The organism is Candidatus Thiodiazotropha endolucinida (assembly GCF_001715975.1).
In the GTDB taxonomy this organism is placed as follows: domain Bacteria; phylum Pseudomonadota; class Gammaproteobacteria; order Chromatiales; family Chromatiaceae; genus Thiodiazotropha; species Thiodiazotropha endolucinida.
The window spans coordinates 1-57,671 of record NZ_MARB01000009.1 but is presented as its reverse complement, the minus strand read 5'-3'; the positions used below and the strand labels follow the sequence as shown (position 1 = coordinate 57,671).

At 54.1% G+C, this 57,671-nt stretch carries 41 protein-coding genes and 2 pseudogenes (1 of these 43 running past the window's edge); 19 read left to right on the top strand and 24 right to left on the bottom strand.

The features are described 5' to 3' along the window. The 3 genes in view from CODIS_RS09165 to CODIS_RS09155 are tightly spaced (at most 5 nt apart) and all read left to right on the top strand, a layout consistent with a single transcriptional unit that may run on beyond the window. A protein-coding gene (locus CODIS_RS09165; RefSeq protein WP_069124290.1) for a TIGR03752 family integrating conjugative element protein crosses the window boundary here: on the top strand, positions 1–929 show its 3' portion. Its footprint begins 481 nt before the window's first position; the window shows 929 of its 1,410 coding nt (coding positions 482–1,410); its start codon lies beyond the left edge, outside the window; its stop codon occupies positions 927–929. Beyond that, complete coding sequence (locus CODIS_RS09160; protein ID WP_069124282.1) at positions 886–1,308, top strand: TIGR03751 family conjugal transfer lipoprotein; 423 nt, start codon at positions 886–888, stop codon at positions 1,306–1,308. The genes CODIS_RS09165 and CODIS_RS09160 overlap by 44 nt, the downstream gene beginning before the upstream one ends. Positions 1,309–1,313: 5 nt before the next feature. Continuing rightward, positions 1,314–4,040: a conjugative transfer ATPase gene (locus CODIS_RS09155; RefSeq protein ID WP_069124279.1), complete on the top strand. Its 2,727-nt coding sequence runs from the start codon at positions 1,314–1,316 to the stop codon at positions 4,038–4,040. Between the two features lie 315 nt (positions 4,041–4,355). Here the strand turns inward: CODIS_RS09155 and CODIS_RS09150 are convergent, their stop codons facing one another. The 3 genes and pseudogenes from CODIS_RS09150 to CODIS_RS21720 all read right to left on the bottom strand — a co-directional run. Continuing rightward, a complete protein-coding gene (locus CODIS_RS09150; RefSeq protein ID WP_069124277.1) occupies positions 4,356–6,242 on the bottom strand; it encodes a UvrD-helicase domain-containing protein in 1,887 nt (628 codons plus the stop codon). Next, positions 6,232–8,061, bottom strand: coding sequence for an ATP-dependent nuclease (locus CODIS_RS09145; protein ID WP_235615174.1), 1,830 nt, complete (start codon positions 8,059–8,061; stop codon positions 6,232–6,234). Before CODIS_RS09145 ends, CODIS_RS09150 begins: the two co-directional genes overlap by 11 nt. A 227-nt stretch (positions 8,062–8,288) precedes the next feature. Next, positions 8,289–8,471 (bottom strand): annotated as a pseudogene (locus tag CODIS_RS21720) (AAA family ATPase); the annotation flags it as partial. A 614-nt stretch (positions 8,472–9,085) separates the two neighbouring features. Here CODIS_RS21720 and CODIS_RS09140 point away from each other — a divergent pair. The 5 genes from CODIS_RS09140 to CODIS_RS09120 are packed head-to-tail and all read left to right on the top strand — an operon-like array spanning position 9,086 to position 13,877. Beyond that, positions 9,086–9,571 carry a TIGR03757 family integrating conjugative element protein gene (locus CODIS_RS09140; protein WP_083220656.1) on the top strand — a complete coding sequence of 162 codons (486 nt, stop codon included), beginning with the start codon at positions 9,086–9,088 and terminating at the stop codon, positions 9,569–9,571. Next, complete coding sequence (locus CODIS_RS09135; protein ID WP_069124274.1) at positions 9,568–10,587, top strand: TIGR03756 family integrating conjugative element protein; 1,020 nt, start codon at positions 9,568–9,570, stop codon at positions 10,585–10,587. Before CODIS_RS09140 ends, CODIS_RS09135 begins: the two co-directional genes overlap by 4 nt. Further along, positions 10,587–11,948: an integrating conjugative element protein gene (locus tag CODIS_RS09130; protein WP_069124271.1), complete on the top strand. Its 1,362-nt coding sequence runs from the start codon at positions 10,587–10,589 to the stop codon at positions 11,946–11,948. The genes CODIS_RS09135 and CODIS_RS09130 overlap by 1 nt, the downstream gene beginning before the upstream one ends. Further along, complete coding sequence (locus CODIS_RS09125; RefSeq protein WP_154723069.1) at positions 11,938–12,315, top strand: hypothetical protein; 378 nt, start codon at positions 11,938–11,940, stop codon at positions 12,313–12,315. The genes CODIS_RS09130 and CODIS_RS09125 overlap by 11 nt, the downstream gene beginning before the upstream one ends. After that, the gene (locus CODIS_RS09120; RefSeq protein WP_069124267.1) at positions 12,312–13,877 is read left to right on the top strand and encodes a conjugal transfer protein TraG N-terminal domain-containing protein; all 1,566 of its coding nucleotides are present in this window, start codon (positions 12,312–12,314) and stop codon (positions 13,875–13,877) included. Before CODIS_RS09125 ends, CODIS_RS09120 begins: the two co-directional genes overlap by 4 nt. A 12-nt stretch (positions 13,878–13,889) precedes the next feature. On the opposite strand, the gene CODIS_RS09115 is transcribed toward CODIS_RS09120, so the two are convergent. From CODIS_RS09115 to CODIS_RS09075, 10 genes and pseudogenes are all read right to left on the bottom strand, one after another. Continuing rightward, positions 13,890–14,096, bottom strand: coding sequence for a hypothetical protein (locus CODIS_RS09115; RefSeq protein WP_154723068.1), 207 nt, complete (start codon positions 14,094–14,096; stop codon positions 13,890–13,892). 233 nt (positions 14,097–14,329) lie between these two features. Then, positions 14,330–16,597, bottom strand: a complete 2,268-nt coding sequence (locus CODIS_RS09110; RefSeq protein WP_069124261.1) for a hypothetical protein — start codon at positions 16,595–16,597, stop codon at positions 14,330–14,332. A 9-nt stretch (positions 16,598–16,606) separates the two neighbouring features. Continuing rightward, positions 16,607–17,329, bottom strand: coding sequence for a hypothetical protein (locus CODIS_RS09105; protein WP_069124258.1), 723 nt, complete (start codon positions 17,327–17,329; stop codon positions 16,607–16,609). A gap of 5 nt (positions 17,330–17,334) precedes the next feature. After that, the gene (pglZ, locus tag CODIS_RS09100) at positions 17,335–19,329 is read right to left on the bottom strand and encodes a BREX-3 system phosphatase PglZ (protein WP_069124255.1); all 1,995 of its coding nucleotides are present in this window, start codon (positions 19,327–19,329) and stop codon (positions 17,335–17,337) included. Further along, a complete protein-coding gene (locus CODIS_RS09095) occupies positions 19,326–22,151 on the bottom strand; it encodes a helicase-related protein (protein ID WP_069124252.1) in 2,826 nt (941 codons plus the stop codon). The genes pglZ and CODIS_RS09095 overlap by 4 nt, the downstream gene beginning before the upstream one ends. After that, positions 22,148–24,799 carry a DNA methyltransferase gene (locus tag CODIS_RS09090; RefSeq protein WP_069124249.1) on the bottom strand — a complete coding sequence of 884 codons (2,652 nt, stop codon included), beginning with the start codon at positions 24,797–24,799 and terminating at the stop codon, positions 22,148–22,150. The genes CODIS_RS09095 and CODIS_RS09090 overlap by 4 nt, the downstream gene beginning before the upstream one ends. Before the next feature lie 49 nt (positions 24,800–24,848). Then, entirely contained in the window at positions 24,849–25,952 is a 1,104-nt protein-coding gene (locus CODIS_RS21600) for a DUF6079 domain-containing protein (RefSeq protein ID WP_305782100.1), read from the bottom strand. 40 nt (positions 25,953–25,992) lie between these two features. Continuing rightward, positions 25,993–28,458: pseudogene (locus tag CODIS_RS09085) on the bottom strand (DUF6079 family protein); the annotation flags it as partial. A 129-nt stretch (positions 28,459–28,587) separates the two neighbouring features. Then, positions 28,588–29,055 (bottom strand): BREX-3 system P-loop-containing protein BrxF, encoded by a 468-nt coding sequence (brxF, locus tag CODIS_RS09080; RefSeq protein ID WP_069124580.1) that lies wholly within the window; start codon positions 29,053–29,055, stop codon positions 28,588–28,590. An 8-nt stretch (positions 29,056–29,063) separates the two neighbouring features. Further along, the gene (locus CODIS_RS09075; protein WP_235615173.1) at positions 29,064–30,011 is read right to left on the bottom strand and encodes a WYL domain-containing transcriptional regulator; all 948 of its coding nucleotides are present in this window, start codon (positions 30,009–30,011) and stop codon (positions 29,064–29,066) included. A 147-nt stretch (positions 30,012–30,158) separates the two neighbouring features. Here CODIS_RS09075 and CODIS_RS21715 point away from each other — a divergent pair, with 147 nt between their 5' ends. The 10 genes from CODIS_RS21715 (at position 30,159) to CODIS_RS09025 (ending at position 47,344) form a co-directional block, all read left to right on the top strand. Beyond that, positions 30,159–30,593 carry an HNH endonuclease gene (locus CODIS_RS21715; RefSeq protein ID WP_069124246.1) on the top strand — a complete coding sequence of 145 codons (435 nt, stop codon included), beginning with the start codon at positions 30,159–30,161 and terminating at the stop codon, positions 30,591–30,593. A gap of 14 nt (positions 30,594–30,607) precedes the next feature. Continuing rightward, positions 30,608–30,880 carry a thermonuclease family protein gene (locus tag CODIS_RS09065; protein ID WP_069124243.1) on the top strand — a complete coding sequence of 91 codons (273 nt, stop codon included), beginning with the start codon at positions 30,608–30,610 and terminating at the stop codon, positions 30,878–30,880. Between the two features lie 81 nt (positions 30,881–30,961). After that, positions 30,962–31,969, top strand: coding sequence for a hypothetical protein (locus CODIS_RS09060; protein WP_154723067.1), 1,008 nt, complete (start codon positions 30,962–30,964; stop codon positions 31,967–31,969). 9 nt (positions 31,970–31,978) lie between these two features. Then, positions 31,979–34,678, top strand: coding sequence for an AAA family ATPase (locus CODIS_RS09055; RefSeq protein ID WP_235615172.1), 2,700 nt, complete (start codon positions 31,979–31,981; stop codon positions 34,676–34,678). Positions 34,679–34,707: 29 nt separating this feature from the next. Then, entirely contained in the window at positions 34,708–35,964 is a 1,257-nt protein-coding gene (locus tag CODIS_RS09050) for a metallophosphoesterase family protein (protein WP_069124237.1), read from the top strand. Positions 35,965–35,980: 16 nt separating this feature from the next. Further along, complete coding sequence (locus CODIS_RS09045; RefSeq protein ID WP_069124236.1) at positions 35,981–39,469, top strand: YhaN family protein; 3,489 nt, start codon at positions 35,981–35,983, stop codon at positions 39,467–39,469. Positions 39,470–39,485: 16 nt separating this feature from the next. After that, positions 39,486–40,895 carry a hypothetical protein gene (locus tag CODIS_RS09040; RefSeq protein ID WP_069124235.1) on the top strand — a complete coding sequence of 470 codons (1,410 nt, stop codon included), beginning with the start codon at positions 39,486–39,488 and terminating at the stop codon, positions 40,893–40,895. Then, positions 40,882–41,679, top strand: coding sequence for a hypothetical protein (locus tag CODIS_RS09035; protein WP_069124233.1), 798 nt, complete (start codon positions 40,882–40,884; stop codon positions 41,677–41,679). The genes CODIS_RS09040 and CODIS_RS09035 overlap by 14 nt, the downstream gene beginning before the upstream one ends. Positions 41,680–41,681: 2 nt before the next feature. Continuing rightward, positions 41,682–46,268: a hypothetical protein gene (locus CODIS_RS09030; protein WP_069124229.1), complete on the top strand. Its 4,587-nt coding sequence runs from the start codon at positions 41,682–41,684 to the stop codon at positions 46,266–46,268. Between the two features lie 5 nt (positions 46,269–46,273). Continuing rightward, a complete protein-coding gene (locus CODIS_RS09025; protein ID WP_235615171.1) occupies positions 46,274–47,344 on the top strand; it encodes a Wadjet anti-phage system protein JetD domain-containing protein in 1,071 nt (356 codons plus the stop codon). Between the two features lie 189 nt (positions 47,345–47,533). On the opposite strand, the gene CODIS_RS09020 is transcribed toward CODIS_RS09025, so the two are convergent. The 11 genes from CODIS_RS09020 to CODIS_RS08975 form a co-directional block, all read right to left on the bottom strand. Next, positions 47,534–49,087, bottom strand: coding sequence for a Fic family protein (locus CODIS_RS09020; protein WP_069124223.1), 1,554 nt, complete (start codon positions 49,085–49,087; stop codon positions 47,534–47,536). A gap of 281 nt (positions 49,088–49,368) precedes the next feature. Continuing rightward, complete coding sequence (locus CODIS_RS09015; RefSeq protein WP_069124221.1) at positions 49,369–49,650, bottom strand: cupin domain-containing protein; 282 nt, start codon at positions 49,648–49,650, stop codon at positions 49,369–49,371. A 176-nt stretch (positions 49,651–49,826) separates the two neighbouring features. Beyond that, the gene (locus CODIS_RS09010; protein WP_069124218.1) at positions 49,827–50,234 is read right to left on the bottom strand and encodes a hypothetical protein; all 408 of its coding nucleotides are present in this window, start codon (positions 50,232–50,234) and stop codon (positions 49,827–49,829) included. Further along, positions 50,179–50,808, bottom strand: coding sequence for a transcriptional regulator (locus CODIS_RS09005; RefSeq protein WP_069124217.1), 630 nt, complete (start codon positions 50,806–50,808; stop codon positions 50,179–50,181). Before CODIS_RS09005 ends, CODIS_RS09010 begins: the two co-directional genes overlap by 56 nt. A gap of 128 nt (positions 50,809–50,936) precedes the next feature. Further along, the gene (locus CODIS_RS09000) at positions 50,937–51,980 is read right to left on the bottom strand and encodes a reverse transcriptase family protein (RefSeq protein WP_083220654.1); all 1,044 of its coding nucleotides are present in this window, start codon (positions 51,978–51,980) and stop codon (positions 50,937–50,939) included. Between the two features lie 114 nt (positions 51,981–52,094). After that, positions 52,095–52,259, bottom strand: coding sequence for a hypothetical protein (locus CODIS_RS20945; RefSeq protein WP_154723066.1), 165 nt, complete (start codon positions 52,257–52,259; stop codon positions 52,095–52,097). A gap of 302 nt (positions 52,260–52,561) precedes the next feature. Continuing rightward, the gene (locus CODIS_RS08995; RefSeq protein WP_069124216.1) at positions 52,562–53,263 is read right to left on the bottom strand and encodes a hypothetical protein; all 702 of its coding nucleotides are present in this window, start codon (positions 53,261–53,263) and stop codon (positions 52,562–52,564) included. Then, a complete protein-coding gene (locus CODIS_RS08990) occupies positions 53,193–53,816 on the bottom strand; it encodes a hypothetical protein (RefSeq protein ID WP_305782099.1) in 624 nt (207 codons plus the stop codon). Before CODIS_RS08990 ends, CODIS_RS08995 begins: the two co-directional genes overlap by 71 nt. Before the next feature lie 471 nt (positions 53,817–54,287). Then, positions 54,288–54,986, bottom strand: a complete 699-nt coding sequence (locus CODIS_RS08985) for a UPF0149 family protein (protein WP_069124214.1) — start codon at positions 54,984–54,986, stop codon at positions 54,288–54,290. A gap of 179 nt (positions 54,987–55,165) precedes the next feature. Beyond that, positions 55,166–56,206: a glycosyltransferase family 4 protein gene (locus tag CODIS_RS08980; protein ID WP_069124212.1), complete on the bottom strand. Its 1,041-nt coding sequence runs from the start codon at positions 56,204–56,206 to the stop codon at positions 55,166–55,168. Then, positions 56,163–56,978 (bottom strand): UDP-2,3-diacylglucosamine diphosphatase, encoded by an 816-nt coding sequence (locus tag CODIS_RS08975; RefSeq protein ID WP_069124209.1) that lies wholly within the window; start codon positions 56,976–56,978, stop codon positions 56,163–56,165. Before CODIS_RS08975 ends, CODIS_RS08980 begins: the two co-directional genes overlap by 44 nt. 126 nt (positions 56,979–57,104) lie before the next feature. On the opposite strand from CODIS_RS08975, the gene CODIS_RS08970 reads away from it, so the two are divergent. Then, on the top strand, positions 57,105–57,485 hold the full coding sequence (locus CODIS_RS08970) for a diacylglycerol kinase (RefSeq protein ID WP_069124207.1): 381 nt from the start codon (positions 57,105–57,107) through the stop codon (positions 57,483–57,485). The last annotated feature ends 186 nt before the right edge of the window (positions 57,486–57,671 follow it).

Sequence of the window (57,671 nt, the reverse complement as noted above, 5' to 3'; positions counted from 1 at the left end):
GAGAGGGGGCTGCAACTTCCGACAGCCTGATCTGGGTCGAACCGCTGGATAGTGTCGACGATGCTGCGTTAGAGGCCAATGGAAACAGTCTGCTGCAGAGGGTAGGTCAGTCGACCGGAAGTGCGTTGACATCGGCGACTGAAAAGACTCCAAAAATTAAACAGGCACTGACTCAGGAACTCAGCACCGTCCATCCCGTTTATACGGTTCCCCGTAACGCCACCCTGATCGGTTCAACAGCCATGACGGCCCTGGTCGGCCGGGTACCGGTGCAAGGGCAGGTCCGTGATCCGATGCCGTTCAAGGTCATCACCGGCGCGGATAATCTGGCCGCCAATGGTCTTACAGTGCCGGGCGTTCAAGGCATGGTGTGGAGCGGGACTGCTGTTGGAGACTGGACGCTTTCATGTGTGACCGGTCGCCTCGATTCGGTCACCTTCGTTTTCGAGGATGGCACCATCCGAACCATTTCCGGTGATGACCGAGGCAATCAGGGAGGTGGCGCAGAGAAGCCGCTGGGCTGGATCTCCGACGAACAGGGCATGCCCTGCATCACCGGTGAACGCAAGACCAACGCGCCGGCCTTTCTTAGCCAACGGATCGGTGTGATGGCCATCCAGGCTGCGGCGGAAGCGGCGGCCAATGCCGAGACAACATCGGTGGTGAGCAATGCGGGCAGTGTCACCAGTAGCGTCAGCGGCGATACCGGTCGCTTCGTGTTGGGCAAGACCATTTCCGGCGGCAGTGAGGAAGTGTCGAAGTGGCTGCTGGAGCGCCAGTCCCAGAGCTTCGATGCCGTCTTCGTCCCGGCCGGCATCCGCATTGCCATCCATGTTGACCGGGAACTCCCTATTGATTTCGATGCCACTGGCAGGAAACTGACCCATGAAACCGACCTCGACCCCTATCGCCGCACTCGGCTTGATTAGCCTGGTGCTGGCCGGTTGCGCCAGCACCAAGGACACCGTACTACCCCAGGATGGCCCTTCGATGAAGGCTATTTATGAGGGCCACGTGCATGAGATGAATGCCGACAATCCTCAGGTCATTCGTGGTGAGTTGGGCAGCCGGTCCATCGTCTCGGGTGAAGCGGCGCTGCATGGTTATACACGAGATGCTTTCAACGAGATCGATGTGCTGTTTCCTCGCCTCCCTAATCCGACGCTGGTGATGTACATCTTTCCGCACCTGGCCGGTGATGCCGGCGCACCGGTGCCTGGCTATACGACCGCCTTCCCGATGTATGAACAGGTGGAATATGCGCTACCCGGTGAAGTCCGTAGTCAGCAGGGTGGTGTCCACCAGTGAGTTTCATGAAATCAGCCCCTACGCCCTCAAAGCGAGAAGGGACAAGCGAAGACTTGCCTGTCACGACGAACCAGATCAAGCAGCTGTATGAACGCCCGCCGTCATTTACCGAATTCTTGCCGTGGATGGAATACAACCCGGCAAGCCGAACCTTTCTGCTGGAAGACGGGATCAGTGTCGGCGCTATGTTCGAACTGATCCCAGCCGGTACCGAGGCACGTACACCTGCATTCATGACCCAGTTGCGCGATGCGATCCAGACCGCGCTGACCGATGCCATTCCTGAAGAAGACGACGCACCGTGGATCTTGCAGGTGTACGTCCAGGACGATCCGAGTCTTCAGGGGTTCGAGAAGGAGATCGCGGACTATGCCCAGACCGGCGTGCGGGAGTCAGACTATACACGCCACTTCCAGCAAACATTGTCGGAGCATCTCGCCCGGATTACCCGTCCCGGTGGTCTCTTTGAAGATACCGCGGTGACCGGTACTCAGTGGCGAGGCCAGGTCAGGCGTGTGCGGGCCACGTTATACCGTCGTCTGAAACCCAATGGCCGGGTGCCTTCCGCCGTGGAAATCGAGGAATCCCTGAACGATGTGGCCACCAAGTGGGTGGCCTCACTGGCCTCGGCCGGGATTCGGGTACGCCGTGGTACGGGTCGGGACCTCTACGAATGGTTGCTGAAATGGTTCAACCCAAGGCCTGAAATTACGGGTGGTGATCCCGATAAGTTGCTTGAGATTGCCCCCTATCCGGGGGATGAAGACCTGCCGTTTGGGCATGATCTTGCCGAGCGCCTGATGCTGACGATGCCTCGCTCGGACAATGCCTCGGCGACCTGGTGGTTCGATGACCTACCTCATACGTTGGTGACCATCCAGGGACTGCGCCGGGCGCCCGAAGTCGGTCACATGACCGCAGAGCGCCAGGCCGGCGATCATGTCTTCTCACTGTTTGACCGATTCCCCGAATACACCGTGATGGTGCTGACCCTGACGGCCAAGCCTCAGGACTTCACGCGTAACCACATCGCCCAGGTCAAACGGGCCGCAGTGGGAGATTCCGCGGAGGCCGAGCTCACCAAGGAAGACGCCGAGGCCGTGGAGCGGGAGATGGCGCGCGGTAACAAGCTCTATCCGCTGGGCATTGCGTTCTATGTGCGTGGGAACGATATGAAGACCCTGCGCGCCAACGTCAATCAGTTGAACGCGTTGTTGTTGCCCAACGGGCTGCAACCGATTCTGCATGAAGCCGATCTGCTGGCACTCGACAGCTATATCCGCAATCTGCCCATGGCCTACGATGCCGCTTTGGAGAAATCCAGTCGCCGATCACGACTGGTGTTCTCCAGTCACACGGCGAATCTGCTACCCCTGTACGGCCGGTCCAAAGGTACCGGCCACCCGGGCCTGGTGTTCTTCAACCGGGGAGCCGAACCCCTCGTGTTCGATCCTCTGCATCGGGCTGACCGCAAGAAGAACGCACACATGCTGATCCTCGGTCCCACCGGCGCCGGCAAGTCGGCAATGCTGGTCTATCTGCTGCAACAGATGGCCGCCATGTACCGACCGCGCATCTTTATCATCGAGGCCGGCGGTTCCTTCTCATTGCTGGGTCAGCAGTTTCAGGCCCATGGTCTGGCCGTCAATCAGGTTACCCTGAATCCGAATACCGATGTCAGTTTGCCGCCGTTCGCCGATGCATTGCGGGTACTACAGAAAGAACGTCAACAGCCATTGCGCGATGATCCGGATGCGCTGGAAGATGACGACGAGATGGATGAGGAGGGTACCGGCCGTGACGTGCTCGGCGAAATGGAGATCGCTGCCCGCATCATGATCACCGGGGGTGACGAACGCGAGGATGCGCGCATGACCCGGGCCGACCGGCTGTTGATCCGTAATGCGATTTTTCTGGCGGCTAAAACCGTCAAGGAGACCGGCCGCGATCAGGTGCTCACCCAGGATGTTGTCGCTGCACTCCAGAGTATCGGTCACGATGAAAGCCTGCCGGACCACCGGCGCAACCGGGCTATCGAGATGGGTGACGGCATGGCGCTGTTCTGTTCAGGTCTCGCCGGACACTTTTTTAACCGCCCGGGTACCCCCTGGCCCGAGGCAGACATCACGATTCTGGAGATGGGAATACTGGCCCGGGAAGGCTACGAAGATCAGCTCACCGTTGCCTACATCTCCATGATGAGCCATATCAACGATCTGGTAGAGCGCCACCAACACGACGCAAGGCCAACACTGGTGGTGACCGATGAAGGACACATCATTACCACCAATCCGCTGCTGGCCCGTTACGTCGTCAAGATCACCAAGATGTGGCGCAAGCTCGGCGCCTGGTTCTGGATTGCCACCCAGAATCTGGAAGACTTCCCGGATGCCAGTCGCAAGATGCTCAACATGATGGAGTGGTGGCTGTGCCTGGTGATGCCCAAAGAGGAGGTTGAACAAATCGCCCGCTTCAAGGATTTGACCGACGTGCAGCGCAGCCTGTTGCTGTCGGCTCGCAAGGAGCCGGGCAAGTATGTCGAAGGTGTAGTGCTCTCAGACAATATGGAAGCGCTATTTCGAAATGTCCCGCCGCCGCTATCACTTGCGCTTGCCATGACCGAGAAACACGAAAAGGCAGAGCGTGGCGCGATTATGCGGGAGCGCAACTGCAGCGAACTCGAGGCGGTGCATGTCATTGCCGAACGGATTGCAGCAAATCGACATGCGTAGAGTCGCTACAGATAATGGGCAGAGGATGGGCGGTTCCATCCATGCTTTGTTTTGCCCGCCCCTTGTCGTACTCCGCTATACCTGTCATTGACAGACTACTTCTGTTCTCACATCACGACCCTGAGTTCATAATCAACACTGAGGTTTTTACCGGCTGCAGTTGCGACAAAGCCGCCGTTCTTGAGCCTGGATTTTCAAATCGCCATACAGGCTGGTGTCAACCTTAAGCGGCCGTTAACGCTAAGCGTCAACGCCGTCCGCTGCGTGCTATTGTTGGAAATAGACCACGAATCACATTCAAGAGTATTGTCTTGATCACAAGCGGACAATCTCGTCGTTCTCAAACCAGTCAAGATCGGACATGTGCTTGGCCATTTTGTCGGCTTCCTTTGTGTACGCAACGACAGCGAGGCTCTTCTCAGCCCTGCTGCAAGTCACGTAGAAGAGACGGCGAGTTCTGTCGACGGATGTATCCTTCCCTTCAAGTTGGTTCTTCTCATCAGTTGCTGTCAGTGCTTTCGCCCCAAGCAACTTGTCATAACTAAACATGAAACCGCGGGCTTCGTTGTCATCCAAGATAACCATTACCCGTGGAAACTGTAAGCCCTTGATGCCCTGATGTGTTCCGAAAGGTGATCTGTCAGAGATATACTCCACATACGCACGCAGCTGACTAAACGGCACAGAAAGCGCCTCCCGCCAGGCATCAATTGCGGGATTCCCGTCATCTTCTGCGTCCTCAGGAACAGGCTCTGCCTCTTCTTCCTCCGCATCAGTATCTGACAGGATCGGCGCGAAGACATCGGGGATACCGAACAGGCCTTCGTGAGCGATTGTCTTGAGAACATCCAACAGGACGGGATCCGTGCCGTCGTCCCACAGGGAGAATATGGACTCCACAGACTCCCCGGCCTTACGGATTTCCTCCAATGAGGCCTCGTTTGCACTCAGCCTGTCAGCAGACACGAGAGGGGAGTATTCCTTCACGACCTGAGCCACCCCGAACCTGTCTTCGGATCGCAGGGCCTCAACCAGCGGGAGCACCTGTCGTGCGAAGAATGCAACCCCGCTCAGAGTCCCATCCAGCAGACCAGTCCTGAACCTGTCTATCCTGTAGAGCGGCTCAAAGAAGCCCGCAAAACCTCCTCGGCGCGCAGCCATGTGGTGCTCAAGAGTGAGCACCTTGATCGTCTCTTGATTCATCCAATCGTCATCGGAAGCAGTCTCCGCCATTACCTGGGCCGCTTCTGCTTCGGCTTTCAGTTTGTCTACATCATCAACATCGTTGACAAGAAACAGCCGCAGAACCCCTTCTTGAGCGTCTTCCCTTGGTTCCTGTTGTGCGCCGTCCGCCTCCGACCTGATCTGGTTAAGAAGGGTCACAATGCGCTTAGGACACCTGTGGTTGACGACAAGGGCGGGCTTCTCCCAATCTGCCGGGACGGCCTGCTCCAAGTCTACTTTCCCGTCCGCGTAGATGCGCTGCATTGTGTCACCGAACAGAGCAAGACAGAACTTGTCGGGATGCTTCGCCTGGAGAGCGAAAACGGCATCAATCAGGTCTTTTTGTGTATCCTGGCTTTCGTCGATGAGGAGGACGGGGTGCTTCCGAATCAGTACTTGCCGCATGAGCGGCTTGTCGGCGAGGAACGCCGCTGATAGGGCGATCACCTCAGCATGGTTCAGGGAGTTCTTGCCGATGTTCTCACCATTTGGATTGTAGGTGAACTGCTTGATGGCATCGAGGTGCTGAAGCCGGTTATGCTTCGACTCTATCTGTACTTTCCGCTCAACGGCGGCCTTCGTTCCAGCCCTCCCTTTCGTTTGCCTCTCCTCCAGCTCGGCTATATCAGCAGCCAGACGCACACGAAGCCACGCGGAGATATCTTTGTGATATGTGCAGATTTGCTCCCAGGCAAAACTATGGATCGTGGACACGGCAAAGATGGGATCGAAGTCAATCCTGCGCCGAATCTCGTCACATGCTGCATTGGTGTAGGTTATCACAGCAACTTTCTGCCCCGACTGCCTGAACTGCGTGCCATAGCGGCTACGGAAGATGTTCATCGCTTCGACTACTGCCCTTGTCTTCCCCGTTCCGGCACCAGCATAGAGGAAGAAGCTCCTAGGCTTCTCTAGGTCGAGGCATGCTGACATTGTCTCCCGGAGTTCATCCCCTTGAGTAACTGCCTCAGTCATCATTCACCTCATCTGCTTCACTCTTGATGGCATCGACCTTTCTCGCATCGAGGGCTCCCTCAAGCCACTTGAGTCCATCGGAGATGTAGGCTGGCGGCTCCACCTGGTCTGGTTCGTTCAGGTAGAGCAGCTCCAAGGCCATCTCAGCTTTGCTGCCCTTCTCCAAGCTCGCGAACATATCGCTGCTGGCATGTTCGAGAGTGTCCTTCCCGAGGGCGGCTTGGAGCTTCTTCAATAGACCGACTGGGTCTGCGCAGCCCCTAAACAGCGCGAGGTTCGTGAAGGCCAATGAATCCTCGAATGTATACGGGATTGCCTCGCCTTCACCCTCACCATCCTTGTATTCCAGGGTGATTGGGCATTGGTATGCGACCCTCACAAGGCCATCTGAGGTCTGTTTCTCGTCGTCCGGCAAATCAAGTAAATCATCAAGTGGCTCCCTCTCGGGCACCCATTCCTTGAGCGTGGTGTTTCCTGTGCGATAGCCCTTCCCGCGCTCCGGGCGCGCCTTGGCGGTACCCGTCGGTTGAATCGAGTCGAGATCAGTGACGACAAGAGACAAAAGCCCGAGAGTATCCAATAGCGGCTTCAACCGATGGGCATGGGCGCCGCCAATCTCAAGAAGCGAAAGATAGCTTTGATCCAGCTTGGGGAACTTCGTCCGGACGAAATGGGGCATCAGCATACGTTCAGCGGAGCCCTCCACGAGAATGGCCGCATCGGCGAAGAACAAATCGCAATGGGTTGTTCGGAGATAGCGCGTGGCAAACCTTGAGGTCTCGTCGTGGCCGCCGAACGTATGAGAAAGATTGATGACCGTTGCCGTGGGAGTCTCTCCCTTCTTCGTGGCCGGTTCCCGGCGGAAGTAGCGCAGACAAGAGAAGTCCAGCTCATGGGCAATGTTTGACGAGTGGGTGCTGACGATCATCTGCGTATTGAAGGAGGAGTCCGCGAGTGAAGTGTGGCTGCGGAGCACTTTGTAGGCCTTCTTGATGAATACCTGCTGAACTTGCGCATGAAGATGAGCTTCGGGTTCTTCGACCAGAACAACGTGCAGGGGTTCTATAGCAGCATCCTTGGTGTCCTGCTCCTTGGCAGCTTTACCAACCCGCATCCACTCGTCTCTGAACCGGATCAGGTTGAATACCATCGAGATGAGATTCTGGTATCCAAGCCCGTTGTATTTCTCGGGCAGAGACAATGAATCCGCTCCCGGCAGGTCGAATTGCACCGCAGTCTCATGGTCAAGGCTGTCGCGCGGGTCGATCTTGCTTGTTATCGAGATCCGTGGGTCACTGAATCCCGGGTAGTTGAGCCCCTCAAGTTCCCCCACGGCAGGCTCAAAACTCGTCTTCAGTTTCTCGTTGAATACCGTTTTTGCCGCTTCGATGGCTTCCAGTGCCTCGATATCGCTTGCATCCGGGGCTTCCGACGGATTCAAGTGCTTGGAGAAGTAGCGGCGCAGCTGGGTCGACAAGCTGGCGAAGCCACTGTGTGAGTCATCCTCCGTCTTCGGATCGGAAAAGCCTCTCTGGGCAGTGATCACGTCAATCTTGATGAGCCCTTCGAAGGGATCCTTCTTGAGCGGATCGCTGTCAGCAGGAAGCGGCTGAGGCTTGGCGGCACCCTTTTCAGGAGCTTGGCACTGCGCGGGATCGAGAATGTAGGACTGGACTTCGAACTGTCTGTGCAGCTGCCTGTCTAGGAAGTCCCGCATGGAGCTTGGCCATAAAGACAGCGGCGAGTCTGCCTTTTTGGAGGCGGACTCAGCGGCGCGCGCCGATTTGTAGGCACTGCGGAAATCCTTGTAGAGTTGCTCCATGTTCTTGGGCGCAAATACAAGTCTGACTCCCAATAGTTCTGCCGGCGTCCAATCGAGCGTAGGGAGAAGATGAGAGAGACGGTGAAGGTCCTTCTCTTCTGCTGTGAGCCAGACTCAATGGTTGGCAGCAAATGCAGCAGGGCGTCAACGGCAAGGTCTGGTTCATCATCTTCGGCAGCAGCAACCCACTGCGCTCCGAACTCGTCAAGAGACGACCAGTTTGAAAGGGTGAAGTCCGTAGTCGCAAAGGATTTTCGTCGGCTGTGTTTGAGAAACAGGATCAGAGCATCCATTGCGGATGTCTTGCCACTGTTGTTGGCACCGACGAAGATTGTTTCCTCCTCAGCGAACTCGACGCGGCATGCTTTCAGCTTCCTGAAGTTCTGTATCTCAACAAAGGCAATTCTCATCCAGCGTTCTCCGGAAAGCGGCTAGTGCAAGCGAATGCTCTTCTTTCCAACAGGCAATCATATAACCGGTTCTCCTAATCGAATCATGCAGACGGTTCGAACATTGTTTCTGCAGCTACTAATCCGGCAGATTCGCAGCCGACATATAAATATTCGCAAGTCGCTGTTTTTGTTGGCCAATTCGGAATGTATTTGTCGGGTGCGTTATTGCCAAATTAGTAAATCCTACCATGTATTCAAAGATTGGATGTCTGCTCCGCTGGCACTTCACAAGTATTCGCTATCCAGTTTTCCGCGCGATTCTGAATGACAGCTTTCCTGCCGAAGGACAAAAGCAGCGAATCAATTGATCCATCGTTACGGTGCTTTTGATACGACAATTCTACTAAAGCGTTCATCATTACGCCCGCTTTAGAGCAATCAGGTGGAGTCGATAGGCGTCTTTTAAGGGATTTTTCCATCGTTCACGCCTAATGAAAACCCAGTATGACTATCTTTCTGGGGTGAATCCGTCGGGTAAAAACTACGCCGCATATTGATCGAGTTTTCTGTTTCCTAGGGCTGGCTCATGATCCACGATTGCCCATCACTCTGTCAGTGGGTCATTTGTGTACATGATCAGGAATTCACGCTCAATACGCTTTGTTGTGCCGGTACGGATTGTATTGGCCTTTTTCGCTAGTGTTGTACAAGCGGGTCAATTGGTAGAGCCGCATCCGCACCTTGTAGAGGTATTCACCACGACTGACTCGCCTATAGCCGGTGAGGCGGGTATCAGCAGGCGGGCACTTCGTGGGGAAAAAGAATTCCATGTCTATGAACTGGATGGTCTGCGGAGTACAGAGGCGAAGCTGTCCGAAGGCCTTCCGGCCGATCCCGAGCAATCCAAACGACTCGTTCAGCAACGTTTCCAGCAACTGCGTCAGGAAGATCGTACGCGGATACAGCGCGCCGCGATGGGTTTGGCGAAGGCGATGCAGTATGGCGTGGATCGCTATCCAGCCATCGTCTTCGATGGCCAGGCAGTCGTCTATGGTGTAACGGATGTGCAGACCGCAATCACGCATTACCGGGCATGGCGACGGGAAGGTAAGCGATGATCCGCCAGAGATGCCTATCATTCTGCCTGGCCATTGCGTTATGGGTGCCGGTTGCCGGATTCTCCGGTACAACGACCACACCACAGATTGTTGCCCAGACGACAACGGCGGCATTTTCCTGCATGCGGTGGATGCCGATTGGCACCTGTTTCTGGTTGCGCTGTTCCTGGACCGGTTGCAGCGTACGCACTTCGATCAAGGTGGGGCATTACAACCCGGATCTGGTGGTCAGCACTTACAACGAGTTGGGTGGAAATCCGTGGACCGAAATCCGCGCGACGCTGGGTTTGGCGCAGAAGACGGCGGCCACGGGTCTGTTGGGTGCCTTGCTGCCGGTGCCGATCGACAGTGCAGGCAATCGCACGGAAGGAACCTCGGAGCGTGACCACAAGAATCTGATTTACCGTGAAACTGACGCGATTGGCCACCCGCTGAGCTCGCTGACGGGTATCGTTGCCGGTACCGGTTTGTTGTGCCCTTCAGAGACCACTTCTTTCTTTCCCTATTTCCAGTCCGGCCTCGATGCCCTGTCGTGGCGGCAGGAGATCCCGGAGATCTTCTATCCCGCCAGCCTGCTCCCCGGCCTGCGCGAGCTGGGCACCTGGCCCTTGCAGACCTGGGGTGGTGTCTATCCGCGTACCGGCTGGACGACTCAGGCGGAAGAGCCCAAGGCGGCAGCCCTCAATGCCCAGCGAGCCGGTGACATCGTCACGCGCACGGGACAACCACACGTCTATGTACCAGTGACCGGCTCATCGGGTTCCATGAAGGTTTGGTCACCGGGGCCTTTGATGGAGAAGGATCGCAGCACCGGTACCTGGCAGATGTTATTGCCGCTGTCTGAATCGAGCTGCAACGTCTTTGGCACCAATGATCTTGCCAGTCTGACCGGCTGGGGTGGCGGCCGTGTTGATAGCGAGGGTGACTATGTCTGGAATCTATGGCGGCCCTACAAGTGCTGTGAGCGCCGCGGCCAGTGGTTTCTGTTTGATATTGACTGGATTGCTTATCCCTGATGAAAACGAACTCTCTACACACATTCTGTCACCGACACGCTATCACCTGGCTGCTGATTGGACTCCTCAGTTCGAATAGTGCGCATGCTATAACCAAGGGACCGACGGAAGACAGCTTCTGGTATTACGAAATCGGTGGGGCAGAGCCGGTATCGGCGCCTGCCAATCCTTCTGTCGTATCCGTTACCCTGGGTGGTTCTGCGCAATTGGGACTGGGCTACAGCTGCGGTAAGTTCGATCCCGTGGCTGCCGTGACCAATACGCTGAATGACATCGGCGCCGGCATCGACAACATGATGAACGCGATGACGGCCGCGGCCAGTGCCGCGATTGCCGCACTCCCCGCGCTGATCCTGCAGCGCGCCAATCCCGGCCTCTACGACATGTTCCAGAACGCACTGCTGCAGGCAGAAGAAACTATGCAACTGGCGACGAAGTCCTGCGAGCAGATGGAGGCCGAGATCGCACAGGGCAAAAATCCCTATGCCGATCTCATCACGCTCTCCAAAGGCAATGACTGGAAGCTCCAGATGGGCGTTGGCGGTAATGATGCGGTAACCGCCAAGGATGCCGTCGAGACCTCTAACGGGGACAATGGTGTGCCCTGGATCGGCGGGCAGGCCGGGGGCTCCGGGCAGCCGGTGCTGGAATTTACCGGCGACATCGTCAAGGCAGGGTTCAACATCAATATGAATCGTCCGATCACGACGGCAGGCCCGGTGCCTCCCGCATCGGCCACCCGCCTGACTGAGATCTGGACAACGCCTACCGAGGCGCGTAACTGGGTCGTCGATGTGGTCGGTGAAAATATCGTCACCACCTGTGATACCTGCCGCAAAGACAGTATCCCCGGTACCGGACTGCTGCCAAAGCTCAATCAGGAAGCGACTACCGTAACGACGGAAATTCAGAACCTGGTCAGTGGCACTACGCCACCGACACTGGCCAACCTGGACAATATTACTGCCCCCGGCGTGGCCATCACCCGCCAGGTCATCGAGGCGATCCGAGAGATGCCGGCCTCAGAGCAGAGCCTCATCATGGGCCGGCTGGTTTCCGAGATCAGTACGGCACGCACGGTGGAGAAGGCGCTGTATGCCCGCCGTTTGCTGCTTTCCGGCCGCCAGGTGCCGGAGGTTTATGCCACCGAGGTGGCCCGCGAGCACGCGGACAAGTCCATCGCCGAGCTGGACAAGGAGATCGAGAACCTGTTGTTCGAGACCCGCGTGCGCAAGGAGGTGGTCTCTGACACGATTGCGACTTTGCTTCAACGCGCCGCGGCCCGTCGACAGTCGTCCCTGAAAACGCCAGAAGTCCCCACCATCGATCCGCGTCCGCTGAGTAATGGCCGTGTCCAATAACGGATTTGCCTTGCGTCGGCGCTGGTTCTTATTGCTGACCCTGCTGGCGTTTGGTCTGGCGCTGGGGGCGGGTGGCATCCTCTGGCATTCGGTCGAGACATCCTCTGTAGTCGCTGTGCAGACAAGGATCGATGCCTTGAAGCCACTCCTGACTGGCATCCGGGTCTCGCTGATTGCCCTGTTGGCGATGGGCTGGCCATGGATCGTGAACGCCCTTGAACGTTGGGGACGTCTGGATGAGACACAGGCCGGGAACTTGCTCGCTGTACGCTGGCGTATCGTGACCTGGCTGGTCGTGATCGAACTGGTGTTGGGACAGAACCTGCTCGGTCAGGTACTGGCTGTGTTGCAGGGGAGTGGGGCATGACCGTCGACAGCTATCTCGAACTCTTCACGACACTGTTCGGCTGGACCTTCTACGGCATTTTGTGGGATGTGCTGGTCGGCACCGGTATCGTGTTCCTGCCGTTCCTTGGCATCCTGATCGACAACTGGCGGGAACCGGCGCAAGGCGGGGAGTTCGGTACCGTCACCGGGTTGTCGTTGCGGCGCATGGAGCTGGAACTCTTCATTGCGTTACTGGTGGTTGTTTTGGCCGGCCAACCGGCCGCGTTGACGCCACTGAATGCGGCTTCACTCAACTACACGCCGCCCCCGACACTAATCGACCCGACGCCTTCAACGGCGACTGTGGCCGCACCCCAGAGCACCTACGGTTCAACCGGCTTCACTGGTTCGCCGGCGACGGTGAATATCCCGGTGTGGTGGTATGCGGTGCTTTCGATGACCTCCGGATTCAATCACGCGGTAGTCGAAGGCCTCCCAAGTGCTTCGGATATGCGTACCTATGAGCAACAGGCGCGGCTCGCAACCATTGCTGACCCGCGCCTGCGACAGGAAGTCAGTGATTTCTTCAGCCAGTGCTACATCCCGGCCCGGTCGAATTACCAGGCAGAACGGCCCGCCACCGCCGCAGTTGATACCCTGCTGACAACCTATGGCCCCGATGATCCGGACTGGATGGGATCGCAAGTCTATCGTAATACGCCGGGCTACTATGACACCCTGCGCGCCACCACGCAGGTCAGCGGCTGGGCCTACAATGCTGCCCGTGATACCGAATATGATCCTGTGGCTCCACCCACCTGGGGCAGGCCTTACTGCAAGCAGTGGTGGGAGGACGCCTCGGCTGGCCTGCGTGAAAAGTTGATTAACGAGGCCGATGCTACCTCGGCCGGATTTTCAGGTCTGGTGGTTGCCATCGCACCGGCCCTGGCCAGTGAACAGCAAAATGATGCAGTGGCCAAGACCGTTCTGGCGAATTCCCCGCCATCGTGGTCGAACAACGACCTCGTGGCCCACAATTCCGGTAGTACCGGGTTGCTCAGCACGGTAGAGAATGTCGCCAAAGGCGGCCTGGCATCGGGCGGCGTGGTGGCTGCATCGGCGCTGTTCTCGGTCACCATGACCGCGGTCCTGCAGGCCCTCCCGATGGTGCAGGCCGTGCTCCTGCTCGGCATCTACGCCTTGCTGCCCATGATCGTGGTGCTGTCGCGCTATTCCATCTCCATGATGGTCATCGGCGCCATGGCTATCTTTACCGTCAAGTTCTGGAGCGTGCTCTGGTACCTGGCGCTGTGGGTGGATCAGAACCTCATCCTGTCCATGTACCCGGATGTGAATGTCTTCCTGCAGATGTTCGCAAATCCCGGCGAGCATGACATCAAGCGCATGCTGCTCAACATGATCACGACCAGCCTCTATCTGGGTTTACCGTTGCTCTGGAGCGGGATGATGGCGTGGGCGGGAGTACAGGTTGGTCGATCAATCAACAATGCGACCGCACCGCTGGCTCGCGCGGGAGAGGATGCTGGTCGACAAGGCGGTGCGATAGGGAAGGCTGCGGTGAGTCGAGGAATCCGCCGCTAGTTACACTGAAAGTTAGTCTTCGTCGTACCAGCCGTAAGGATCATTCCCGGCGTCCAGGCGTCCGGTGCGGTGATTGTAATCGCCAATGAGATCTGAGTCGTGAAGCTGGCGTTCCTTTGATTCGCCTTCGTCCTGTGAGGAGGCGAGCACGCCCACGATCGTTCCTAAAAAGACACCACCGGACTTAATAAGCGAAAATATCCTTTTTATATGTTTCATCGGTTGCTCCATTTGCTATCTTCTAAATTCATCCTGTAGCTCCTAATTATAGAACTTGTGCATTACGGCGGCGAGCAAACCGAGTACCGTGATGCTGTGAATAATAAATTTTAAATGAAATTATTTCTCAGCCATTCCTCAAGCCTTCTTGTGGCAATAACATCATCGCGGTTATAGCCAAGGATTTCGTTTTTGAGTGTTTCTTTGTGTGAGAGTATGGACAAAGACAATGCCTAGTGAGCACTTACAGGCGATAAACTTTGAGCAATTTCCTCTAGCAAGGGACGCAGCTCTTCGTGATCGGCATGAGCTATTCCCATTTCTATGCGAGAAGACCAGTGTCCATCTCTGTACAGCCTAGCGGCGCGTTCCCGGATCTCTCCTGCGGCGCGACCACGGATGTCCTGCTCGGGAGCGGACTCCTCAGATAACTTTGCTTCGACTGAGGTCATGAGCTCGGTAGTCCATCCGTCACCACCCATCAATGCGATTACAGCTGCACCGCAAAGCCCTCGATCGAGGGTGCCCCATCCAGTTTGGTATCTCCCACCCTTGAACGTCCAGGACAACAGAATCTCTCCAATTTCCTTGGCGATCTCATCACAACCCCGGTTGTGTGCGTTAATCGCCGCCTCAAACAAGGTCTCCGTCATTTGAAAATTCTCAATGAATGTCACTGTCTCCTTGTCATCGGGAATCCAGGTCAGGGTGGCGATCAACCACCGAGCATGCTTCTGTAGTTCATCTCGGGTGTGATCGTCACATACCGCGGCATTTGACACCGCCAACAAGATTTCGGTTATACCCGCAATCCAATGGATGATGTCGAATGTGAAGTGAGACTTCGCCTTTATGGCTTCGAGAAGCAGCTCCTTTTCTGTTTGGTAAATACCATCTGCCCACTGCTCGATATTGCGAGTAACCGTCTGTGCGTCTTCATTATCCGAGTCGGCTTCTAAGATTGCGTTCACCAGTGTCGTCAGACGTGACCGTAAGCTTTGCAGGCTTGTCGAAGAGTAGTAGGGACCCAGATATGTGCTGTGGCTGCTCGATAAAGGTGTGTCGGGGACTTTCAGAAACAACTTCACAACCAAAGCAACATCTTGGCGGACTTCCCCAACCGCGAAATTGATGTCGTGATTCCTGGAGCGGAGAAGAGCGAAGGTCAGATCGGCAAGCTGCGTCATGCCTTCCATTGTTACAGGTCGATAGTCCTCTCTCGCACAACCAGTGCAAGCAATCATGGCGATCTTTTCGCTAAGTGTGGCAATGTCTTCTGGATTACCATTGGCAAGCAGGTATTGAGCGGATTTTCCCATGAGCCGTTGCCCCTCCAGCAAAACATCCGCCATATTATGGGGAACCACGGACTCAATCGCGCCTGCGAGGTAACCAGCAGCAAGGTGCGCGTGGCTTTTCGAGGAATATGGGCTTGAGTAATCGATGCCCAGATAGACCTGAACAAGAGCAGCCATTGCTTGTAGTGTCTGCTCGATTTGTTGCTCATCCCGGCGTGCGATCCCGCTTTGTATGTTTTTCCGCAGGTGTTCGAGTGTGTCGTTAATAAAGCCGTCGCTTGCCAGAGGGTTATCTATAAACGGATTGTTGGCGTAGAAGGTCTTTCCCTTGGTATTAATATATGCTGCGTTGATACCAATGACGGCGTTCAGTGAAGCTCCAGAAACCTCGTGATCTCCCTGTTCTGCGTAGCGTCGTGCGAATGACATGGCGTGTTGAACTGCGCGCTTTGCGCCATCGGTCCAGCGATTGTTTATTTGAAAGAATGTAGTTCGTGCCAAGTCGTGAGTGGAGTCCATGGGAGACGGTGTGACGTCAGCGTTTTCTTCTTGCTCAAGAAGGGGCATTGCGCGCTTCGCCCGTCGTTGCCAGATCCGAAATTCCCTTCGGGTGTCATTAATGAGTATGCCCAGCTGTTGCAATGGATTAATGAGGACCAGGGCTCGCCGGTAGGCGTACAGGAATAGAACAATTATGAAGATGATAGCCCAGCAAGCTGAAAGCACGATGGGGGCTAACAGACTCTGTTCTGTAAACGTTGATAATGTTGCAGTGCCGATTGCCAATAAGAATGTCAACGCAAATGCACTGAGCAACCTCCTATCCGCACTCAGACGGCGAAATAATCCATGAGGCATGCGTTCGATGTTTACCTGCATGGCAAACAGTACAAGGGATGTAACAATAGCTGCGGCACCTATCAGGGCGGTGCCGATATTTTGAATCAGACTGCGCAGCCCCTCGATCGATTGTTCTGTCGAGTAGCGGGCCTCAAGAATTTTCTGTAGTTCCGGCGACCAGTAGAAGCTTGTGGCTGTAAAAAGAGCCAGGACTGAAGCGAATGCTAAACCGCCGTAGCGATATTTCCAGCCCCCGATCCGATACTGCGCTCTGTACATGTACTGCCATAGTGCCGCGACTCGTCGTAAAAAAGCTTTCTTTCCACGAGTGATGGCAGACTTGATGGAATCAGTTACGGACATGGGTAATTGTCACTGCCACGAGCGCAGGCCCACGGACTGGCTGCCACTACCTTCTGACCTGACCTCAAGATTCGGGCTTTTTGATGCCAGGTAGGCAATGGGCTGATCCAGGACGAAGGGATAGAGCACTGTCAAGGACGGTAGTGTTGGGATGGGCACAGCTTTTCCAACATGGCGAAGTGCCGCCTCGATCAACCAGGCAACGGCCTGATCATTGGTGACAACGATTGAATCCTTTCGTACCAGTCGTTTGCCATTTTCCACTCTTTCAAGCGCCCCCCAGCTCGCCTGGCTCTGAATGACCATATTGGTCATGCGCCGTGTACCTTCACGTTCGCCATAGGTTTCACTCATCCGACGATGAAGTTCGGCCGAGGAACAGTCACCTTGTAAAGCGGAAAGGCGACCCACCAGCTCAGCGACTTTACCGAAGAAGGGGTAGGTGGCAATCGCCATTCCCCAGGTGAGAGCAGCTACGGGCGCGCTTGGGTCTGCCTTGAATATCTCGACACCTTTATCAGCAAAACCAGACAGCTCAGGGCGCGGTTCTAACCAAAGCCGGTTCAACACAGTCCGGGTTTTCTTGCGCGCAGCCGCGCCAAGGCCCGCCTCATCCAGCAAGGTATCTAGTTCGTCGAGCGTACCGAAATCAGCACGAACCCGCAGGGCAGCTGCTGCCCATTCGAGCGGGATGAAGCGGTCAAAACCAATTTTAGGTGCTGATGGTGTCATACAGGTCAGTTCACATATCTCACTTTAATAAAAGGTACCAGCAGCTCTTCGACTGATATTCCGCCATGAACTACCACCTGATCATCCTTGGGTACAAATGCCCGGCGGCCCTCAGCAAATAGAGGCATGAAGTTCGCAGGTAGCCCAGCTATATCGAGTCGAAAGGTATCCCCATAGGTTGCTTGAGTCTCAGCAACCATGGCTTCGTTGCGATAGGCGCGCACACGCTCACCGCGCATCTCGGATGCGACACCCTGATTGGGTCTGCCTATCCCGACCGCCTCAACATTGCCGTGATCGGCAGTCAGATAGACATGGAAGCCGTTGTCTAGCAGCATGGAAAAAAGGCGCTCGACAAAGCCAGATTCGCACCAGCTCTTGATTTGGGTCGCTACGCCTCGTTTACCCAGTACCGCGCCATGGATGATCTCATCGACGGTATCCACTACCAGCCCGGCAATCTTTACTGATGGATTGGTGAGCGCTGCCTCAAGGGCGGGAAGATCGTCATTACGCTTGATGGACTTCTGGTAGAACACTTCGCTGGTATTGATGCCATGATCCTGCCAAAAGCGCTTCCATTGGTTTGGCTCCTTGGATGTCGACTCAATATTGTCGGCGAACTCACGGGGTCGTAGGCCGGAAAATAATGCCTGCCGGGAGACGGACGTTAACGTCGGCAGCCAGGCGAAGCAGGTGTGCTCGTCAAACATCAACCTTTGCGACTGGTTGATCACGCTTTCACGTATCTGAACCCACTGATCGACCGCCAGTCCATCAAAGACCAATAAGGCAATCTTCTGTTCCCCTTCATCCCGGCACATGGATAAGTAGCGCGGGATATGGTGGACCATGATGGGTCCCTTGGCAGCGGGCAGAGAAGGCAGGTCAGAGAAATGTTTTTCGACCCATTCGCACAAGTGAACATCAGCAGCGTCAAGTAAATCTTGCATCGCGTCCTTGATGCTTTCGGCATGGTACGTGTCGAGCCCATGAAACCGCGACAAGATTTCACCAAGACGGCGGGAAAAATGGGTCCAGTCTCGGTGAGACGAATCAGCCGTAGGCAATTCACTTATCAGATTTTGGATGCCATCACGTACCAGGTTTTTCATCGATAACGGATCTTGCACAACGCCCAGTTTGGCCCACTCGGGCAGCGCTGCTGGTACCCCCTGAACGATGAGCGGATGTAACGTGCCATCCAGGAACATCGAGTCGATGATCACTCGCACATCATGGTGATCGAAGGGAACGTCTATCTTGTCGGCATAATCCTCTGGTGCCGGTTCGCCCATCCGAGATCCGGTGATTCCTTGTTGGGTCAAATACCGATACCAGGCATCTTGAACAACGCGCAGCGTGACACTTTTGTAGGCGAACAACTCGGCGATGGGAATCCCTTCAAACGTATCGTGCTCTCCAAGCACTTGCTCGACATGCTGTGCCAACACGACCGGGAGCGGTGTATCTCCATAATGAAGTCGGAGCAATTCACGCCATAGGTCTTCTGGGCGTGTTAGCAAATGGGGACTGATTCGGAAGATATGCGTCAGTACGAACTCCTTGGTGGCCGCTTCGCCCAACGACTGATGTGCATGCTTTGCCTGGGCTGCAAACAGCGAAGGCCACATTTCGCTACCCAGCTGCTTTACTACGGCATAGCTTAGTTTCGGGAATAGCTCTGTGAGCCCGAGGCTGAGCTTGCGTGCCTGGCGTAGGTAGTCCCAGGGGAGATCGTTGGTGTTGGTGCCCCGAAGATGAAGAACAAGCGCGTTAGATGGCGCTGGCTGGCCGTGGTCCCAGGCGTCGCGATATCGTTCCTCGTACTCCGCCCGAAAGGCGACACTATCCTCGAAGGGCAGCACTTCGAAACCACGCTCGCGTAAACCGGATAGAACTTGCTCATCCAGCAAAACATCATCTGGATCCGAGACGATCCACAGTCGAGCCAGATCTGCCGGAAACTCCTTCAGAATGCGGTCAACCCAAAGCGTCATCTGTTTGCGCCCTCCTGGCTGCCAATACGGAGCATGATCACCGCATTGAGATCCGGCGTGCAGCTTTCAGCGTCCGCCAGGGCCGCCATTCTCGCTTGGTGTTCGGCCTCCAATCGTTTGCGGCGATGTTCCCGCACAGCGGGAAGGCCGATCCGCCCTATGGCCTGGTGGCGTGCCTCAAACGCATAACGAGCCCGCTCGCGTTCGCCGGCCAACCATTCACGATGTTCGTCCAGCAATCCTGAGAACACAGACTCCCCTTGGGCTTTGGCTGCTGCCCTTGATGTCTCAAACCACTCCATGGCGCTCTCTACCTCGATTGCTGGCGAGAGTGATACCGACTCGGTCAAAAGCAGATCCCAAATTCGCTTGGCGGTGGGTACAAAAGTGCGGCCGTCATCTGCCACGAACACCGGCAAGAAACGTTTGCGACTAAAACTGTCAGAGGCACTGGATGCGCTAAGGCTGATCTCCCAAAGCGACCATACCCCCTGTACCGTGCTAGGCAGGCCTGTCACGGTGGTGATTGGCAACGGCTGACCGGCTACGCAGCGTGGCAACTCACCAATAACGGCGCGTGCGCGTGCGTCTTCGAGGGTGATCCACTCAATGTCCGGATTTTCTTCGGCGGTTCGCGCATCGAAGCAAACACGGGGTGACTCGCTCCCATCTGCCCACTTTACGCGCCAGGCATCACCGGCTTTCTCAGCTGAACCGTTCCGGGTTGGCAGGCCATTAACGATGGCCCGTTCAAGCCAATACTGGGCCGGATGGTCACGCCACTTGCGGGCATCCTCTGCCTCCAGTGTGTGGTCTTCCGTTAGCAGGTCGGTGTCTTTTCGGCTGGCGGCAACCTTCTCGCGTACCTGGTCAATGACGGCATCGCATTCCTTGTCGATGGATGCGGGGTCTTGCAGTCCATGCACAAAGAGTTCATCGAAGATGGGCTCCACTTCAACTGAATCCATCACGTCCGCTGCCTTGTCGACGCCGAACTCCTGGGCAATAACCTCAAGTTTATGCTCCAGCACCTCGCGCACCCGGTGCTCCACCGTGTCATCCAAAACAAAGTTGATCGCGCGCACCACATGCGGTTGGCCGATACGATCCACACGGCCGATGCGCTGCTCCAGTCGCATCGGGTTCCACGGCATATCGAAATTGACGACGAAGTGGCAGAACTGCAGATTCAGACCTTCGCCACCGGCATCGGTAGAAATCAGCACCCGCACATCGCGTGAGAAGGCCTGTTGAGCCCGAGTACGGGCGTCCAGGTCCATACCACCGTTGAGCAGTGCCACGGAAAATCCGCGGCTCTCCAGAAACTCCGCCAGCATTGCCTGGGTCGGCACGAATTCGGTGAAGATCAGCACCTTGAGTTGAGGGGCGTTTTCTTCCTGCTGGAGCTTGTAGATCAGTTCCAACAACGCTTCGGCTTTGGCGTCTGTGCCCTGGCGATCGGTTTCGCGCGCCAGCTCCAGCAGCGTCTCTACCTCCGCCTTCTCCCGCTCCCAGCCACTGGCCTGTATGGCAATCTCGAGTTGAGATTGGCCGTCCAGCTCCGCCCACTCGTCCACGTCCGACTCTTCAAACAGGTTCGTTTGTAACTGGGGTGTCTCCAGCAAAGCCAGGCGTCTCTCCAGGGTGGCGCGAATCGCGGCTGTGCTGGATGTCACCAGCCGCTGCATCAAGATCATCAAGAAGCCAATGTGCCGCTGCTTGGCCGCCATCGCCTGGTTATAGCCGTGGCGCACATAATCCGTCACGGACTCATAGAGCCGTTGCTGCGCTGCGTGTTTCTCCTGCCAGGCCACGGGTAAAAGGCGCGTCGCTCTTGGCTTGAATAGTGGTTGGCCTTCCGCATTGATGGAGACCCGTTTTTCGGTGCGAATCACAAACGGGCGCACCCGCTCATGGTTGATGCTGGACTCATCGGGGAAGGAGTCACGGTCCAGCAACTGCATCAGGCGCATGAATTGGTCTGTCTTGCCCTGATTCGGTGTTGCGGACAGCAACAGCAGATAGGGGGCCGCTTCAGAGAGCGCCGCGCCTAGCTTGTAGCGGGCCACCTGTTCGGTACTGCCACCAAGCCGGTGCGATTCATCGATGATCACCAGGTCCCATCCGGCTGAGATCAGGTCCTCGAAGCGTTCGCGGTTGTAGGTGTTGAGCTGTTCCAGGCTCCAGCCTCGCCGTTTCTCAATCGGCTTCACCGAGTCCAGAGAACAGATCACCTGGTCATGCATCCGCCAGAGATTGTCCTCTTCATCTCGCCACTGCCGGAAGGCGGTAATCTCCGAGGGTTCAATAAACCGGAAGCTCTCACCGAAGTGCAGGCGCATCTCAGCCTGCCACTGGCGCACCAGGCCTTTGGGGGCGACGACAAGCACCCGTCGCACCATGCCGCGCAGCTTGAGCTCGCGCAGAATCAAACCCGCCTCGATGGTCTTACCCAGGCCCACCTCATCGGCCAGAAGGTAGCGAATGCGGTCCTGACTCATGGCCCGGTTTAGGGCGTACAGCTGGTGGGGTAATGGCACCACGCTGGACTGGATCGGTGCCAGCAGCAGGTTGTCTTCCAGGGCATCAAGCAGTTTAGCCGCGGCGGTGGTGTGCAGTATCTGCTCAACCGTTGGCTGTACGCTGGACAGATCGGTGAGATCCTGCGAGCGAGCACGTACAACCGCATCCTTGTTCGGCAGCCAGATCCGATAGGCCAATTCTCCCCACAGGTTCTGACGATCGACTACCCGGCAGGGCGAAGCCTGCCGAGCATGCCAACACCAATCACCGATGCCAAACCCCGTTACAGCATCTGTCACGCATCGGCCTCCGTGCGTGTCAGCGCATGGTCATACCACATCAGCAGCTGCTCATCTTCCTGCAAGGAGGCTTCGGGAATCTTCTGCGCGAGCTTGATGATGGTCTGGTAGTCCTTGTTGACCCAGGCGGCCTTGAAGCCGGCACGCAGTACCTCGAGGCGGAACTCTTTAAGCCTACGCCCGGTGAAGGCAAGGTAGGTCTCGAACTCCTTAAGCAACGCCTTTTCGCGTTTTTTCTCCAGGTCCTGTGCCTTATTGGGGTCAGGGACAAACCAGCGGTCCTTGGCTTTGGCCACCAGACGTTTATCACTCTTGTCCAGGCCACGCAGATCCTTGTGGTTGGTCGAGAGGTAGCTGTGGATCTGACTGGGCACGTCGCCACTGCCTTCGTACTTCAGGAAGTTTTCCTCCAGCAGATCGGCAAGCTCAGGCTTGGCTTCGTGCTTGCGCCAACCGGCACCCATCTGCCTGATGAACTCCGGGTGAATTTCCTGGTAGGTCGATGGTCGTCTTTTTAGGAATTCGGTCAGCCAATCAATAGCGCTGCGTTCATCAGATACAAATAGCTCCATCTGAGGAGCGTGCGCTACTTGTGCACGCTTTTTCTCGTATTCTGAGACTTGATCTGGTAAGAACACCATTCCATCCCGCTCAGGGAAGCGTTGGCGTAGCCCATCTTGAAACTCTTGGCTTGAAAGAGGGATAGGAGTGTTATGCCTGACGAACCACGCTACCATCCGATCAAAAATGATGCGTGGATCACGCTCAGCAATGAATTCTAAGCCTTCAGCCTGGGATTTCACCGTTGGCAGATATTTCAAATGTGTTTTAACAAAATCCCACGCCGATTCTTCACTGCTTCCAAATTTCTCAAATCTTTCTTCAAGACCACCATTTGGCTTATAGGCTGAAATTACAAGATCTTGCTTAACTGACGTTGTAGATGTATACGAATTTATACTTCGTTGCTTTTTATCGAGAGTGGATACATTGGCGACTATGAACCCTGCTTCTGATAGGGCGCTCTGAATGCTATTCCATATTGATGCATTTGTATTAGAAAATTCTACGGTCATCCACCGACCTGGCTTTAGAATTCTCCAAAACTCGGAAAAACATAGCCGCATTAAAACCCGGTAATCATCCAGAGTTTTTTCCTGGATCTGATTCTCAACTGCTTCCTGCTTTATATCGGTACGGACACCAAGCCAAGCCTCCCAAATAAAGTTGAGATCTGAATACATAATGTTTGATCCGAAGGGTGGATCAATAAATATATAGTCAATCGAGTCACTGGGTATATTCTTCAGTGAAGACGATGATGCGGTCGTTATTACAGGTTTATTAGTTGGGCTGCCTTTTGCGGCCAGAAAACGGATAATGTCCTGGAGTTTTTTCTCATAGATCTTACTTACCCTACCTTCTGAAGCGAGAGCAGGAATATATAATGTGTTAGTCTTGGGTCTGTGCCCGCCACCAGCGTTGTAACGACGCATGATGGTTGCATGCCAAGACGTGTTTAGAAACGCGAACTTGAATAATGGGTATCTTGTTCTGATGAGATTCCAAAGCCTTAGGCAAGCCAATAAGTTTCTCGGGGTGTAAAAGTGATGGAAATGCGTCACACCCTCGGCAGCAAGATTTCTCTTATAGTGGCTTTCGTACATTCTTGGGATTTCGAGGATAGGAACCCCAAGCCGAAGGATTTCCTGAGAAAATTTCTCGTAGGAGTTTCCGTCCTCGCTACTCCATACCTCTATAGCAGGACCAGTATTTGGCCTGATTTTTACGAACCTCTGAACTCTCTTCTTCGTTTCAATAAACTTATCAAGTATTGGATCGTAAACCGTGGTTCGTGCGTGCTTCATCGTTTTTGATGCGATCTGGGAGTTGCACGCTGGGCATCGAATATTGGCTGCAACGCCCTTTGTTTTCTCATCATAGGACTCGGTCCATTGATCGAACTGATTTTGGCAGTTTTCACATTCAACAACAGTGCTATATATAGTGAAATCTCTTTGGCCGTCGTTGGTTCGATATAGTGCATCTACGTCAGATTCAATCTGCGAGTGCAATTTGTCGACTTCTACAGAAAATGTCTCAGGACTGGTCGTTGTACAAAAGTTTGACGCTAAGAATGTGGCTAGTGGTGCAAGATCACAAAGAATTGCTTGCCTTCCAGTTAATTGCGCAGCGACACCGGTCATTCCTGTCCCACAAAAGCCGTCAAAAACAACATCACCAGGTTTTGTGTAATGTTCGATGTACCGCATGATTGCCTTGTGCGGAACCTTGGTATGGTAGGAATGCGCATTGTAGATGGGGTCGTTTTTGCCTTCACTCACATCTGAGACGAATGGTTCATAAGCCTTAGGAGTGCCGTCAGAATTTGCTACCTTCCACTCAGATAGGAAATCTGTAAGCCAAGGATTCGGGCATGCAGTGTAGTAAGGAGGATCGGACATCTCGAGAATGGCTTCGTCCGTTCCGTGCGGGAAGCCTTCTTGGTTACGAAACCCTGGGTCCTTCAGCTTTTCAGCGAGAAGTTTCAGGAAATGCTCACGCCGCGCCTTATCATTCTGGAAGGGTTGGCCTAGGCATTCGACTGGCCCAGCATCATCAGCCTGGCTATTAAAAAGATCGTCCATTACTCCAAATCCTCATTTTCTTTTTGTCGGCGCATATCTTTCATTAACCTCATTCGACAACAAACCGCAGTTTGTCTGCGTCCTTGCCCTTGCAGCGATCGTTCAGGAAGGATTCGAAGCGCTTGCGCAGGTCCTCCGGCGTCGCGGGGGATCCGCCGGTCAGTAGCGCCTTTTTGATGTCCTCGCTGGTGACCACAATCTTCTCGAGACCGGACAATGCCTCTTGGATGCTGGCCACGAATTCCGGGGTGACCGGATCTGGCAGATTCTTTGATTTCAGGAAACCTTGGATCAGGTTACGTTGCGCATCTTTGAGCAGCTCAAAGTTGGCCTGGATGATGGGGTCCTCAAGGTTTTCCAGCAGCGTTTGTTGCCAGTCCGCCAGCATGCGATCCAGTTCATCGTCCAGAGTTTTAAGCACGTTGGCGGCCGGTAGCAGCTGACCCTGCTCATTGGCGGGGCGGAAGCTGCAGTGTGGGCAAACCGGGCTGGCTACGAGTTCGGATTCCACCAGCGAAGCGCAGCTTTTGAGTTTGTCTAGCTTGTCGTCGAAGCCGGTGAGTTGGCCAGTGGGCATCAGCGAGATACCCGCCAGCGCACGCAGAGTGGTGATGCGCGCGTCTTTGCGTAGGGCAGACTTGGTTTTGTCTTCCGCCACCCCGAGGCGGGCCTTGCTGTGTTGGGCCACGTAAGCGGTGACGTAGTCTTTCTTTAACGTGGCCAGGCGTTGTCGGTACTCTGCGGCATGTTGTGCTCCGCGGTCAGCGGCGAGCTGATCGAGTATCTCCTTGCGAGCGGTCTGGGCCTGTTGTACCCAGGGATGGTCGGTTGTTAGCACCATCTCGGCCTGGGAGAGATAGGCTGCCGTGGCACCGAGTTCGGCGACCAGGTCGCGCAGTTTTTCGACCGTATCCAAAACCTCGAGGTTTTTTTTCTGGGTGTCGATGTCGGCCTGGGTGATGCGCAGGTTCTTGAGCTTGCCGATGGTGTTGTAGGGCGACAGCTTCTCCAGGAACTCCTTGAGTGCTTCCAGCCGCGTGCGCCAATCTTGCAGCTCTTCCTCGCGCAGTAGTGACTGGCCCCAGAAACTGAGGCGGCTTTGCAGGTCGGTACCGACGGTAAGCACCCGTTGCACCTTGCTTGGCCACGGCATCCAGCAGTTCCTTGACCGGCTCATCCTTGCCCTGGGTTGCCATCTGGGCAAGGCCTGATGGCAGGCCCAGCAGTTCGAACAGCGAGCGCAGCACCGCGACGTTGATCTCTTTGGGAGCCTCGACGTGCTTGAGCTGTTGGAGTTCATCCAGGGAGCGCTCGGCCAGCAGGGAGATCTTGCCGGAGTCGATCTTGTCGCCGGTGATGGCCAGCACGATGTCGCCGGAATAGACCAGGCCGCCCAGCACGGCTACCAGCAGGTCGGGCTCCAGGCGGAAGCGCACAGGTGCGAAGTATTCGACGTCGGTGGGGCCGCTGATCAGTTCACTGCGGTTGAGTACCTGGCCATGGCCTTTGGCCTGTAGTCGGTTCACTACCTCCTGGGCATATTTGGAGCGCGTCGGCTCAATGCGGTCGCCATCCAGCATTTCAAGCGCATCGAGTATGGCGATGGCATCCTTGGTTCGGGTTCCGCCAGCCAAGGCCTTGAGCGTATTGGTGATCAGCTGTTTACGGTTGGCCTCGGTTACCAGCACAGAGAAGGTGGGGTACTCCGGCGCAAGATCCCCGAAGTGGGTTCCCAGCGCCAGGCCGGAGGTGACATTCACGATGTCGCGGAAGTTAGCGCGCTCGTCTGGCCCCAGCCGCAGCTTGTCGCGTATCGATACGCCCTTAGCCCATTCCTGCAGGGTTTTGGTTTTACCCTGATAGGTGACCTCGAAGGCGGACATCTGCTTGTCTTGCAGCCATTTGCTCATGTCGCGCAGGGCATCCTTGGCCTTGTCCAGGTAGATGGCCTTGGCGGCACCACTGGCGGTCGATGCCAGTTCCTGGGCGGCGGCGTAGAAGGCGAGATGGCGCTTGATGGCTTCGTCCAGCCCCTTGAGACGGAAGAACACCTCATCGACCTTGCTTTCATCCCGGAAACGGGGCGGCTCGAAGGGTTGGATGAAGTAGATATAGAAGTCGCGCTCCGGCTGCGCCGTGGGACGGTCGTTGGGCGCACCCAGGAACAGGTAACCGTTGCGCTCTACACGGTGGTCCTGCCACTCAATCTGGTGTTGCCAGATCTTGTAGCCGGTGACATAGGCATGTTCGTCGGTACATTCCATGAGCTGCATCAAGGCGTTGTAGTAGGCGCGGTCCAGCGCGTCGTCAGACAATGCTTCCGCGCGTTTCTCGATCTGGGCGTCGTAGTCGACGTCCTTCTTGAGATCGAGGTAATACTGTTCGGTGTCCGGCGCCTTGGAGATGAACTGACCGTTGACCGTTTTGACGATCTCGCGCAGGGTGGTCTGCACAGCGGTCAGCAGGTCATCGGATGGTTCACCACCCATGTCCTCGATGCCTGGCTGATACAGGCAAAGGGTGTCCCGCAGCTCCTCGGCCGTTGGGCCAACCGGCACATAGATATCGCCACCCGTGGTCAGGCGGTGTACGGACAGTCCCTTGATCACCCGCGCGGCCATCGCCTTGTAGGCCGGCCGGGTAAAGGCCTTCTGCACCCGTTCAGTTAGAACTTCTGCCACCGCGAGTACTGGGCCGATATTGGGATCTGAACGCAGCACCGAGTTGGTGGTGACCGTTTCCCAGAACTTATCGAAACCAATCAATCCGGGGTGATCGGTTGGCACTGTGTCTTCGAGAACATCTTGAATCTGGTCGCGTAGGGTGACCAGTGCCCCGCGTTTTTCAGTGAATACCAGCTGATCGAAGGTGTTGATGTAATCGGGATGCACCGGGAACAAGCGGACGTATTCATCCATCCGCTCGTTCATGTTGCTGTAGAACTTGGAAAAAGGTGTGAGGTAGTTGCGGATCTTGTCCTGCTGATCGGCTGATTTCTTGAGTAGACGCTCGGCCACGACAAAGCTCACGTCCTGGCGTGCGAGCAGCACCTGGGTGAAGCGCTCGCTTACCCGACGCAGGCTGTCGGCCACATGCTGGAAACGGCTGCTGTCGAAGATGGCCTCCTGCACGCCAGCCACGAAGCGGAAGCGCAGGTGCTTGGTGACTTCGCCGATTTCTCGCAGGAATGAGAGATCGAGGACCAGGTCGTGGTCCTTGCGAGAGCGCAGGTATTCGAGGAATTCATCGACGACTAGCAGCAGCCCCTGGTTAGGGTGTACCTCGTCGAAGGCGGCCATCATCTTCTCAAAGGCAGCCTTGTTGTTGACCACCTTGTCGGCAGGCGGAAAGTTGAAGTTGACACCCTGGCTTTCCAGGAAGAGTTCAAGTTCCTGGGTGATGATATCACGCAGAGGCATCTGGCTGGAGATTTCGACGCGGTGCACTTTGAACTTGCCCGCGATAGCCTCTGCGGCTTTAGCGACCTTCGGGTGGCGGATCATGGGGACATAGGCGGTGTCCTCTGCGATCAGCGACAACACGGACATCAAGTGCGACTTACCGGTACCGTAGTTACCGACTACAAGCACGCCTTTGTGATCGACCGATTCATCGAACGAGAGCTGCGGGATCATCTGTTTGGCAATCCGTTCCGCCATATCATCGGATATGACGTAGGTTGCGACTAGTTTCTTTGCCTCGTCAGGCCGGTTTGCATCGAGCAACTGAATGACCGATTCAATCGGCTCGAACTGTATGAGATCCCCGTAGCGCATGTGTTTTCCTCTCTAACCCTTTTTTTTAATTTCAAATGGGACCAGGCCATCCAGGCCGTAGTCCTGATATTCCTGATGGCCCATCTGGGCATAGGTCAATCGACCATCAACCAGCTCCCCGGGCCATATTGCGACCACCCGTCGGCTGTGAGCGTGGCGCTTGAGCAGATCCAGTGGATCGAGCTTGAGCGTCTGATCGAATAGCAGCTCGATGTTGTCGAGCAGCAGCAAATCACCGTTGGCGCACTCATCGGCGTGCTCGCGCAGAATGACGTTGGTCTGCAGCGCTCTTTGCCGCTGAGGTATTGCCGCGAGACGGCTTCCTGCCGTCGCACCGACATTCATTACCTTCATATCCCGCTGATTGGCCAGTGCGGCAAGGAGGGCTGTCTTGCCACTGCCTGGCTGGCCTATTAATAGGATCAGCTTGCTGTGCAGTGCGCCCACCTCGTCGACAAGTTGTGCAAGTTTTTCCAGCATCCGCACCATCACTCCATCTCGGCTTCGAGCCGCTGCTGATCGGGGGATCGATAGCCAGGTGCGATAACAAGGTTCTCTACGCCATAGAGTGCCTGCCTGTTCTTCAGCCAAAGGTGGTACTCAGGTCCTTTTAGACTGTGATCTTCTGAGCAGTCCACATTCCACCGGCGAAGTACGTAACCTGCAACAGCAGCTCGAACGTTGACATTCAACACTCCGTTTTGCATGTCGTAGTCGGCTTCTATTGTTTTGGGATGCTTGAGACTGGGATGTGGCACGATTTCCAGTTCTACAATTCGATTCCACTGGATATCCGATTCCCGAGTTTCATGTTCTTTGATCATGCTGTCGGTGATCGTCGGGTCAAAGATGCGCGTGATTACGAAATCTGAGAATCTGGATTGCCGCCGGTCGTAGCCGCGGACATGCCAGCGCAGACCGTTATCTACCAGTACAAATGGCACAATTTCACGTGTAGTTCGGCCGCTGCTCAGGGAGCGGTAGGCGATTTTTACCGCTTTTTCTTGATGGATCGCGCGGGTTAAAACAGACAGCGTCGATAGGGAAGGCCTGTTCAGTTGTGCGGGCATCTCGCACGCAATGAAGCCCTTGTGCGTACCAACGAAGTCATCACCGAATCCGTATGCAAGGGCTGCCAGCGCCTGGCTGGAGGAGTAGTCAAAAAGCGGTTCAAAACCGTTCGAGCGTGTGTAGATTTTGGCCTTGGTGTCGTATTCCAGATTCTTCGGGGCCAGTTCCTTATATAAGGTGATGTCCCTGGTTGCAGCCGCCTCCTTGATGCCAAATCGGCTGACGATGTCGTTTCGGCCGATGGTGCCCAGGAAGCAGACCTTGAAATCGATGTGAGACAAGCGTTCCTTCTGCGTCTGATTAATATCCTCTAGCCGCATGACTGGCATGTGATCACCTATTTTTGCCGCATTCGTACCCATCATGGCCGGTTATGATAATAAATAAATCATGTCAGAGTCAATATAAGAAGTTGACATCATCATTTTGATGATAATAGAATTGGCCGTAACCTTTAATCCATGCATTTAGCACGGTGATATGACTGGTGGTGATGTTTTGCGACCAGAACGATGGCTGAGGCCAAGAACATGAAAGCTGATGACAACAAGCTAGAACGTATTTATCGACGTACCGATGGGCAATGCCATATCTGCCGGAAGCGATTGTGTTTCGGTAATTATGGGGCCATCGGAAAACGAGGCGCGTGGGAAATCGAACATTCCCGTCCGCGTTCCAAGGGCGGGACGGACCACCTTAATAACCTGTATGCGGCCTGTATAAGCTGCAACCGTAGCAAAGGTAACGGTACGACAGCATCTGCTCGTGGCGCGAATGGATACCGGACAGCGCCCCTTTCCAAGCAGCAGAGGAGTCTGCAAACGTGGAAGTGGGGTGCGGCTGGTTCGTTGGTCGCTCTTTTTGTGCCACCGCCGCTGCGCTTAGTTGCGTTTGTGGCCGGTGCTGCAGCGGGGGCTTTACTTGGGCATGATTCTGAACCTGAATAGTGGAGGTTAGTACGATGGCAAGAAAAGAACGTGTAACCAGAGTTATCGATGGCGATACATTTGAAACGGCAAGCCGCAAACATCCTGTACGCCTTGCCAATGTAAATGCCCCAGAGAAAGGACAACGCGGCGGGGCATCTGCTACCAATGCTTTGAAGGGACTCATTGCCGGGGAAACTGTGACAATTGAGACCGTGGCCCGAGATAAATATTCCCGCTCGGTAGCCAATGTGAAAGTCGGGCGGAAATCAGTCAATAAAGCTATGAAAGACAAGGTGGGAAAGTAGCCTGGTCTCATGCCCGACTTCCGATTACGTAACCTTGAGCGATATCGAACAGGTGGTTCCCGGGACCGTATGGAACTGTCCATGCCACTGCCGAAGAGCGCCTCTGGAATGGTAAACCAACATTGCCCGAATGAAGACTGCGCGCCAAGGGTCTTTCAACTGGGTGATGTAGTCGAAGGCTTTAGTCCGCCAGATAATACGGATACATACTATCGCCGGGAGCCCCACACAAATGGAGTTACCTGCCCATATTGTGGCCATGATGACGATGATCAGGAATTCATACATCCGGAGGACATCAAGGCTATCGAAAAGGAGCTTTTCTGGGCTGCCAAGAAAGATATCAGGGACATCCTTGGTGAAATGGCCTCGGATTTTAACCGTAAGACTTCCCGGAATGATCTTTTCTCGATCAACCTGGATGTGAGTCCAGATCGTTCGCCACGTCCTGTTGCTTACAGGCGCGATCTATTAAGAGGGCTTACATGTAACTGCTGTGGCAGGGCATATGGCGTTTACGCTATCGGACTATTTTGTCCGGATTGTGGCTCACCAAATTTGGCCGTCCATTTCTCCCGTGAACTTGAACTAATCAATCGCCAAATTGACATGGCGGAGCAGATGAAGCGGGATGATACGAACGACGAAGAATTAGCCTACAGGTTGCTCGGGAATGCTCACGAAGATGTTCTCACCGCATTCGAGACCTATCAGAAAACTACCTACCGCTATCTAGTGCATAAGCGCATTCCAGAACAGGCGGAGGCTTTGTGTAATAAAAAAGCAACAGCCAATCGTTTCCAGAATATCGAGAAATCCAGAAAATTATATGCAGGTTTAGGAATCGATCCATTTGAAGCCCTTGATGAGGATGATCTGAAGTTCCTGCGACTTAATATAGAAAAGCGGCATGTGATAGGTCATAACCTGAGCATGGCTGACGAGTCATATATAAAAAACAATCAGAGCGAGCTGGAGGGAGAAACGGTGCATTTGATGGGCGAGGATATTCATCGGTTCGTGGGGATATCAGCAATGATTGTCAGGCGTCTTGAAGTGGAATTGAGGATTCAAGATGGTTGCCAATAAAAAAGAGTAATGGAAGCGTATGCAGATCATTATTCTGCCGTATGGGGCTTTGAACAAAAAATAACAGGGAGTCAGATGTCGATCCTACAAGAGATCCAAAAGTGGTCCAGCAGTCTGCCAGCATGGCAGAGTGATGCAATCGGGCGGTTATTCGAGAAGGAAGAGCTTTCAATAGAAGACCTGGATGACCTGTATGCGCTACTTAAGGATGAGCACGGCCTTGAGGACCCGAAGGGCAGGAAAGCCAGTAGGCTCAGTGCCGATCAAATCCCGGTAAGCGCTACTTCAAGCACTCAGATTGAGCTGATTGCAATGAAAGATCTGCGCAACGTAAATCGTATTGCGCCTGACCAGCGGCTTCCATTTTCACCACAAGGTCTAACCCTTATCTATGGAGACAATGGGTCAGGTAAATCCGGATACTCAAGAGTCCTGAAGAGAGCTTGTCGGGCTCGTGATCAAAGCGAGCCAATTCACCCCAATGCATTTTTACAACCTGAAAAAGCAGGTAGGGCGGAAGCGACATTTGAAGTCGATATAAACAAATCTCCCAAAGAACTGGCCTGGGAAGATGGCAAGGTGGCGCCTGAAGCGCTATCGGCATTTGCTGTGTTTGACTCGCGTTGTGCAAGAAGCTACCTGGACAGTGAAGGCGATTATGCCTATGTGCCATATGGTTTGGATATCTTGGAAGGACTGGCGGATGTCTGTAAGAAGATAAAGGGTAAGATTGATGCAGAGTATACGCAATCTACTGTCGACGACACCGCGTATAGAGATCTGGTCGGGGAAACTAAAGTCGGTAAACTTATTTCTGGCTTATCGGCGAAAACTAAGCCGGAACAGGTGATTGCACTTGCCACTATTACCGAGGTCGAGAAAGCGCGTCACACGGAGCTAGAGAAGAGCCTCAAAGAAGGAAACCCCAAGGAAAAGGCTGCCCAATTGCGATTACGCGCTCGTCGAATTGCAAAGGTCGTAAAGAGCGCGACTGAGAAACAATCGATTGTGGGTGATGCAGCGTTTGAGAAACTCCGAAAGCTGGTAGAGGCAAACGACATTGCGCAGAAAGCAGCGCAGCTGGCGGCTCAAAAATTCAACGATGAAGGTGGACTTCTTCCGGGTACCGGGAGTAAAGCATGGAAGGAGCTCTTTGAAGCGGCACGCCGGTTCGCGGTAGAAGCATATCAGGAAAAAACATTTCCAGACCTGGGGCCGGGTTCCCAATGTCCTTTGTGCCAACAACCTTTGAAGGAAGGAGCTGAACGTTTGCTTCGATTTGAAGAGTTTGTCCAGCAAGAGGCGGAAAAGAAAGCAGAGGCCAGCAAAAAGGCGCTATCAGACGAGTACAAGCTGTTTGCCGAGCGGAATGTGTCGCTTGGTATTGATGATGAGCTCTATACGGAACTGGAGGTAATAGATAAGGAACTGGCCACAGATACACGAAAATTCAACTCAGAAATTCTTGCTCGACATGCTGCAATCAAAGAGGCCGTAAGTACCAAAGATTGGGGGCAGGTGCTCGCAATGCCAGCCGGGCCCGCCACACGGCTCCAGTCATGGGTCGATAAACTCAATGCAGAGGCAGACACGCTGGACAAGGTTGCCGAGGAGGAAGGGCGAGCAACAGCGAAAAAGGAATTCGCCGAACTGGATGCTCGGATCCAGTTAGTCAAAGTAAAAGGAGCTGTACTGACTGCGGTCGAGCGATTAGACCGCCAAGCGAAACTTCGGAAGTGTCAGTCGGCGGTGAAGACAAATGCTATTTCCAAGAAAGCGACTGAACTGACTCAAAAGGTGGTATCAAAGGATCTTGAGTCTGCGCTCAATCGAGAGTTCAAGAGCTTGGGCGTGGGGAATCTTCAAGTGTGCCTGAAAAGCCGAACAGATAAAGGTAAGGCATTTCATAAGCTCAAGTTAGATCTTCCACAGGCTAAGACTCCAGGAGATATTTTGAGCGAAGGAGAACAAAGAGCGATTGCAATTGGGTCATTTTTAGCGGAGGCCAATATCGGAGAGAGTTCAACTGGGGTAGTGTTTGACGATCCGGTCTCATCCTTGGATCACAAACGTCGCGAACGTGTCGCCAGGCGCTTAGCACAGGAGGCGTCCAGAAGGCAGGTTATTGTTTTCACCCATGATCTTTATTTTCTCGACTTGCTAATACATGAAGCAGAGAAAGCAGGAGTTCCAGTCGAGAAGCAAAGTCTAATACGTCGTCCCGAGGGATTCGGCGTTGCTGACCCTGATTTACCTTTTGAGGGGATGAATACCAAGGCTCGTGTAGGTTACTTGCGAAACAAGCAACAGCAGATCAATAAGATATATAAATCAGGCGATGAGCCTGAGCACCGGAAGCAGACTGCAGACGCGTATCGACAACTACGCATCGCATGGGAGCGAGCTATTGAGGAAGTTCTGTTGCGAAGTGTGGTGCTTAGGTTTCGAAAGGGTATTGAAACTCAGCGCTTGGCTGGCGTGATGGTAGAAGATGTCGACTATGTCACCGTGGATCAATGGATGTCTAAGTGTTCTAACTACGCACACGACCAAGCGCTTCTTGGTGGTGTAGAGGTTCCTGATCCTGACGAACTTTTAGCCGATATTAGTGCTTTGGACGAATGGCGAAAGCAAATCGAAAAGCGTGGCGAGGTTACTCAGAAACAACGAAAGGCAGCTAGTAGCATGCAGACGCCTGGCAAACATTGAAGTATGACTAGGTCGTCTAAGGTTTAATCATGTTCTGTTTCATTCACGCAGCTGATATTCATCTCGACAGTTCCCTTCACGGCTTGGAGCGCTATGAAGGCGCCCCCGTGGATGAAATCCGTAGCGCCACGCGCCGTGCTTTTGACAACCTGATCGAACTGGCTATTGATGAGGAAGTGGCATTTGTTCTCCTGGTGGGTGATCTTTATGACGGCGACTGGAAGGACTACAACACTGGCCTCTATCTAGTAGAGCGAATGGGAAGGCTGCGGGAAGCAGGTATACGCGTCTATATCGTGGCTGGTAATCATGATGCCGCCAGCCAAATCACTAAGCACCTACGCCTACCGGATAATGTCACCCTGTTTTCAACCAAGCATCCGGAAGAGGTGATTCTGGATGATCTGAATGTAGCCATTTACGGACAAGGGTTTGCGACTCGGGCGGTAACCGATGACCTTTCGGCGGCCTATCCGCAAGGAGATTCGCAGCTCTTTAACATCGGCCTGCTGCACACTTGCCTGGACGGTAAGCCGGGCCACGAGCCTTACGCTCCTTGCTCCGTTGATGGACTACGGTCCAAAGGATTTCAGTACTGGGCCCTGGGGCATGTTCATAATCGTGAAGAGGTGAGCCAGGATCCATGGATTGTATTTCCGGGAAATATCCAAGGACGACACATCCGTGAGATAGGGCCTAAGGGCTGTACCTTGGTTACGGTTGAAAATGGAGAGATTGCGGAGGTTGAACATCGTGACCTTGATGTGATGCGTTGGTCTCTCTGTGAGCTGGATGTTTCTGCCAGCGAGACAATTGATGACATCTATGAGCAGGTGCGAGAGGGGCTGCAATCGGCATTGGATAGTGCCGAAGGAAGGCCAGTGGCCGTGCGCCTGGTACTGCAAGGTGCTTGTTCTGCGCATTCGACATTGCATGCAGATCGTGAGCGCTGGATCCAGGAGTACCGTGCCTTGGCAACGGGGCTAGGCGGTGCAGGTATCTGGTTGGAGAAGGTTTCGATCAAGACAAGTCCGTCCGTCTCGGTTGATGAGGTGCTTGAGCGTGACGACGCACTAAGCGGCCTGCTGCGTGCTATCCGCGATGTGGAACTGGATGCCTCGGCTTTGGACGATCTCGCAGATGAAATTTCCTCTCTTCGTCAGAAACTCCCGGCCGAACTGCTCGGTGGTGATGACCCCTATGATCCGGCCAAACCGGAAATGCTCAAAGAGACACTGGAGGATATCAAAGAGCTTCTCGTCAACCGCTTGTTAACCACGGAATAAGGGGCATGAAGCCAGGATGAGAATCGACGAATTGAATCTTGCCGCATTTGGCCCCTTCACCGATCGAGTATTGGCTTTTGGTGATAATGGACTGCATATCGTCTATGGACCTAATGAGGCAGGCAAAAGCTCGGCGCTACGGGGGCTGAAAGCCCTGCTTTATGGCATTGACGAACGTACCCTTGATAATTTTCTTCATGCCAATGACAAGCTCCGCATCCGCGGTTTCCTGAGTAAAACCGATGGGCAAGAACTTGCATTTATCCGGCGCAAAGGCCGGAAAAACACCTTATTGACTTCGGATGGCGAGGCGCTTGATGAACAGGCGCTAGCACCTTTTCTCCAAGGCGTGACTGCGGAACTCTTCGAGACGCTTTTTGGAATCGACCACCAGGCATTGGTGCAGGGGGGGCAGGAGATCCTCGAACAGAAGGGAGAGGTCGGGCAGGCGCTTTTTTCAGCAGCGCTTGGCAGCCATGCGTTACATGCGGTCCTCGCTGAGCTTGATGTGGAAGCTGATGGACTATTCAGGCCCCGGGGATCCACGCAGACGATCAATTCAGCGTTGAAGTCTTATGCAGATCTCAACAAAGAGGTCAGGGAGTGCTCTCTTTCATCCAGAGAATGGGATGAGCATAGGCGTGCTTTGGGGCGGGCGACAAAGGAACTGGAAAAAATTCAATCCGAACTGACGGACAACCGGATTGAGGTGAACCGTTTACAACGTATCCAGCGTGTTTTACCGAAATTGGCTCGACGTCGTGAGCTATTTCAGGAACTGGAACCGTTAAGCGATGTTATCGTCCTGCCGGATGATTTTACTGACCGTCGCCAGCAAGCAGTGCATGCACTGGAGACCGCTCAGGTCATCGTTGGCAAGGCAACTCCTCGTCTCGAAGGATTACAGCAACAGCTTGAAGGATTATCAACAAACGAGGGACTGCTGGAGCAGGCAGAGATCATTGAGGATCTCCATGCCCGGCTGGGTGGTCATCGAAAAGCGCTGCAAGACCGACCGCATCTCGAAGCGGAAGCCCAGCAATTATTGACAGATGCTGGCTCTATCCTCAAAGAAATTCGTCCTGATCTCGAGCTGAAGGCTACTGAGCAATTACGTCCCATAGTGGCTAGGCGACAGAGCATTGCCGAGTTGGGCAGTAAAAATGCTGTGCTGAACGCTCGGGTAGAGCAGGCAAAAGCCAGCCTGCGTGAGACAGAGAAGCGACTTAAGTCTGCCCGCAAAGAACGCGATGAGATCACCGAATCAGGCGACACCGACGATTTGCACCGGGCCATTGCTGCCGCCAGGAAACAGGGGGAATTGGATGCCTCGATCCAGTCGACTCAGAGTCAACTTACCAGCCTTCAGACAGAGTGTGCTGAAGATCTTGCACAGCTCACGCTATGGGAAGGGGAGCTAGAGGCGGTGTCCGGTTTGAAATTACCCAACCGTGAAAGTGTCCGTCACTTTGAAGAAAACTATGACGATCTCTCGAAACGCATTCAGCGGCTTGAAGAGAAAAAAGAGGAGCTCGTCGACGCCTTACAGGATACCTCGCGGAGACTCAATGAGATCGAACGTGTCGGGGAGGTGCCGACAGAATCTGTCCTCACCAATGCCAGATCCGAACGTGACGTGGTTTGGCAGTTGCTGCGCCGGCAGTGGGTGGATGGTGAGGATGTGTCAGCTGAAGCAAGTGAACACCAGGGTGAAGGTACATTGCCGGATGCCTTCGAAATCCGACTTGCTGAAGCTGATGAAGTGTCTGATCGGCTACGCCGTGAAGCTGATCGAGTCCATGCATTGGCAAGCCTTCAGGCCAAGCAGGAGGGCGGGCAACAGCAAGGACAACAGATTGATGAGCAGCTTGAAGCAACAAGCGCTGATAAAGCTCAACTGGATGCGGATTGGCAGGCATTGTGGACCCCTTGCCAGATTGACCCACGTAGTCCGCGAGAGATGCGGGCCTGGCTGGATGAGTTTGAAAAACTTCGTGATCAGGTGGGACAGTCCAATCTGCTCCGCCAGAAAGTGAGTGAGCTCAAGCAGAATCGCACCACGCACATCCAACGGCTTAATGAGCAGCTGGCTGGACTGGGAAGAGCGGCCTCCACATCGGAGGAACTTGAAACTGTACTCGTGGAATGCGAAGCCTTAGCCAGTCAGCTTGATGAATCCAAACGCAAACACGATTTACTGAGTAAGGAGGTCAATGAACGAGAAACCGATGTCGAATCGTTGAGCGAAGAGCATCGATTAGCAACCGAGGCGCTTGAAGCATGGAAGGCGCAGTGGGGTGATCTGATGCAGGGTCTTGGTCTGCGAACCGAGAGCTCACCATCGGAGGTTGATGATTTCATTGAACACCTCAGAGCATTGTTCTCGAAACAGAGCGAAGCAGAAAAACTGCGTATACGAATAAAGGCCATTGACGAAGACGCTGCGGCGTTCGGCGGCCAGGTAGAGGCCTTGGTCGCCACGATTGCTCCGGAACTGGTGGATTTGCCCGCGGATGATGCCGTCGTACGTCTCAACTCACTGTTATCGGAAAGCCGATCAAGACAGACAAAACGGCAACAGATTGAAGAACAGATCGAACAGGCGACGCAGGAAATACAGGATTCGAACGCATCTATCCAGACCATGACGGATCGGCTTGATGCGTTATGTGTAGAAGCAAAATGTGACGCCCATGATCAACTTGAAGCAGCGGAACGCCGCTCGACTGATTATCTTCGAATCAAGGAGACAATCTCTTCGATTGAGAATGAGATACTGGAAGCCGGTGAAGGCGTCACCATTGCGGAACTGGAGGCGCAGGCGGTGGGTGTCGATCCTGATAGTCTGCCCGGGCGAATCACGGAGTTGAACAATAAGATCGACGATGAGCTCGAACCCCGGCGGACAGAATTGGCTGAAACGAAAGGGCGCGAAGAAAAAGAACTGGAGCTCATGGATGGCAGCGATAATGCAGCACTGCTCGCTGATCAGGCCCACGCCATACTCGCGAGAATCCGTTCAGATGCTGAGCGTTACGTGCAGGCCAAACTGGCTGGCAAGATCCTGCGTGACCAGATTGATCGTTATCGCAGAGAGAACCAGGGTCCACTGGTCAAGCGCGCTAGCGAACACTTTTGTGCACTAACGCTTGGGTCTTTCGATGGGCTCATGACTGACTTTAATGAAAAGGATGAGCCTGTCCTTGCCGGTATTCGCTCAGGGGGAGAGCGCGTGTATGTGGAGGGGATGAGCTCAGGGACGCGGGATCAGCTCTACCTGGCGTTGCGTCTGGCCTCTCTCGAAAAATACATGGAAAGTGCAGAGCCTATGCCATTCATCGTTGATGATGTATTGGTGGACTTCGACGATGCGCGATCACACGCCGCATTGAATGCCTTGGCTGAATTAGCCGAAATGACACAAGTTATCCTGTTTACGCATCATTCACAGGTTGTCGAGCAGTCCAAGCAACTGAGAGGGTCGGTACAGGTGCATGAGTTGTAATTAAGCGAGATAGTCAGTGACAAAAGATTGGATCAGTTATCTTTCTTCAGCATTTCGACTTGTCGATCTCCATGACAGTGCGCGGAGTTTCGGGTCTACGCCCACTTCTCTAAAGGAAGAACGGACAGGTCGACGTGACGGAGTATGGCTTCATCTTGCATGCGATTTACTTTCATATCTTGATGAATGTGATCTGGAAACAAACGAAGGGTGGAATCCTATTGGTCCATTCGTAAAAGACAATTGCGGGCGACATCGAAGCCTAAATGACGAGGATGTCCAACTGGTCATTAGCTATCTGGCCACGCCGACTGAGGTCTATTTCATAAAAGAAGAACCGACCAATGGTCAACTGAGGGTAGCCAGTACAAAAGACACAGCTCTGATTGAACGTCGCTCGATTCGAGGGCAGACAGATTTGTGTCGTTTGACCCAGCGTGGCCGCTTGGCTATTACCCTGGCAAAGGCCTCGCATAACTGGCTCTACACCCATCATGATGCTGACAAGCTCATGACGGCTCTTTTGTATGGAGAATTTCACGATATTCCAAAGCAATGTGCTTCTCTTGGGCAGTCGATTCGAGCATTTGCGCATGAAATCACCCGGACTATGGAGCAACCCGGACAGAACGATGTTATTTCGCATTTTCTTGATCGCGGCAGTCAGTACCTTGATTCCATCCGGAAGGTTCAAACCGCTGTACAGAATGCACGTGAACACTTGGGTACCGCGGATGTAAGAGAACGCTTTAACCAATGGTATGAACAGAATGAAGGAACGGGACTTGATCTCGGAGCGATGCGTAGAACGTTGGATGAACTTATGCAGACGGTTGAGCGCTTGAGCCGTCGGTTCTCTGCATTTCTTCATCAGGTAACTGATACACAACGTGAAGTGGTTGGCGCCATTCCTTTCGAGAAGGCAGCTCTGGCGTTTGTGTTTCAGCCGCCTTCGCTTGCAGTAATGGATATGTTGACCGTCAATCTTGGGGCGTGGCTGCCGGAAATGTGCTTCGGCGCCCCGGAGGACATGCAGGGTATTCTCCGAGCGGAAATAGATCGGCATCAGGCCAGTCAGCCGAAGGTTTTTGGGGATGACGCTGATGCTACACGCGAACGAACTGTCATGGAGATGTTTGTTAATGAACACCGTGAGGCAATGTTTGCTGCCTTGAAATCAGGCCCAGTTCTACTCGGTACAGCACTCACAATGGGTTGGGCAAAGATCGGTGACCAGTGTCATTTGACCGAACTCGTTGGCGTCTATAGCGCTCCTTCATGGCTGGGCCGTGGCGCAGACGTAATACAGCTTACACTCAGACCAGGCGGCCTTAACGCTCGTGTTGAAGGGCGCACTTGGCTGGCTGGGGATGATATCGAAATGCAGTTGGTGCAGGAACAGGGTGTGAACAATGGACCTGAATGATATGGGGCAGTTGCACGCCTTTCTCATGCGCTACCGGTGCATTGAATCACGCCCGCGTAACCGGAAGTTGCGGCGCAACGAAAGTGAACTGGCGGGCATCTTAATCGACTCCGGCACAGAAGGCCTTGAGCAGATGAATCGTTTTCTCGCGGGCCAAGGATTGGATCTGATCGAGTTCACGGATACGGACATGCCGGGTATCACCACGGGTGGGCGGGTATGGGTACTTGCACGCAGTCCGGAAGCCACACCTCCAGCATTCTTTTCGATTGATCAAGTGATGGCGCGCATGAAGTTGCGGGATGATACCCGGGAGGTAGCGGCAGTCTGGTATCTGCATATCTGGCTAATCCACTTGGCGCTGCTGTACAGCCGCAAAGGGCGGGCGGTGTCGGCGATCTCTGGGTATCTGGACAGCGCCTTTGAAGAGGAGACCCTAATTCAGGGAGTACGGGATCACATTGAACGGGTTCGAGGCATTGGTCTTGATGCTGGGGCAGAACAACGTGTCTATGAGATCCTATCGGATGAACGCGGCACTGATATTGCCAAACGAGTCCGCGCATTTCTAGGACTGATGGTGGACTCCGGATTGCTTGGGCGTGCCGACAGCGGCGTTTTTGAGCAAACCTTGCTGGGTGCTGTGGAGATCAGCCAAAGCTTTAGTCGGACTCTGCAGCACGTCCTTCCGGACGAGGATGCACTGTCCAACATTGTTAACATCTCCGCGCCGGTAGCTGAAAAAGGCGAAGAGGAAGAAGCCTGGCCGGAGGAAACGGAGTAACCGTGTCGACGATCAATCGCATAGAAGTCGCCAATTTCCTTAACCTCAATGGTGAGGGGGAGTCGGAAACATGGAATCCGCGTTATCGCGTTGTGACCTTCAACTTCCATGGTCAGTCCACGGCAATGAACATGACGAACGGGGTAGGCAAGACCAGCAATGTTGAGGCGTGGCTTGCCCTACTCACGCGAGATCCGCAGCTGATTTCTCGTACCCGCGAAAAGATGGCGCCGGAGCGTGATGGTTACTACTCACATATTCGTATTGAATTCGTCGTCCCTGAACGGGGTACGGCAGCGCAAGATGATTTTTTTGTCCAGCAGGGATCGCCGGTAGCCGGCAAAGAAACCTGGGTGTTTGGTATGTATGGCTATCGGTCGGCAGGGAGCATCAACTTCTACTATTACCGCGGCAGCCTGGAACAAGTACCGGTAGCCAATACAACTGGCGGTGCTCTAACTTTGTTGCCTAACAAAGAATTTCGGGCAGTGCTAAAAGCCGCAGAGCGCAATAGACATAATCCAGTCCGAGAGGACTGGATTGCAGAGTTGAGCCTGCATGTTTCCCCCATCAGCATGCGACGCCAAGCGGAGTATCAAAAGCGAGGAGGCGGCGACAAGAGTGCAGAGCTGTTTGCTCTTAAGAGTCGCAAGGGTGAGAACTATGATGTCACTTTCTTCTATGAAGTCATCGCCCCCGAATTGTTGTCCGGTCTCATGGATCGAGAAGGAGAAGAAGGTGAACACGAGTTCGAGGATACCATCCTCAATGCTGTGATGGATGTGATTCGCACGCGCCACAACACCCTTCGAAAAAAGGTCGAGTTGGAAAAGGTGGAAGAGGTGCTAGGTGTTCTGGCCGAAAACGCACAGAAGGCGGCGGATGCTGAACAGGCGCAGAAACAGTATGAGCAGCAACGAATGCGTATGGCTCAAGACGTTGTGCTACTTAGGAATTTGGTGCAAGAACAACCGCTGCCGGGGATCCCTGAATCACCAACCGGGAAGAATCATATCTCTATGCTAAAGGCTAGCATCATTATTGAACCAGGAGATCGGGACTATCGGGTTCTCGATACCGGCATTGCAAGCTTGACTGGGGAATCAGTCGGAGCTCTGAATCAGCGTGCTCGCCGGGTTCATTCAGAAGGGCGTAAAATTACGCAAGCTATTGTTATACCTTGTGATAGTTCGTCCGGGGAGCGCTCGGGCCAAAAACCCAGTTCCTACACTCCACCGGCGGCGCGTGAACTGGTTGAATCGAGTAGTAAGTGGGCTAATGGTCTTACTCGACAGATGGCGTTGGAGCTGCTCGATGATCTTGAGACGTGGTTCTTGAGTCAGGAAGCGCATCGTAATCGGTATCGCACTGAGCGAAATGAACTTGAATACGATATCGAGCAGTTGGGACGGGATTTGGAGAGCCAGCAGGAACGCAGTAATACGATTGCACACGAACTCGATGGACTGCGCGATCAGCAAACGCGTATGAAAGAAGATGAGGCCGCGTACAGAGATGTACAGGCCAGCGGAGAATTCACTGAAGACGAGTGGAGTGACCCGGGTCGTACAGCAGAACAGGTAGTGGTTGAGTATCAAGAGGCTGATCAGGCTCGGATGGAATTTCTTGCCGAGAGGACGCGTATCGATGCACGGAAGCCACAATGGGATGACTTTATCCGTCGATTCCCAGGGTCGGCCGATCCAGAAATAGTTCACCAGCAACACGAGGAAGAGAAGCAAAGTGCCGTTCAGCGCCTAGATGAGGTCAGCCGTCAGAAGGATCAAGCAGAAGACGAAGGGCGAACTCTACATGAGAAGTCATTAGAAGGAGAGTCAGCGGTCACCCGTTACAGGAGCTTGGTGGAACAGTTCGCTCGACTGGACGCAGGTCTCGGGATCTATGTCAGGGTGTTCGGCGATGAATCTCCCATCCGGCTGGATAACAAGGTGGTTCAGGAAAAGGTGCAGGCGGAAGCTGATATTAACGCCACGCGCGAGAAGATCGTAGAGTTCAAATCAATGATGGACGATCTGACGCGGTTTTACAGCGAGACGGGGGCCTCCTCTCCAATCGATTGGTTGTCAGCATGTGAGGAAGAACGAGCCACGCTCCAGGCGCGTAAGCCAGTAGTAGCGCGGGAAAAGTCCGAACTAACGCGTCAGCGTCAGGACCTCGAGGAGGAACAGGTTGCGGCCAGCCCGTCTGCCAGACAAGCGTTGGATTATCTTGAGGCAGCAAACGTCCCTTTTACTCCGCTACATCGGACAATCGAAGCAATGAGTTTGGATGATGATCGGCGGCGTGAAGTGCTTTCGTGTTTCTCTGCGGTCCTATTTGCACCGGTGGCAGCAACGGATGACGCAGCTCTCGCGGCAGCAGCATGTCTTGCTCAATACGATCTCCAGATCCCCGTGTTTATGGCCACTGCCTTGGAGTCCTTTGCACGGGAAGGGAATTTGAAGGCTGATAAGGACCAGGAGTTTTACTACGGGCTGATTGCCGGTGTGACCACACGGGCTGTCGCGTGCCTGCTAGATCCGGGCCTCGTCGAACGCGAGAAGGAACGTCTGGATAGTCTCATTGGCAATTTGGTTCAAGAGGCAGGCGAGATCGAGCGCAGGTTAAAAGCAACGTCCGAAAGCGCGCCCCTGATCGTACTGGCCCGTAAGGCGCAACTCGCGGTCGAGGCCAGTGCTGAATCGGAGCTAACGCGACAGCGTGAGCATCTGAAGGCTCTCGAAGACCGTCTACCGATCTTAAAACAGCGCGCATCGGACGAATCATTGAATGCCATTCGGGCAGCTCGGGAGTTTGACCGGCTCGGTGGTCAAAGGAAACGTGATGAGGTAACCCACAACCTAGAGGAACAGGAACGTCTGCTGGATGACCTCCGGCGCGCAGTGGAAAAGAATCGAATTCATCGCGAAACATTGGTTCAGGACGTGACTGGGGCACGGCGGCGTTTGGAGGAAGCGTACCCTGCTGATCTTCGGTCGTTACTGGAACAGGCGAAGCAGTTCTCGATTGAAGGCGGTGTCGAGTTCCTCAAGTACGCACCACACCGTGAGCAGGAACTAGAAGAAGCATTCAGACGGGCGAATGCCCGCAAGGAGTACCGTCTGAATCTGGTCCGGGCGGCAGCATACCTGACTGCAATCCAACGGGCACGAGAGGGAGAGGATATCAACGGGCTGATCGCCAAAAAGAAGGGTGAACTGACAAAGGTGAAGGCAGAAGTTGATCGCGTGTCCGAGAAGCGGGACGAATTAATTTCGCGCCGCAAGCCCTTGGACGGTGCAATGAAGGCTATCGATCAGGCGGCTCAGTTGGCTCAACAGCATTTTCAACCGGCGTCCAGGGTGGCTCTCGATCTGTCGGGGAGTGATATTGATCGCGAACAATTGGAATCCAATGAGATTTTCCAACAAGCCGAAGTGCTACGCGTGGCTGTCGAGAGAAGCGATGACCTGGCGGAGGTGGTTCGAGAGGCGGAGGCGCTCCAGGATCTGCTAAGTCAGATGGAGATTGAAAGGGACCTACAAGAGCTGCGTAGCCTGAAAAATCAGAGTGACAGTCACAAGAATGCATTTCTTGAGTCAGTGCAGCAAGCGAGCAAGCATGAAGGGTTAAGCGACGTCGAACGAGAGAGACTGCAAACGGTTCTGGATCTTAGCGGTACGCAACTAGTCATTGCGATGGCACGGGATATCCGTGAGATCTATGAGCGAGAGCGATCTCTATATGAGCAGGCCGCAGAGGCTGAGAGTGAGAGCCGCTCACTAGTGACAAAGCGGATCGGTTACTTTATTGAATCGGCACAGGACAATCTGGATTTGTTTAAACGTGTGGCTAGGGCCAAGCACGGTGATGAGCCCGCGCATTTCCAAGTATCAGCGGATATGATTTCGCGTGAAGAATCGGAAGCATTGATAGAAAATATAATCGCTACGTTGGATGAAGAGGAAGCGGCACGTAAGAAGCGACAAAAGCGAGGAATGGAAAATACCGAGAGTGATGATCAATACCGAGGGCGGCTGCGTGATCTTATCCGGCAAAATACCTATCGTCGTATTTTCAGATCACCTTCGGTTAAGTATGTAAGTCCTCATATTCGAAATGATGAACGTCCACGGCCCTTAACTCAGAGTCTCAGTAGCGGGCAGCGCACGGCCATGACCTTACAGTGGATTATTCGGCTGGCTGAGTTTGCTATATCTAGAGAACTACAAGGATCTATCTCACGTGTTTCCGCACGTCGGCGTGCTAGAGAGCGTGCTCAGAGCATTCTCTTTATTGATGGGCTGTTCTCAGACCTATCTGATGAGCAACTTATCCGGGAAGCCATGAGTGGCATTCGTAATACCCGAGGGCGGTTTCAGTTGATCGGCTTGATACATAACACGAAATACACGAACGACTTCGATGTGTTTCCTGTACTGCTCTTGGGGAAGGTAATCACCGGTCGCAATGGTTCCGGCGGTTGGGTCAGTATCGATGAGCACAGCGAAGAGACCAGTACTTTGGCTGACACGGTGCAGGTGGCCGAGATCCGCAAGGAGACGCGGCCATCTGTGATTGATGGATGAGCTACATGTTGTTGCGCGACCGCATTACCAATAATCTCCGAAAGAGAGCCCGGACGAGTGCCTCATTACGTGGGAACGGATTAGTTGAGCGACTCGTGCGTGATCTCCAATGCGATCGCACGGATGTACTCCGGGTGTTCCGTGAGCTGCGCACAGAAGGAATCCTTGTATGCGATGATTGGCTACGAGACGAGCCCCTCAGCAAGGTAACTGTCCATCTTCCGGAAGAATCCAATCCAACGGCAGATATCTGGCGTGATGTGCTGGAACATGCGGCCAAAGTTAAGGACGAATACGCGGCATTGGAACCTTTGGCTGAAGTCATGGAGGGGTTCCATTCATCCGAGATGTCGAGGCTATTGAATGGTCTCATCTCATTGAAGCAAGACCAAGAGTGTCTGCACAACACGCCTAGGTTTGAGGTCAGTGCCCGGTATCTACTCGGCTCGTCAAAGTTGTTGGACACTTTGCCAACCGCGTCTTTGCGGCAGTTCGGTATTGATGTCAGTCGTTTCCCGACCTTTCCCGGATATGTCATGGTGGCAGGCCCACCCGATCCTCGCGTAGTAGTATTAGTTGAAAACCCACACGCCTTCGAGCGCGCGATTGATGTTCTGGGTACGGACAGGGCAGCTTGGGTGTGTACCTATGGTTATGGACTGAGTCTGAAGTACAGCCAACATGGTGAGCAGCTTGCCGCGATTCTTGAAAGCAGGATGCCCCCGAGGACGCTGGTTCGGAAAGGTAGCCCACCTGGTTGGGATATTCTTCTTCGGCATGACCGAGTTTGCTTTTGGGGGGATCTAGACCTTGAGGGCCTTGCGATCTTCGAAAGACTACGTAAGTACAATCAGAACATAATGCTGAGTGGACTATATCAGCCGATGGTGGATTATTTGCGCGAAGGTGGGGGGCATCCCTATTGTAAGGCGGTGGGGAAGGTAGGGCAGGTGCCCAATTCATATGGAGACGATATCCAGCCATTAGCAGTCCTCTGCCGGGAACAAGCTGTAGATCAGGAATTTGTTTCGGAAAGCCAGATTTCGAAGTGGTGGGATGCTGAATTGAAGATTTGAATACAGGGTGAGTCACATTTCCCGATTGAATTGTCTGCCAGGGATGTTCAGCATTTGCCACCGTTAGTCTGAGAACAATGCAGTCAAGCCCAGGGACCGCCTGGTTCCCACTTATAGGTGAAAGTCTTCCCACGCGTCATCGCTTGTGTCGGCGGAACAAGAAACGTCTCCAAGAAACGGCAAACTGAATCAAATCGGAAATTTGGGAGCGGCCTTTCCCTTCAATCCATCTTTGACAAGACGAGACAGAAAATCCGTGAAGGGCACGATGTTGTGATTTACGCTGGCTTGTTCCAATGCATCCATGTAGGCATCCCGCCGTTGCAAGGGAACAACGGTCCAGGGATAGCCTCCACTGGCCAACATCACGTTCATTAGAAATCGCCCTATGCGGCCGTTGCCGTCCATATAGGGATGGATGTACACGAAGATAAAATGCCCGAGTACGACACGAACGGACGGATCTGTTTCGTCGCGCAGCAGGTCAAAAAAAGCAGGCATGGCATCGCGCACAGCTTCACAACTGGGCGGTACATGCATTGACCGACGAATATAAACGGGCCCGTTGCGATAACCGGCGAGATCGGCGGCGCGTAGCAATCCCGCTGTTACGCCCGGTGCAAACATTTCCCGATACCATATCCGGTGATCGTCATCAACGACGGTGCCGGGATTGTTACCTTGCAAGACTTTACCAACACTTTCCCGCACGGCTTGATAGGCCTGCCAGTAGCCGCGGGCGGCAAGCGCATTACGATGTTCCCTGTCATTCTCGTCTTCGTCCGGATTCCAGTTACCACTGCGTACGCGCTCGATCAGTTCAGGGCTGACACGATAGCCTTCAATAGACAAGGAATGATAGGCGTCTGAGACGTAAACATCCTCGACGTGTTTGAGATAGGCCTTGATGTCCTTGGGCTGGCCGGGTGCTTTGGGAAAGCGCTCGATGATCTTTTCCCGCATTTCCTGCCACATCAGGCGAATGCGATTGACATAGGGGGACTGTTCCCTCGCCGGTAGGATTACGGGAATCTGCGTCTCGAAGGGATCATTCTCGCGCACGTCGTATCCGGCCGTGCGCATGGTGTTGGTGATGTCGTCAGCGATCCGCTCACGGCCAATATTGCGGAACGCGCCGGCAAGCCGCCCGGCGATGGTGCTGTGCCCGCCTTCCAGCAGCCGGTCCAGCACTTCCGAGGCATCGCGCACCATCGACAGGGCGGCGCGCATATCGGTGGGGTTTTGCTGAAAATAGCCCGGCGCGCAGGCGATCAGCGCCGCTGGGAGCGAAAACAGACGCAGGCCGTTTTTTTCCACGATATCCTTGCTGTCTGGCAATGTGGCCCGGATATCCAGTAGCGATGTGTTATGTGGCAAGGCCGTGATGTTATTGCGCGCCTTGATGGCCCGGACCAGTAACTGGCGCGGGACGGTCCAGTTCTCGGCATGGATTGACAGGGATTGTTCCGGCGACAGACACCAGTCGTTACCCTTGAGGTGTTGGAGATAGGCAGCGCAGAATGGCCAGAAAGCGGCATACCAGGCGGTGCTTTCGCCGGCTGTCTCGTCCGGGCGTGTAGGGACATACCAGCCTTTGATTACTTCTTGCAGAAAGCCATTGCGAAGCAGGCGCTCCCGATGGGTCCGCGACAGGTCGGCAGAGCGTATGGCGACTGTGCCTTGTGCTTGCAGTTCGTGGAGCGCCTCCAGGGATTCGGCCAGTTTTTCAGAAGGTTTTGCCATGGTCTTTTGGAATAGTATTCGCTAATTAAGCTGTGATATATTTCGCTAATCATGTTGTACCATGGTTCGCTTATTGTGTCGAGTAGATATTCGCCTGCTGAGTCGCCGACCGGAGAAAGGAAGAGGTTGAACCTCGTAAGGGCTCAAAAAACTGTAACTTAATGTGTAACTTATTAAGGAAATATTCTAAATAATCGTTAAAAAACAATAGTGTAACACCAGTGCATCATAGGGGTGTGCTGCTGGGATTTTGCGGCTTTGGTCATCAGGCAGGACGACAACTATTCAAAGGTGTAGTGTTTTTCCACGTCTTTGGTGATCTCCCAGGTGCACTTCATGCCTGCGGGAAAGGTGATCAGATCGCCACGGCCGAACGCCTGGGGCTCGCCCCCCTCCGGGGTGACGATGAACTTGCCGCGCAGGATGTAGCAGGTCTCGGTTTGGGTGTACTCCCAATCGAACTTCGAGGCCTCCTTCTCCCAGATCGGCCAGTCGTAGACCCCCTGGATCTCCAGCTTCATGGCGGAGGGGCGGTGTTCGCAGAGAATTTTCAGTTCAGTCATGTTATCCGTATCGTTCTGGCGTTGATGGGTAGGCCTACACCGGGGCGCGGCCGTGAATCAGACGGCAGAGTTTACCGCGAATGGGGGGAGGAGGTTAACCCGGGATTTAGCGGTGCGCCAAGGCGCACTACGGGGTTCACAATATAGCGTGGGGTGCGGCTTGCCGCACCGTCCTGCTATAAATTTATCGACCTGACTGATTTCAATAGGGATTGTGTGTTGGCGATCAACTCGAGCAACAAAGTCTCGTCTTGCTCAAGATAGCCCCCGTATTCGGCGCGATTGCGTCTGTCATGGCAAAGAGAGAAGGTCCTGATCCGACTTTTGCTGAGATTGCAAGTATGGGCAAGACATTGAAATACCAGATAACGCTTATCCGAGCGATAACCAGCGGATCTTAATGCGGCCAGCGCCAAACCATGGGCGGCGTTATAGGCCAAATCGAATCGGCTGGCATAGGAAAGGTTGGTATTCTCCGCATCGTTGAGACGATCGATGGCCGTTTGCAATAGTCCATAAAACTCACGCTTATCTGGTGGTTCCTTTTGCAGTGCCTTGCTCTTGTAGAGGTTCTCCAAAGTCATTGATTACTCCTTTAATCATCAGTTTGGGTTGTTTCATAACCCGTTCCAAAAAGCTGCTTCCCTGCTGCAACCTCGAATTGAACTCAGAGAGGGTATAGATCGTCGGATTGATTGTTCGTTGCAGTGAAGACTCCACCGGTAACAGCAGCTCGACGATATCGCTATAGGTCAGGTTACCCACCAACATCAGATCCAGATCGCTGGTTTGCGAGTCTTCCAGTTTGGCGATTGATCCATACACGAATGCCACATCGATATGAGCCTCCTGTGACCTCAATGCCTGCCGAATCACATCCGCTACGCCAAAGGTTTTTCTGACGATATTCAGCAGGTCTGGATAGATCGGATTATCGGCATTGGCTTGATAGTGAAGCTGATTGCCCGTTCGCGATGAAACAAGCAAGCCCGCAGCTGTCATCCGCTCCAATTCACGGCGCACGGTCCCGCGTCCCATATCAGCCCAGCGGACTATTTCATTGGCGTAGAAACTCTTGTCAGGTGTGCCGTATAGCAGGCTGAGAACCCTTTGCTGGGTTTTGGTGAATAAGGCATCGCCGATCGAGGTGGGTTGCATCTGAATTCCTATAAAAGACCCATAATGGGTACTATAGGACCTAAATTGAGTCGTATCAAGCTATGGAGTACTCTCGTTCCCATGCTTCGCGTGGGTATGCAAACCCAGCATCACAACTCATTTCTCATTTAGTCTAACCATTGGATGCGTTTCCATAACTGTCTCAATCGCTTACCTTTTTCAGGATTAAGCCAAACAGCATAGGCAACCCGGCCACCCAGGTGTGCCTTAAAATCGTCAACACCCTCACGGTTCTGACTCTCGGGTCCCCAACGCACACAGTTGTGGAGTATCGCCTTCAATCGATCGAACTCCTCCCTGGGCAGGTTGGGCCTTTGATTGATCACCATACCCCCCAGGCGTTGGGATTGTGCCTGGGTCTGAACCCGTGTCTTACGATGGTTTATCTCGAAACCCTCTTCGATGGTGATGGCGCCGATCAGCCCTTGTAGAAACGGCGCTAGTCGCAGCAATTCCCTGGCGCCCGAAAAGGCGAGGTCATCCGCGTAACGGGTGTAGTCGAGGGAGAAACGGTTGGCGACACCCTGTAGACGGCAGTCGAATCGAAATGCAGCAAGATTGGCGAGAGTGGGTGAGGTGGGGGCGCCCTGGGGGAGGTGTTTGTCCCTGAGCCGTTTCTGCATCGCCCAGGGAAGCGCATTGAAGGTATCACCCGCAAGTAATGCGGAGCTGGTATGGGTACACAAACCTTGCAGCAGATAGGCGACGCTCCAAGGGTAACCGAGACGGTGAAACATTGCGCCAATGCGGTATACGGGAACAGTGTGAAAGAAGTCCTTCAGATCCATGCGCAGGACAACCTCTTTGCCGAGATGGGGTTCGACAAAGTGCTTGATGGAGCGGCCGCGAACGAATCCCTTTGCGCAGGGATGGGGCGGTACCCGGTTGAGGATCTCCCTCAATATCTGCCGTTGCAGCATCTTGAGGCGGGTCTTGGGTATCTCGATCAGGCGCGGCGGGCCTGATCGCTTTTCGATCCACTGGTAGCGGTAGTGGTGCAGTCTGGATTCCGTGACTTTGCACTGTCGCCGCTCGCGGTCGGCGAACCAGGCCAACTCATGATCGAACAGGCCGAGCCACTGCTGAAGATCCTTGACGGTCGACAGTGACGGCAGGGGAAAGGTGAGCAGTTTGTCAGGCGGTCTGCCCATGACCGGCGAATCGAGCAGAATAACCGGCTGCTCTTTCCGGTCCTGTCTCTCAAACCGCTGGTGCAGTTCATCGTCGGCATGAAGAAAGTTGACGAGTTGCTTATAGGAAGGAGGCTACCCCTCATCGAAATGGAAAATCAAGCGTGCGGCCAAGCGCCCGGGATCGGGTGGACCGCCTTCAAAGGTGCGCTGCAGGCGATCGCATAGGGCGTGCTTGTCCCAGGCACCGCCAAGAATGGAAAGCGTCAGCAAACGTACATTGTTGTTGAAACAGGACAATCCATTCCCCAATCAGAAGGCTCGGTTCGAAAGCCTCCGAGCATACTGTGTAACCAAGTGCGACCAGCCTCCGACCCTGCTCGTATGGCTGGTACCCTCTTGCGTGAAGCGCAACGTGGTACCAGCAACGGAAATGTTGGCTATAACGCTACCCCGGGGTAGCCCCGGAGTGTCCGGCGACCTTGGCGTGCCATAGTCGCGGAACTGCTCGGAGCGCCGGCCGCAGGGACATGGTGGAAACAATGGATGCTGAAGTCAAGCCACACCATTGAGACGAGTATAGGGTGCGGCTTGCCGCACCGTTATCCTTTAACGATCGCTTCAATCCTATTTATCACCAGACCAACACGTGCCTGGCTGGCCTGGTCTCCCGGTATATGACCGGACAAAGCAGCAATAAACCTATTATCACTCAACAGTTGAGCAAATCGTGCACGAACATTCTCAATCAATTCTTGATCAGCGGTTTGAACATCATTGACAATTTCAGGCCTGCCATCAAGTACAGCGATCATATCCTCGATATCATGGCTCAACAGATAGTCGCCTCTGCCACGGCCATCAAAGGCTTCCATTTTGGTGGAGAGGAAATAGGGGGCTGTGACCATGCGAATATTGCGACCGGATGGTAGTGTCGTAACTTCAGCGTGTTTCAACGCTGATTCATACCAGCGATTTCCGAAGCCAAGAATGCGGCTGTCGGTCGGCATCATATCGAGAATCACGTCATCGGCAAGCCAGCGACAGAGTGGGGCGCCATCGCTGAAATCTTCGCGAAATCCTTGCTTGCGTAATTTCTCAGAGAAGCGTTGATAGGCGGCAAGCGTAGAGGCTTCAACAATTGTATCCACATCCTTCGTGACCCGAAGCGGTGGAGCCGCCTTATCGGTGATCAACAGACCTGTCGCACAGCCTCCCAGGAATACCATCTCATTACTTAGTGCCCCCAGCCGCTCTACGGCTTGGGTGAGGATTTTTAGGTTTGGATTTTGCTCCCTTTTCATAACGATTGAACCTCCTTGTCAATTCCTTTACTGCGATATTACGTTCCCTGGCTTTGCCGCCTCGTATCGCGTCGACCAGTGCCAGCAATTCATAGAGGGCTGGGTCATTCCTTGACGCTTCAGGGGCCGAGCGATAGAGGGGTGAAAAAATCATACCACGTATCTCACCTTGCGAATCAGGCCATACCGGTGGCGGTTCCTGGTCAGGCACAATCTTCTCAGATAGGGTAGGGGCTGCATGAGCGGTCGGCATACCTCTCGTCAACGCTCCTCGTTCCGGTGCGAATGCATAGCGGATACCATGGATTAGAAACTCTTCCAGATTTCTGAAATTTGGTTGGATCTCCTTGTCGATTTGCAGGGCGAGTTCGGCTGTGATCGCGCGTTTGATGGCTCCATGAACCTCGGAAGGACTCATATCCAGCTCTATCGCCAACCGATTATAGGACCAGGGCCGTTTACCGAGTACGACCAGTTTAAGGAGGACCAGGATATCTTGTGGCTTGAGTAGCATATCATTCAAAATTCGCAGTTCGCGAATAAAGAATAACACATATTCTCAATTTTACAATTGATCTTTAAATGTGAGGTGTGGCTGTTCAAATTTTACCCTCGGGGAGGGGTTTTACTCGATATTCGGTTTTGGCGTCAGAGATCTTGGTATGAAGGACTGAGCCTTTTCACTGACAGTGAAGATGGTGACGTATTTACTCTGTTGTACTCTTTCAATGATGCTGATTCACAATGTGAAGCAGCAGTATCTACTATTTCAAATAGCAGAATAAGTTGAAATGGTGTGCAATGGTTGTTGCGTCCTCAATGATATGGGCTCCCGGTTTCTCTGACTAAATCTCCCACCCTAAACTAAGCGTTGGGCAGGAGAGGAATCCATACCATTGAGATGCAGCTGGCATTGAAGCAGTATGACTTTTTACGAGGTGTGTTTCCACGCTCCAGTATCTTAAGCATTCCAACGCTGGAGTGCTGGAATGGGGGGGTATGGTATACGGTGACACTGCTCAGATCAGTGCAGGCAGCACTTTTTGTATTTCTTGCCGCTGCCGCAGGGGCAGGGGTCGTTGCGGCCGACTGGGGTTTGTTCGCGTTTCTTTATTAGCTCATCCTGTGGGATTTCGTCGCGTCTGGACAGCCAGTAGGCGTGGATCTGCCTGGCGTTGGGGGCGATTTTCAGCTGGATGGATTCGACTACATCGTAGGATTTGCCGTGTCCCTTCCAGTCGGTTGCCGCGGTGAAGGCGAGGATTGGGCTCAGCAGGGCGGCCATCTCTTTGCCGCCGCTGCGCCAATGGTCGGGGGAGAGCTCCGTACCACGGTGGTAGCCTTCGCACCATTCGTCCACGATGAGAACGGTTTTGTTTTCGACGATGCGTTCCAGGTAGAGGGGTTCGAAATCCTCGGGGTACTCCATCAGGGTGGTCACGATACCGTTCAGGTGGCGTATCAAGAGGGAAAGGATTTCGCTGAAGGCCTCCTCGTTTTCCCATTCGGGTTCAAAGTCGCCCCAGATCGAAGGCAGCCACACGGATGGCGGGATGGTTACCGGCCCGCTGGCGATGGCGGTGAGGAAGCCATCCAGGGTGGAGATGTCGAAGATACCTTCGTCCATCCCCTCTGTGATGAACTGGTCGTCGACGCGGTTCAGCAGGAATTGATCGAGTCGTTCGATCTCTTCTTCGCTTAAAGGGTGGTTAAGATCTTCCATGGTCTTCAGCTAACCGTCATTTCATTGGTCATAGCGTTATTCTAGAGAACATGGGTGGTTCTGCTCAACTTTTCCCTGATGGGTCAGCGCCGATTTTTGTGAAATATCTCGGTGCGGCAAGCCGCACCCTACAAGGTGGTTATACAGGGCGTAGGGTGCGGCTTGCCGCACCGTACAGGTCAGAGGCGCTTCTCTGCCGGTGCGGATTCGACAACCGGGTCAGACAGGTTGGACTGGATCAGTGTGAGGAATTGCCGGGTGCAGGCCTCCCAGGAGTAGCCTTCGGCGAATTGCCGGCAGCTGTTGCGGTCGACCTCCAGAGCCCTGGTGACGGCGGTCGGCAGGTCTTCGTCCATCCAGCCGTTGATGCCATTTTTGATCACATCGAGCGGGCCCTCAACCGGGTAGGTGGCGACGGGTACGCCGCAGGCCATGGCTTCCAGCATCACCAGGCCGAAGGTGTCGGTGCGGCTGGGGAAGACCATCACATCGGCGGAGGCGAGGAGGCGGGTGAGATCGCCGTTTTTCCGGTAGCCGAGAAAATGGGCCTGAGGGTAGCGTTGTTGCAGGGATTCCAGGGCGGGCCCATCGCCGATCACCACCTTGGAGCCTGGCATCTTCAGGTCAAGGAAATCGGTGATATTCTTTTCCACCGCCACCCGGCCCAGGTATAGGGCAATGGGGTGGGGCAAATCCAGTACCGGCTGATCGATGGGTACGAAGTGTTCGATATCAACCCCACGCGTCCAGTATTCGAGGTTTTTGAAGCCATGTGATTCCAGGGTCTTCTTCATTGAGCCGGTCGCCACCATGGTCAAGGTCGCCTTATTGTGGAAGGCCCTGACAAAGGCGTAAGAGAGCGAAAGGGGGATGGGGGCGCGCAGCCTCACATACTCAGGGAAACGGGTATGGTAGGTTGTGGTGTAGGGGTGGTTATGCCTGAGGCAATAGCGCCGCCCGGCCCATCCGATGGGGCCTTCGGTGGAGAGATGAATGGCGTCGGGTTGAAACGCATCCAGCATTTCCTTCACTCTGGCATAGGGAAACAGGGCCAACGGGATATCGGGGTAGGTCGGCATCGGCACGCTGCGGAACAGTCCCGGATTGATGCAGAGCACTTCATGTCCCCACTCCTTCAACAGACTGATGGTTTTATCAAGGGTGCGAACGACGCCGTTAATTTGTGGAAACCACGCGTCCGTCGCTATTGCTATGCGCATGCGTTTTCTCTTTTTCATCCAGAAGATTCATCGATTCGTCGACCCAGCGGATCAGCTTCAGTGATCCATCGGGCTCTTCGGCCAGGGCAGTGCAGCTCTCCACACAGTCGCCGCAGTTGGCGTAGGTGAGACCGGCTATATCACTGATCACCGCATGATGGATGTGGCCGCAGATGACGCCATCCAGATTGCGCTCGTGCACGGTGTGGATCACGGCTTGTTCGAAGTTGCTGATATACTTGACCGCTTCTTTGACCTGGTTTTTCAGGTAGGCGGAGAGGGACCAATAGCCGAAGCCGAGGCGCCGCCGGGCAACGTTGAACCAGCGGTTGAGCCACAGCAGCAGGTCGTAGGCGTCACTGCCAAGATGGGCCAGCCATTTGTTGTTCAGCACCACACCGTCGAACTCATCGCCGTGGAGGATCAGGAATCGCCGGTTATCCTCAGTGGTGTGGATCACCTCTTTCCGGATCTCGATGCCGGAGAGATGGAAGTTGAGGTAGTCACGCAGCAGCTCGTCATGGTTACCCGGCACATATACCACCCGGGTGCCCCGTTTCGCCTTGGCGATGATCTGCTGAATGATTTCGTTGTTGATGGCTGGCCAGTACCACCCGGATCGCATCTTCCAGAAATCGATAACATCCCCCACCAAATAGAGGTTGTCGCTATCGGTGTGTTTGAGGAAGTCGAGGAGATATTCAGTGCGGGAGGCGCGCAGGCCGAGGTGGGTATCGGATATGAAGAGACTCTTATAATGTAGCGTCGCCATATACTTGCGCTCATGTGCTTCATTGCATGCGCACCATAGGGGTGGACTGTTGCAGTTTGATGTGGGGAATATGATTTGTTTATGACGCGGTCGATTTTTTTTGTATAAGCTGTTAGAAATGCCGTCATGTCAGAGAAACCACAACAGAATGTAGGTATCAGGCGTTTGGCAAATGCCCTGGGCTGGTCTATGAAAGGTCTAACAGCGACCTTTAGACATGAGGAGGCGTTCAGGCAGGAGGTCTATCTGCTGATCCTGCTGGCGCCCTTGGGATTCTGGTTGGGGAATGACGGCGTGGAGCGGGCATTGCTGGTGGCGCCGCTGTTGATCGTACTGATCGTGGAGCTGATCAACAGCGCGATTGAAAGCGTTGTCGACAGGATCAGCGATGAAAAGCATCAGTTGTCGGGACGGGCCAAGGATCAGGGGTCTGCGGCGGTTTTGATATCCCTGCTGCTGGTTGTTTTGTGTTGGGGATTGGTATTGGCCAGTAGGCTGTCAACTTAGGGCCTGTTAACACTAATCCAATACGCCCTGCTGGGGCTGTTTTCGTGCCCAGCAAGGCAGAGTGAGCGAGGTGTAGTCATTCTACATGAGCGAACGATAACGCCGCTGGGGACGAAAACAACCCCAGCCCTTCGGGTTGCGCCCCGAAGGAAGTGCCCTTGGGGTATGCCTGAAAAAGCGCCACTC

Coding starts and splice junctions, on each gene's coding strand:
- CODIS_RS09025 (WP_235615171.1), top strand. CDS start 46,274: ATGTTGTTGCGCGACCGCATTACCAATAATCTCCGAAAGAGAGCCCGG.
- CODIS_RS09045 (WP_069124236.1), top strand. CDS start 35,981: ATGAGAATCGACGAATTGAATCTTGCCGCATTTGGCCCCTTCACCGAT.
- CODIS_RS09090 (WP_069124249.1), bottom strand. CDS start 24,799: ATGGACGATCTTTTTAATAGCCAGGCTGATGATGCTGGGCCAGTCGAA.
- CODIS_RS08995 (WP_069124216.1), bottom strand. CDS start 53,263: ATGAAAAGGGAGCAAAATCCAAACCTAAAAATCCTCACCCAAGCCGTA.
- CODIS_RS09005 (WP_069124217.1), bottom strand. CDS start 50,808: ATGCAACCCACCTCGATCGGCGATGCCTTATTCACCAAAACCCAGCAA.
- CODIS_RS09150 (WP_069124277.1), bottom strand. CDS start 6,242: ATGATGACTGAGGCAGTTACTCAAGGGGATGAACTCCGGGAGACAATG.
- CODIS_RS09140 (WP_083220656.1), top strand. CDS start 9,086: ATGATCAGGAATTCACGCTCAATACGCTTTGTTGTGCCGGTACGGATT.
- CODIS_RS09055 (WP_235615172.1), top strand. CDS start 31,979: ATGGAAGCGTATGCAGATCATTATTCTGCCGTATGGGGCTTTGAACAA.
- CODIS_RS09155 (WP_069124279.1), top strand. CDS start 1,314: ATGAAATCAGCCCCTACGCCCTCAAAGCGAGAAGGGACAAGCGAAGAC.
- CODIS_RS08980 (WP_069124212.1), bottom strand. CDS start 56,206: ATGCGCATAGCAATAGCGACGGACGCGTGGTTTCCACAAATTAACGGC.
- CODIS_RS09160 (WP_069124282.1), top strand. CDS start 886: ATGAAACCGACCTCGACCCCTATCGCCGCACTCGGCTTGATTAGCCTG.
- CODIS_RS09015 (WP_069124221.1), bottom strand. CDS start 49,650: ATGACTGAACTGAAAATTCTCTGCGAACACCGCCCCTCCGCCATGAAG.
- CODIS_RS09010 (WP_069124218.1), bottom strand. CDS start 50,234: ATGACTTTGGAGAACCTCTACAAGAGCAAGGCACTGCAAAAGGAACCA.
- CODIS_RS09130 (WP_069124271.1), top strand. CDS start 10,587: ATGAAAACGAACTCTCTACACACATTCTGTCACCGACACGCTATCACC.
- CODIS_RS09060 (WP_154723067.1), top strand. CDS start 30,962: ATGCCACTGCCGAAGAGCGCCTCTGGAATGGTAAACCAACATTGCCCG.
- CODIS_RS09145 (WP_235615174.1), bottom strand. CDS start 8,061: ATGGAGCAACTCTACAAGGATTTCCGCAGTGCCTACAAATCGGCGCGC.
- CODIS_RS08975 (WP_069124209.1), bottom strand. CDS start 56,978: ATGGCGACGCTACATTATAAGAGTCTCTTCATATCCGATACCCACCTC.
- CODIS_RS09135 (WP_069124274.1), top strand. CDS start 9,568: ATGATCCGCCAGAGATGCCTATCATTCTGCCTGGCCATTGCGTTATGG.
- pglZ (WP_069124255.1), bottom strand. CDS start 19,329: ATGACGCTTTGGGTTGACCGCATTCTGAAGGAGTTTCCGGCAGATCTG.
- brxF (WP_069124580.1), bottom strand. CDS start 29,055: ATGCTGGAAAAACTTGCACAACTTGTCGACGAGGTGGGCGCACTGCAC.
- CODIS_RS09110 (WP_069124261.1), bottom strand. CDS start 16,597: ATGTCCGTAACTGATTCCATCAAGTCTGCCATCACTCGTGGAAAGAAA.
- CODIS_RS09000 (WP_083220654.1), bottom strand. CDS start 51,980: ATGGGCAGACCGCCTGACAAACTGCTCACCTTTCCCCTGCCGTCACTG.
- CODIS_RS09115 (WP_154723068.1), bottom strand. CDS start 14,096: ATGAAACATATAAAAAGGATATTTTCGCTTATTAAGTCCGGTGGTGTC.
- CODIS_RS21715 (WP_069124246.1), top strand. CDS start 30,159: ATGGCTGAGGCCAAGAACATGAAAGCTGATGACAACAAGCTAGAACGT.
- CODIS_RS09035 (WP_069124233.1), top strand. CDS start 40,882: ATGGACCTGAATGATATGGGGCAGTTGCACGCCTTTCTCATGCGCTAC.
- CODIS_RS09075 (WP_235615173.1), bottom strand. CDS start 30,011: ATGATGGGTACGAATGCGGCAAAAATAGGTGATCACATGCCAGTCATG.
- CODIS_RS08985 (WP_069124214.1), bottom strand. CDS start 54,986: ATGGAAGATCTTAACCACCCTTTAAGCGAAGAAGAGATCGAACGACTC.
- CODIS_RS09050 (WP_069124237.1), top strand. CDS start 34,708: ATGTTCTGTTTCATTCACGCAGCTGATATTCATCTCGACAGTTCCCTT.
- CODIS_RS21600 (WP_305782100.1), bottom strand. CDS start 25,952: ATGCCGTGGCCAAGCAAGGTGCAACGGGTGCTTACCGTCGGTACCGAC.
- CODIS_RS09105 (WP_069124258.1), bottom strand. CDS start 17,329: ATGACACCATCAGCACCTAAAATTGGTTTTGACCGCTTCATCCCGCTC.
- CODIS_RS09065 (WP_069124243.1), top strand. CDS start 30,608: ATGGCAAGAAAAGAACGTGTAACCAGAGTTATCGATGGCGATACATTT.
- CODIS_RS09120 (WP_069124267.1), top strand. CDS start 12,312: ATGACCGTCGACAGCTATCTCGAACTCTTCACGACACTGTTCGGCTGG.
- CODIS_RS08970 (WP_069124207.1), top strand. CDS start 57,105: ATGTCAGAGAAACCACAACAGAATGTAGGTATCAGGCGTTTGGCAAAT.
- CODIS_RS09020 (WP_069124223.1), bottom strand. CDS start 49,087: ATGGCAAAACCTTCTGAAAAACTGGCCGAATCCCTGGAGGCGCTCCAC.